The organism is Limnohabitans sp. Rim47 (assembly GCF_001517545.1).
Lineage (GTDB): Bacteria > Pseudomonadota > Gammaproteobacteria > Burkholderiales > Burkholderiaceae_C > Limnohabitans_A.
On record NZ_FBYA01000001.1, the window covers coordinates 844018 to 900022 of the forward strand.

The window sequence follows — 56005 nt, forward strand, 5'->3', positions numbered from 1 at the left end:
GTTGGGCCTTCTTGTTGATGGCGCTGCTGCCTTTGAGTACGTGGTTTTGGGTGCGCAAGGTGCCTGAACTTCACACGCCCAAGTTGATTGACCATGCCGCGCCGCGCCGTGCCATGGACCTGCTGGCCGAACCCATGATGCGGCGCTTGCTGGGCGTCAACTGGCTGCTGTCTTCTTGCTGGGACGTGCACACCTTTGTGGTCCCTGTGTTGGGCCACGAGCGGGGCTTCAGTGCCTCGGTGGTGGGCACCATCCTCGGCGCTTTCGCCATCGCTGCGGCGTTCATCCGGGTGTGTTTGCCCTGGATCTCGCGCCATGTGCAAGAGCACCAGATCATTACGGGTGCCATGGTGTGCACGGCCCTGTTGTTTGGTCTTTACCCTTTCATGCCCACACCTTGGAGCATGGGCCTGTGCTCGGTGCTGTTGGGCTTGGTGTTGGGCACGGTGCAGCCCATGATCATGAGCACCTTGCACCAGATCACGCCACAGCACCGCCAAGGCGAAGCGCTGGGTTTGCGCTTGATGAGCATCAACGCGTCCAGCGTGCTCATGCCCATGCTGTTCGGCGCAGCAGGCGCTGTGGCGGGTGTGGCCCCGGTGTTCTGGGTGGTGGGCAGTGTCGTGGGTTTGGGATCTCGTGCCGCTTGGCGGCTTCGTCCCGGCCAGCGCCACTGATCACTCGTGTCCTTTTTGTCCGGACTGCGGCTTATAGGCCCGTCACAGCCAACTGGTAGAAGTCACAAATCACCTGCCAAGCAGCCTTGGGCGTGTCCACATAGTTGAACAGCTTCAGGTCTTCTTGTGAAATAGTGCCTTCTTCCACCAGCAAATCCATGTTGATCAGGCGTTTCCAGTAATCGCTGCCAAACAGCAAGATCGGCACTGGCCGGGCTTTGCGCGTTTGCACCAAGGTCATCACTTCAAACAGCTCATCCAGCGTGCCAAATCCACCCGGAAAGGCCACCAAGGCTTTGGCGCGCATCATGAAATGCATTTTGCGCAGCGCAAAGTAATGAAACTTGAAGCTCAACTCTGGTGTGACGTAAGGGTTGGGGTGTTGCTCGTGGGGCAGGGCAATGTTGAGTGCGACTGAGGACGCACCTGCTTCTTTGGCGCCCCGATTGGCCGCTTCCATGATGCCGGGTCCGCCGCCTGTGCAAATGTAGAGTTTTTCGTCATCGGGCAAACAAGAACAAGACTGCGCCACCAAGTGGGCAAAGATTCTGGCGTTTTCGTAATGTTGTGCGTTGCGCACGCCGGTTTCAGCTTGCGCGATCTCTTGCAGCTGGTCGCTTTGTCTCGCCGAATGCAGTTTGGCCAGGGCCGTGGCCATGTCCGGGAAGCGGGCGCTGCCGAAGACCACCACCGTGTGTTCTATCCCCGCCTCGGTCTGGGCCAAATCGGGTTTGAGCATTTCCAGCTGGAATCGGATGCCCCGGGTCTCGCGGCGCAGCAAAAATTCGGGGTCGGCAAAGGCCAGTCGGCTGGCTTGCGGCTCCAGCAAACCGGCATCGTGGAACTCGGTTTGTGTTTCAGCCCAGGCGTGGGGCAAAGAGGGCGCTTTGAGGTCTTGAATCGATTGCATTCAGCCATTGTGCCTTTGCAGTTGTTTGTGCACGGTGTTTTTGCATTAGAGCGATGGTGAGGGTTTGTTTTGGCAAGAGCCCATGAAAAAAGCCCCTTGCGGGGCTTTCTTCGTGGGTCGTCTTCGATCAGACGCGCTTGCGGTATTCGCCAGTGCGTGTGTCGATTTCGATCTTGTCGCCTTGGGCCACAAACAAAGGCACAGGCACTTCAAGACCGGTAGCGATCTTGGCGGGCTTGAGCACTTTGCCGGAGGTGTCGCCTTTGACAGCGGGCTCGGTCCAGGTGATCTCGCGCACCACGCTGGTGGGCAATTCGACCGAGATGGCTTTCTCGTTGTAGAACACCACTTCGAGTTCCATGCCGTCTTCGAGGTAGTTCAGGGCGTCGCCCATGTTGGTGGCTTCGACTTCGTATTGGTTGAACTCGGTGTCCATGCAGACATACATCGGGTCAGCAAAGTAAGAGTAGGTGCACTCTTTCTTGTCCAGAATGACTTGGTCCATTTTGTCGTCGGCGCGAAACACGACTTCGGTGCCGAAGTTGGCAATCAGGCTTTTGAGCTTCATGCGCACGGTGGACGAGCCACGACCGCCGCGTTGGTATTCGGTGCGCAGGACGACCATGGGGTCTTTGCCGTGCATGATGACGTTGCCGACGCGGATTTCTTGAGCGGTTTTCATAGGATTTGAATCTGGAATGAAGAGGGATGGCCTTAAGCCAAGCCCATTATTCTAACCTCTGGAGCTCGGTTTTTTGGCGGGCAAGGTGGGTGGCGATCAATCCCGCGCTGTCAGGCCATGCGCCAGACCGCCCAGCACAATGCCAGCCAATGCCCACAAAATGTCGGTGTTGCCCGTGCCCAAAGCCGCAATGGCCGGGCCGGGGCAAACGCCAGACAGCCCCCAGCCGATGCCGAAAATGGCCGAACCGATGACGGTCTGGCGGTTCCAGTTGGCAGGCTGGGTCAGGAACTGACCGCCCAGCAAAGGACGAGCAAACCAGCGCGAAAAACCTTTGTAGGCCAGCAGCGCCAAGCCCGCTGCGCCACCCATCACCAACATGAGTCCCCAGTCTTGAAAGCGCAAGAAACCCAAGACCACTTCGGGCTGAACCATGGTGGCCAACGAAAGGCCAAAACCAAACAAGGCCCCGGCGAGCAAAGTGACCAGCGCTTTGGGCAGGGTGAGGGCGTGCGGGTTCAAATTCTGCGTGTTCATGCCAGGCCTTTCGTGGTGATGGCCATCAGGTTGGCGGTCAAAAAGGCGGTGGACATGAAAGTCAGCACCGCGCCCAGGGAAGGCCATTGCAATGAGCCCAGCCCACAAATGCCGTGGCCCGAGGTGCAGCCGTTGCCCAGACGGGCACCATAACCGACCAAAAAGCCGCCCACCAACAGCTGCCACGCGGGCACGCTGGTGTGCTGCGCTTCACCGCCCGCCAGCGCAAAGCGCCAGACCAAGGCCCCCAGCACCACGCCCAGTGCATAGACCAACCGCCAGTGGCGTGAACTGATAAACCGGTCTTGCCGAAAAAAGTCACGTTTCAACACGAAGGACCAGCTGCTAGAAAAGACGGTGCTCATGCCGCCCACCCAGCCGTTGAACAAATAAAGCAGCGCCACGCCAGCGCCAATCGTCAGGCCGCCCAGCAGATAGTGCTGCCAGCCGAGGGGGAAGAGGGTGTTGATCAGGGTCATGGGGCGGGATTATCGGTGAGTGCCTGAATGCACCGTTGTGCGAAGGGGTCAAGGCAATGACCGGTGTGCGCGATCAATTGGCTCACCAAATCGGCCTGACTGGACAGCTGTTGCCGTGCAGCTTGAACGCAAGCGGTCCACTCCGCCAGCAGGCCAGCATGGGGGATGGTCCATTCGCCCTCATTGACACCGTTCCAAGCCCGATGTGCCAGTCGCAGGCTTTCAGGGGCCTGCAGCCAGTCCAAAAACGCCTCCAGCTTGGCGTGGTGGGCGTTGTCGTCTTGTGGGTAGATGTGCCAGATGAACGGCTGGCCTGCCCATAGGGCGCGCACTAGCGAGTCTTCGCCGCGCACAAAATTCAAGTCGCAGGCCCAGAGCATGTCGTCAAAGCCGTCTTGGTCGTTGTAGGGCAGGGCGCTCCAGCTCGGCTGAGCAGTCATGTGGGCCATCGCCTTTTGCACGGCGGCCAGCGGTCGGCCAGGGGTGACCAGCAGGTGGTGCGGTGTGCCCACCAGTTGGCTCAGCAGCTGGGGCAGGGCGGCGGGTTCGTAGCAGAACAGACTGACCAGCAGGCCGCCATAAGCCAGATTGTGGGCGTGTTGTTCACGCCAGGCAGCGCGGTCAAAGCGTTGTTGCCGGGCCAGCAAGTCGGCCTCAAGCAGCAAGCCACCAGTATCGGGTGTGAAGCCGGGGTAAAAAAAAGTCTTGCTCCAGCCCTTGGCCGGGCCGCTCATCACGGGCGAGGGCAGGCGGTGCATGCGGGGCACCCAGCTTTCGGCGCTCAGGTATTCGAGGTTGATCCAAACGGGTTGCTTGGAGCGCGTGGCCGCGGCGTGGGCCACAAAGGCTTCGGGCACGGTGCAGCCAAAGGCTTCGACCCAGACATCGGCAGGCGGCAAGCTGGGCAACAAGGCCCGATCGCTGGCGTCTGCCCAAGGCAGCACTAGGATGTTGGGCCATTGGGTTTGCCAATTGTCGGGGGCCATCCAAGACAAAGCTGAGGCATCGTCCACCCACAGGCGCACCGATTGCCCGGCATCGGCCAGTTGACGGGCCAGCCGCCAGCACACGCCCAGGTCGCCGTGGTTGTCGATGACGGTGCAAAAGAGGTCCCAGAGTGGCTTGTTTGGCATTGGCTTGAACATGGGTCGATTGTCGCTGGGCTGAAAAGCCTTGGACATTTGCGAGCAGAGGGCTCCTACAAAATTTCGGGGATTCGTTTGAGGGGCTTCCTCACAAGCAGCGGGTTCGAATGTGGGCATCTGTTTGCCGCCACAATACGCGCCATGATCGCTGAACACGACGAATCCCTGCTTGCCCAAGTGGCTGCGCTTCCGGCTTTGCCGGGGGTTTACCGCTACTTTGATGCACAGGGCAATGTGCTGTATGTCGGCAAGGCCAAGCAGCTTAAAAAGCGGGTGTCGAGCTATTTTCATAAAGACCATGGCGGCACGCGCATTGGTCACATGGTCAGCAAAATTGCCCGCATGGAGACCACGGTGGTGCGCTCCGAAGCCGAGGCGCTGCTGCTCGAAAACAACCTGATCAAGACGCTGAGCCCCCGCTTCAATATCTTGTTTCGGGACGACAAAACCTATCCCTACCTCAAGCTCACGGGCAATGGCACGCTGTTTTTGAAGGCGTTAGACGAAGGCCCTGAGCCGCAGACCTTTCCCCGTGTGGCGTATTACCGGGGAGCGGTCGAGAAAAAGCACCGCTACTTTGGCCCTTTTCCCAGTGCTTGGGCGGTGAAAGAGTCGATTCAGCTGCTGCAAAAAGTGTTTCGCCTGCGCACCTGCGAAGACACGGTGTTTGCCAACCGCACCCGGCCTTGCTTGCTGTACCAGATCAAGCGTTGTTCAGGCCCGTGCGTCAACTTGATCAGCCCGCAGGCCTATGCCGACGACGTGCAGCACGCTGAGCGCTTTTTGAAGGGCGAGACCCAGGCGTTGTTGCAAGAGATGGAAGCGCGAATGATGGCGCACGCCGAACGGCTGGAGTTTGAGCTGGCTGCCGAGGTGCGCAACCAGATGACGGCGCTGTCGCGGGTGTTGCACCAGCAGTCGGTGGACACGGGCACCGACACCGATGTGGACATTTTGGCGGTGCGGGTGCAGGGAGGCCGTGCCTGTGTGAACCTGGCCATGGTGCGCGGTGGACGGCATTTGGGTGACCGGGCCTATTTTCCGGCGCATGTCGAAGATGCGCATGCCTTGCAATCGGTCGAAGACGATGGCCAGCCGCAGGTGCCGGTCGACGTTCAGGTGCTTGAAGCCTTCATGGCCCAGCATTACATCGGCATTCCGGTGCCTGCAGCCTTGATCACCAGCGTGGCGGTGGACAGGGCCCTGGTGGCCGCCTTGTCGCAGCAAGCGGGGTACAAGATTGCCGCCGTGCACAACCCGCGTGAGCAGCGCCGGGTGTGGCTGTCGATGAGCGAGAAAAACGCCGACATCCAGCTGGCGCGGTTGTTGGCCGAAGAAGGTTCACAGCAAGCCCGCACCCGTGCGTTGGCCGATGCCCTCGATTTGGCCCCGGACGATCTGGATGCATTGCACATCGAGTGTTTCGACATCTCGCACACGGCGGGCGAAAACACCCAGGCTTCTTGCGTGGTGTTTCGCCAACACAAGATGCAAAGCAGCGAATACCGCCGCTACAACATCGAGGGCATCACGCCCGGGGACGATTACGCCGCCATGCGCCAAGTGCTGATGCGGCGCTACGGCAAGTTGGCTGAGGCATTGCGCAGTGCCGAAGGCACCGCCCGCTTGCCCGATCTGGTGCTGATCGACGGCGGCAAAGGCCAAGTGAGCATGGCGCGTGAGGTGTTCACGGATTTGGGACTGGACCTTTCGCGCATTGTGGGCGTCGAAAAAGGCGAAGGCCGCAAAGTGGGTTTGGAAGAGTTGGTGTTTGCCGATGGCCGCGACAAGGTTTATCTGGGCAAGGACTCGGCGGCCTTGATGCTTGTGGCCCAAATTCGCGATGAGGCGCACCGCTTTGCCATCACCGGCATGCGAGCGCAGCGGGCCAAGGTGCGCATGGGGGGCAGCAAGATTGAAGAGATCCCCGGCATTGGCCCGCGCAAACGTGCCAAATTGCTCCAGCGCTTTGGGGGCGTGCGTGGCGTGGAAAGTGCCAGCGTGGAGGACTTGGTGGGTGTGGAGGGGATTTCACGCGATTTGGCCGAGAGCATTTACAACGCCTTGCATTGAGTTCTTGGCCATTTAGCCCATCAAAACCCCGTTTGGCGTGCCACAATGAAGGTCATGTTTTTCACGATCCCCACCATCATGACCTGGACGCGCATTGTCGCGATCCCTTTGATCATTGGCGTGTATTACCTGCAAAGCCTGACCGTGGAAACCCAAAACACGATCGCCACGATCATGTTTGTGCTGTTCGCCATCACCGATTGGCTCGATGGCTTTTTGGCTCGCAAACTCAATCAAACCTCTGCTTTTGGTGCCTTTCTGGACCCGGTGGCTGACAAGTTTTTGGTGTGTGCCGCTTTGTTGATGTTGGTGCAGTTGGATCGGGTGCATGTGCTGATTGCCTTGGTCATCATTGGCCGCGAAATCGCCATTTCTTCTTTGCGCGAGTGGATGGCCCAGATTGGCGCGGGCAAGAGTGTGGCCGTCCACATGGTGGGCAAGCTCAAGACCACGGTGCAAATGGTGGCGATTCCGTTTTTGCTCTTCGATGGCATGCTGTTTGGCGTGATCGACACCCGCATCTGGGGGGCGGTGTTGATCTTGATCGCCGCCGTGCTGACCATCTGGTCCATGGTTTATTACATGCAAAAGGCCCTGCCTGAAATCCGGGCACGGGTGAAATGACAGATTCCCAAGAGACAACGGCCTGGATCAAGGCCATGCCGGTCGTGTTCGTGCTGATCTGGAGCACCGGCTTCATCGTTGCCCGTTACGGCATGCCGCATGCACCGCCGTTCAGCTTTTTGCTGGTGCGTTACCTGCTATCTATTCTGTGTTTTTTGACCTGGATTTTGTTGGCCCGCGTCAAGTGGCCACAAAGCCGAATCCAGTTGTTGCACTTGGCGGTCACGGGCATTCTGATGCACGCAGGCTACTTGGGAGGCGTTTGGGCTGCGGTCAAGGCGGGCATGGGTTCGGGTTTGTCGTCTCTGATCGTGGGCTTTCAGCCAGTCCTCACTGCCATTTGGTTGTCCTACAGCCTGCGCGGCTCAGATCAGCCGGGCGTGTCACGCCGCCAGTGGTTGGGGCTGTTGCTCGGCTTTGCGGGTTTGCTCATGGTGGTTTGGCGCAAGCTGACTCTGGGCTCCCCCATGGATCACGTAACCACACTCAACATGGCCTTTGCCATCGCCGCGTTGCTGAGCATCACCATCGGCACCCTTTATCAAAAGCGCTTTGTGCAGCCTTGTGATGTGCGGTCGGCCAATACCGTTCAGTTGGTGGCCGCGTTGGTCGTCACCTTGCCGCTGGCCATGATGGAGCCCGAAAGCATGCACTGGAACGCCGAGTTGGCCGGGGCAATGGCTTGGTCGGTGCTGGGCTTGACGCTGGGCGGCAGCTCTTTGCTTTACATCTTGATTCAGCGCGGTGCGGCAGCGTCCGTCACCAGCCTGATGTACCTGGTGCCCCCCACCACGGCCATCATCGCCTGGCTGCTGTTTGGCGAGACCATCACAGCGGCTACCTTGGCAGGCACAGCCCTCACAGCAATGGGTGTGAGCTTGGTGGTCAGGCCGTCACGTAGGTGAAAGCCCTTGTTGGGCTTTTTGGCTAAGCTGATTCGGCTTGAGGGCGCTGCCCCTTCGATCCCCTTTTTTATTCTTTGAACCAGAAAGTTTTTCCCATGACCCAACATCGCATTGCCGTGATTCCAGGAGATGGCATTGGCAAGGAAGTCATGCCTGAAGGCTTGCGCGTCATGGACGCTGCGGCACGCAAATTTGGCATTGATCTGCGCTTCGACCACTTTGACTTTTCCAGCTGGGATTACTGCGAAAAGCATGGTCAGATGCTGCCCGACAACTGGAAAGACCAGATCGGTGGTCACGACGCGCTTTACTTTGGCGCAGTGGGTTGGCCTGACAAAATTGCCGACCATGTCTCTTTGTGGGGCTCGCTGCTGTTGTTCCGACGTGAGTTTGACCAGTACATTAATCTGCGCCCGGCCCGGTTGATGCCCGGCATCATCGCACCCGTGGTTCGGCGCGATGGCAGTGCTCGCCAGCCTGGTGAGATCGACATGTACATCGTGCGCGAAAACACCGAAGGCGAATATTCCAGCGTAGGCGGCCGCATGTTCCCTGGCACCGAGCGCGAAATCGTGATGCAAGAGTCCATCATGACCCGCATCGGGGTGGACCGTGTCTTGAAGTTTGCCTTTGAATTGGCCCAGAGCCGCCCAAAAAAACACCTGACCAGCGCCACCAAATCCAATGGCATTGCGATCACCATGCCCTATTGGGACGAGCGCGTGGCCGAGATGGCCAAGGCCTATCCCGGCATCAGCGTCGACAAGTTCCACATCGACATTTTGACCGCACATTTTGTGCAACGCCCCGACTTTTTTGACGTGGTGGTGGCCAGCAATTTGTTTGGCGACATCCTCAGTGATTTAGGTCCTGCATGCACGGGCACCATTGGCATTGCCCCCAGCGCCAACCTGAACCCCGACCGCAAGTTTCCATCGCTGTTCGAGCCTGTGCATGGTTCAGCGCCGGACATCGCGGGCCAAGGTATTGCCAACCCCATCGGCCAGATTTGGTGTGGCGCCATGATGCTGGAATTTTTGGGCCACAAAGACGCACACGATGCGGTGTTGGGGGCCATCGAAAAGGTACTGGCCGCAGGCAAGGATGCACCACGAACCCCCGATTTGGGCGGCACTGCAAAAACCGCTGACGTGGGTCGCGCCATCGTCGAAGCACTTTAAAGGGGCGTAAATGACTGCAGGTGGCGCTTGTCGCCTGATCAAAAACTGTCGTGTGCTTCGCTGAATGGGTGTTTTCAAGGCTAGAATTCAAGCCCCACAGTCTCACTGTGAACCCCATTTCTAGTCCACTGCCGGTTGTGCCGGTTTGTCACCTCAAGAGGTTTCTTGTGAACAAAACAGAACTGATCGAACACATTGCAAAACAAGCAGACTTGTCCAAAGCTGCGGCCGGTCGCGCATTGGAAGCCACCATGGGCGCCGTGCGTGCTACCTTGAAAAAAGGCGGTACGGTGTCTTTGGTCGGATTCGGCACATTTGACGTGGCAAAACGTGCAGCCCGAGTTGGTCGCAATCCACGCACGGGTGCAGCGATTAAAATCAAGTCAGCCAAAGTTCCAAAATTCCGTCCAGGCAAGGCCTTGAAGGATGCTTTGAACTGACAATACTTTTCAGGTGGGGCGCTTAGCTCAGTTGGTAGAGCGGCTCCTTTACACGGAGTAGGTCGGCGGTTCGAGACCGTCAGCGCCCACCACCCCATAAAGTAAAGGCGAACCCAGTGTTCGCCTTTTTTCTTGACAACACGAGACTTCAAACATGTTTGATTCCATTCGCAACAACTCCAAAATCTTGATGGGGTTGTTGTTTCTGCTGGTGATTCCTTCCTTTGTGTTGTTTGGCGTCGAGGGTTACAGAAAGTTTGAAGACAAAGGTGCTGTGGTGGCCAAGGTGGATGGTCAAAAAATCACCCAGTCCGAGTGGGATGCTGCCCATCAGGCTGAAGTGGATCGCATCCGTGCTTCTGTCCCTAACTTGGATCCCAAACTGCTCGACTCGGCGCAAGCCCGCTACGCCACTTTGGACAAAATGGTCAATGAGCGCTTGATCGCTCGCGCATCTGAAAAACAACTCCTGGTCACCAGTGACCAGCGCTTGTCTCGCTACCTGCAACAAGATCCGTCCATTGCTGGTCTGCGTGGCGCAGACGGCAAACTGGACATGGAACGTTACCGTCAACTGGCGGCGAGCCAGGGTATGACGCCCGAAATGCTCGAAGCTCGTGTCCGTCGCGATCTGTCTAATCAACAAGTTCTTGCGGGTTTGCAAGCCTCAGTGTTTGCCACGCAGCGTCAAACCGACATGGCCTTAGATGCGTATTTGCAGCGCCGCGAAATTCAACTCAAGCGCTGGGCACCTTCTGACTTTGCGGCCAAGGTTGAAGTGGTCGAAGCAGACCTGCAGCGTTATTACCAGGACAAATCAGAGCTTTTCCGCACGGTTGAAAATGTGGATGTTGAATTTTTGGTCTTGGATGTGGCTGCATTGCAAGCCAAGATCAATTTGCCTGAGCAAGACCTGAAGACCTACTACGAACAAAATCTGCAGCGCTTGGGTGGCCAAGAACAGCGCCGAGCCAGCCATATTTTGATCAACGCAGCGAAAGACTTGCCAGCGGCAGACAAGCAAAAAGCCCGCGCCAAGGCCGAAAGCCTGTTGGCTGCTGTGCGCAAGGCACCCAAAACTTTTGCGGATGTCGCTCGCAAGAATTCGGACGACACGGGTTCTGCCAGTCGTGGCGGTGATCTCGACTTTTTTGCACGCGGTGCGATGGTCAAACCTTTCGAAGATGCCGCATTTGCGCTTCAAAAAGGCGATGTCAGCGATATCGTTGAGTCGGATTTCGGTTTCCACATCATTCAACTGACCGACATCAAATTGCCTCAAGCGCCTTCGTTCGAGTCCATGCGCCCCCAGCTAGAAGCCGATCTGCGCAAGCAACAAGCCCAGCGCCAGTTCGCCGAATTGGCCGAGGTATTCAGCAACAGTGTTTATGAGCAATCTGACAGCTTGGCACCTGTGGCCGAGCGCTTGAAGTTGACGGTTCAAAAAGCCCAAGGCCTGACCCAGACTCCTGCTTCGGGTGCTCAGGGTGTGTTGAATAACCCTAAATTGTTGCAAGCGGTTTTTTCTGAAGATGCGCTGGTCAAACGTCGCAACACCGCAGCCGTTGAGGTGGCCCCCAACACCTTGGTGTCTGCCCGTGTTGTCACGCATCGCCCGGCTGCTGTGCGTCCGTTTGAAGAAGTCAAAGCTGACGTTCGACAGCTTTTGGTCCAGGCCAAAGCGGCTGAGTTGGCGAAAGCCGAGGGGCAATCCCGATTGGCCTCCTGGAAGACCGATCCATCACAGGCCAACTTGGGCAGTGCTTTGGCGGTGTCTCGGGATCAAGCTCAATCGTTGCCTCAAGCTGTTGTGGATGCCGCTTTGCGTGCTGACCCCTCAAAAATGCCCGCGTTGATGGGGGTCGATCTGGGCGCGCAGGGTTATGCCGTTGTTCGGGTTAATAAAATCGTGCCCCGGCCTGAAGTCAATGCGCAGCAGTCAGAGCAGAGCCGCGAGCAATTTACACGCTTGTGGGCTCAGGCCGAATCGCAAGCCTACTTGGCCAGCTTGAAGGCGCAGTTCAAAGTTGAAATGTTCGCTGAAAAACCTCAAAAGATGGGCGATTGAGCCGCTAAAAAGCCTTGAGCTTCAGGCTATAATATCGATCTACGGTGGCTGTAGCTCAGTTGGTAGAGTCCAGGATTGTGATTCCTGTTGTCGTGGGTTCGAGCCCCATCAGCCACCCCAAAAATTTAAAAAAGCCCTTCCGAATCCGGTGGGGCTTTTTTTTGTGCATCACTTTGTTTGTGGTGCCGACTTGTCCCGTGTTGATCACTTGATACCCCCTGTTTATCCACAGGGTTATCCCGTGACGCCCAGTGCGGTGGGGGCTAACATCGCCTTTTGATTTGCCGGTTCTAAATGTCTGCTGTTTTCTCTCCCCATTTGAGCGAGTTTCCCTCGGATCTGTCTTCCGACAGCCAAATTGCCAAGTTGCGCGTTCCACCCCATTCCATCGAGGCCGAGTCGAGTGTCTTGGGTGGTTTGTTGCTGGACAACGCAGCTTGGGATCGGGTGGGTGACTTGCTGGTTGATTCGGATTTTTACCGTCATGAGCACAAGTTGATCTATGCCGCGATTGGTGCATTGATCAACGCCTCGAAACCTGCTGACGTGATCACTGTCAGTGAGCATCTGCAAAACCAGGGCAAAACCGCAGAAATGGGCGGTTTGGTTTATCTGAATTCCTTGGCTCAATACGTGCCCAGCGCCAGCAATATTCGACGTTATGCCGAGATCGTTCGCGAACGTTCAATTTTGCGCAAGCTGGTGACGGCGAGTGACGAGATCGCTACCAACGCGTTTAACCCGCAGGGCAAAGCGATTGATCGCATCCTGGACGAAGCAGAGCAAAAGATCTTCAACATCGGTGAAGAAGGCTCGCGCATGAAGCAGGGTTTTCAGTCGATGGACACGCTGGTGGTCGAACTGCTTGACCGCGTACAGGAAATGGCCGACAACCCCAATGACATCACGGGTGTGCCAACAGGTTTTTACGATTTGGACCGCATGACATCCGGTTTGCAGCCGGGCGACATGGTGGTCTTGGCGGCACGTCCGTCCATGGGTAAGACGGCCTTTGCGATCAACATCGCTGAGCACGTGGCCTTGAACGAGGGTTTGCCGGTGGCCGTGTTTTCCATGGAAATGGGCGCATCTCAATTGGCAGTTCGCGTGGTCGGCTCGATCGGTCGCATCGACCAAGGGCATTTGCGCACAGGCAAGCTCAGTGACGACGAGTGGCCTCGCTTGACAGAAGCCATTGAAAAACTGCGCACGGTTTCTCTGCACATTGATGAAACCCCGGGGCTCACACCTTCGGAGCTGCGTGCCAATGCCCGCCGTTTGGCGCGACAGTGCGGCAAGTTGGGTTTGATTGTGGTGGACTATTTGCAGCTCATGAGCGGTTCAGGCGGCTCGGGTGGCGACAACCGTGCGACCGAGTTGGGTGAAATCTCACGTGGCCTCAAAATGCTGGCCAAAGAATTGCAGTGCCCGGTGATTGCACTGTCGCAGTTGAACCGAAGTGTGGAGCAACGCACCGACAAGCGCCCCATGATGAGCGATTTGCGAGAGTCCGGCGCGATCGAGCAAGACGCCGACATCATCATGTTCATTTACCGCGATGACTACTACAACAAGGATTCCAAAGATCCTGGCGTGGCAGAAATCATCATTGGCAAACAGCGTAACGGTCCCACAGGCACGGTCCGTTTGACCTTCCTGAAGAACCTGACACGTTTTGAAAGCCTGGCGTCGGGTCTGAGCGACGATTACTGAGACCCGACCGGTTTTACCAGTGAGCGCTTAAAGCGCCTCGCTGGCAAAGTCTGCCAAGCGCGAACGCTCACCACGCGCCAGGGTGATGTGGCCGCCATGAGCCCAGCCCTTGAAGCGATCCACTGCATAGGTCAAACCCGATGAGCCTTCCGTCAGGTAGGGCGTGTCGATTTGGGCCAAGTTGCCCATGCAGATGATTTTGGTGCCTGGGCCTGCGCGCGTGATCAGCGTTTTCATTTGCTTGGGCGTTAAGTTCTGTGCCTCGTCAATGATCACGTACTTGTTCATGAAGGTCCGTCCTCGCATGAAGTTCATGCTCTTGACCTTGATGCGGCTCTTGATCAATTCATTGGTTGCGGCGCGACCCCATTCACCGGCATTACCGCCATCGCCTTTGGCCAGAAACTCCAGGTTGTCATCCAGAGCGCCCATCCAGGGGCCCATTTTCTCTTCTTCGGTGCCCGGCAAAAAACCGATGTCTTCGCCCACGCTCACCGTGGCGCGAGTCATGATGATTTCGGTGTATCGGCGGTCATCCAGCACTTGTGTCAAGCCCGCAGCCAGGGCCATCAAGGTTTTGCCTGTGCCCGCAGTGCCCGCCAGCGTCACAAAATCGACGTCCGGATCGGTCAGCAGATTCATTGCAAAGTTTTGTTCGCGGTTGCGGGTGGTGACGCCCCAGATGGCATTTTTCTGATGGGTGAAGTCCCTCAAAGTGCGCAATACCGCTGTTTTGCCTCGAATCTCGGTCACGCGTGCATACAAACTGGGTTCGCCGGGTGCCTCGAAATAGACAAACTGGTTCATGAACAGGCTGGGCACAATGGGGCCGCTGATGCGGTAAAACGTGTGCGTGCCTTGCTGCCAGCTCTCCACGGTTTTGCCGTTCTTGAGCCAGAAATCCGCTGGCAATGCCAGTGATCCGGGGTACAGCAGATCGCCATCTTCCAGTGTTTTGTCGTTTTGGTAGTCCTCAGCCTGCAGGCCCAAAGCCCTCGCCTTGACCCGCATGTTGATGTCCTTGGACACCAACACCACTTCGCGTGGGGCTTGTAATTGGCCCAATGCTTTGACAACGCCCAGGATCTGATTGTCTGCCTTGCCTTGTGGCAGGGCCAAGGGCAGGCTCAGATCGAGTGCTTGGGTCTGGAAAAACAATTGGCCCATGGCATCGGTATGACCCGTTGCACTCAAGGGTGAGCCTTTGCCCAAATCGGCACCTTGTGCACTGGCCAACGCGTCCAGTGAACGGCTGGCTTGGCGCGCATTGCGTGCCACTTCGGTCATGCCTTTTTTATGGCCATCTAGCTCTTCGAGCACGATCATCGGCAAGAAGACGTCGTGTTCCTCGAAGCGGAAGAGGCTCATGGGGTCGTGCATCAGCACATTGGTGTCGAGTACAAAGAGTTTGCTCGGCCCAGTTCGGCGTTTGGGGCGGCTCACAGGCGCAAAGCTGGGCTTCGTGGCAACGGGCGCAGTGTCAACGGGAGGCGCTGCAACGGCATTGGCTGTTTTGCGGTTTCGTGCTGTCCGTTTGGGCGCCATGGCAACGGGTGTTTGCGCGGGTGCCGCCCGAGATACAGGTGCTACAGGCGCAGTTGCCTTGGTTTCGACCTGCACCATGACTGGCGCGTTGTCTGCCTCAGTGGTTTGGGCTTCGAAAGCGGTGTGGGTCAAGCGACTGGCGCGTTGGGTGGGGGCAGGTGGCAGTGGCATGAGCGAAGGCCTCTTGATCAATGAAAAAAATCTAACGCCGAAAAATAAAAAGCCGCCTGGAGGCCAAGGCGGCTTTTCAAGAGAGCGATGAGGGGGCTGAAGTTCAGCAGCATGAAATCATTATGCACGAGCCGAATGACAAAACCCTCGGGCTTGAATCAAGCCACTGCAGCGGCTTTCTTCAGGTCTTTAACGGCCTTGAGCACTTCTTCGACGTGGCCAGGAACTTTCAGGCCACGCCACTCTTGTTTGAGGGTGCCATCAGCGCCAACCAAAAAGGTGCTGCGCTCAATGCCTTTGACTTTTTTGCCGTACATGATTTTGTTTTTGACCACACCAAACATGTGGCACATTTTTTCTTCTGTGTCGGCAATCAGCTCAAACTGCAATTCCAGTTTGGCTTTGAAGTCGTCGTGAGACTTCATGTTGTCACGCGAAACGCCCAGAACCAAGGCGCCGGCTTTGACGAAATCCTTGTATTTGTCCCGGAACTGCATGGCTTCTGTAGTGCAGCCAGGGGTGTTGTCTTTGGGATAAAAAAACAAAACCACGGGTTGGCCGAGGTGGGAGATGTTCGAAACTTTCAGGCCGCTGGTCGCGTTCGCTTCAAATTCGGGGAGGGGTTTGTTAAGAACGATCGCCATAAAACTTTGATCTCGCTTGACAGGTTGAGCGCTTGCCGCCATCAACTGGCGTCAGGTTAGCTAAAGGCCGTGGGCCTTGGCAACCTTTGATTTTACTCTGAATGAGGGGCCCCATCGCCCGACGCCTTGGAAACAAGCTAAGTGGCAAACGTATGCTTTAAGTTTCCAGCAACAAGGTGACCACAACTTTGCGTCCTTCGCTGGCCAGAATGTTGTAGGTGCGACATGCTGCGGGTGTGTCCATGGTTTCTACGCCAATACCGCGCTCAATCAGGGGTCTGAGCCAGGCTGGCTGCGGAAAGCGCAGGCGTTGGCCGCTGCCGAATATCACCAACTCAGCGCCACTCAAGGCCAATGTTTCAAAATTTTCGGATTTGAGCGCTTCAAAACGGTGAACTTCCCATGCCTTGGGCGCAGCGCCCGGCAGGCTGCTGACGATCAGGGAGTGATCGAATTTTTGTCCATTGACCTCAATCCATCCTTCGCCATAGGCATTGATGGTGAGGTTGTTTGATTTGTCGGGTTGTAATTTCATGGGGTGATCTGGGCTGCTGGGCGTATTCAGTCCAACATTAGGGGCTCGGCTCTGGGTTGTGGGGCCGAAACGGCCGTGAAATGTGGTCAAATTATAGGTTTTCCCCTCTCGCAACTGCCTTTGGAGGCACTTTGAAGCCCATTCAAAAATCTGCCAAGCTCGCCAACGTTTGTTATGACATTCGAGGTCCCATCATGGACCGCGCTCGTCAAATGGAAGAGGACGGGCAAAAGATCATCAAATTGAACATCGGAAACTTGGCAGTTTTCGGCTTCGATGCGCCTGAAGAAATTCAGCAAGACATGATTCGCAACTTGCCCAACTCGGCCGGTTACTCTGACAGCAAAGGTATTTTTGCCGCCCGAAAAGCCGTCATGCATGAGACCCAAAAACAGGGCATTTTGGGCGTGACCTTGGATGATATTTATCTGGGCAACGGTGCGAGCGAATTGATTGTGATGGCCACCAACGGCTTGCTGGACAACGGCGACGAAGTGCTCTTGCCATCCCCTGACTACCCGCTGTGGACGGCGGCGGCCAGTTTGTCAGGCGGCACCCCCGTGCATTACCGCTGCGAAGAGGCCAATGGCTGGATGCCGGATCTGGCGGATATCCGCGCCAAAATCACGCAACGTACCAAGGGCATCGTGGTGATCAACCCGAACAACCCAACGGGTGCCCTTTACTCGGACGAGTTGCTCAAGGGCATTGTGGCCATTGCACGCGAGCACGGCTTGGTGATTTTTGCTGACGAGGTTTATGACAAAGTTTTGTACGACGGCGTCAAGCACACGCCTTTGGCCAGTCTGTCACAGGATGTGCTGACCTTGACCTTCAACTCGCTGTCCAAAAGCTACCGTTCTTGCGGATACAGGGCCGGTTGGATGGTGATCTCTGGCGATAAAAAGAACGCCCGCGATTACATCGAGGGACTGAACATGCTCTCTAACATGCGCCTGTGCGCCAATGTGCCGGGCCAATGGGCCATTCAAACGGCACTGGGCGGGCATCAGAGCATCAATGAGTTGGTTGGCGAAGGTGGCCGCTTGCGCAAGCAGCGCGACCTGGCGTATGAGCTGATCACGGCCATCCCTGGTGTGAGTTGCGTGAAGCCACAAGCGGCGCTTTACATGTTTCCCAAGCTCGATCCGCAGATTTACCCGGTCAAGGATGACCAGGATTTTTTCTTGCAACTGCTGGAAGAAACGAAGGTCATGCTGGTCCAGGGTACGGGCTTCAATTGGCCTGATACAGATCATTTCCGCATCGTGTTTTTGCCGCACGAAGACGATTTGCGCGAAGCCATCGCACGCGTTGCACGCTTTTTGCAGGGTGCTCGCCAACGTTTTGGCACTGACGTCTTGGCGGCCTGAATTCAAAAAATCAATGCCCGAGTTTTCGGGCTTACCTTTCTTTAGTAAAGAAGTCGAAAAATGAAACCGATCAAAGTAGGCCTGTTGGGCATGGGCACTGTGGGCAGTGGCACATTCAACGTGCTCAAGCGCAACCAGGGTGAAATTCAGCGACGGGCTGGCCGAGGTATCGAAATCACCATGGTGGCCGACCTCAATGTGGCGCGGGCCAAAGAGCTGGTGGGCGAGGGCGTTCAAGTGGTGGCCGATGGCCGCGAGATCATTGCAAACCCTGAAATTGACATCGTCATCGAGTTGATTGGCGGTTACGGTATCGCCAAAGCGCTGGTGCTTGAGGCCATTGCCGCAGGCAAACATGTGGTCACGGCCAATAAGGCCCTGTTGGCCGTGCACGGCACCGAGATTTTTGCAGCAGCGCAAGCGAAAGGCGTGATGGTGGCTTTTGAGGCCGCTGTGGCTGGGGGCATTCCCATCATCAAGGCGCTGCGCGAAGGCTTGACGGCTAACAGCATCCAGTGGGTGGCGGGCATCATCAACGGCACCACCAATTTCATCCTGTCCGAGATGCGCGACAAGGGCCTGGATTTTGGTGTGGTGCTCAAGGAAGCCCAGCGTCTGGGTTATGCCGAAGCCGACCCGACCTTTGACATTGAGGGTGTCGATGCTGCGCACAAAGTGACCTTGATGAGCGCGATCGCCTTTGGTATTCCGGTGCAGTTTGACAAAGCTTACGTGGAAGGCATCACCCAATTGGGCGCCGCAGACATCAAGTACGCCGAGCAACTGGGTTACCGCATCAAGTTGCTCGGCATCACCAAGCGCACGGCGCAAGGTGTCGAGTTGCGCGTGCACCCCAGCTTGGTGCCTACACAGCGATTGATCGCCAATGTCGAAGGTGCCATGAACGCCGTGATGGTGCAAGGCGATGCCGTGGGCACCACTTTGTATTACGGCAAAGGCGCAGGCTCAGAGCCGACAGCCAGCGCCGTGATTGCCGATCTGGTGGACATCACCCGATTGCACACTGCCGATCCGCTGAACCGTGTGCCGCATTTGGCGTTTCAGCCCAATGCCATGAGCAGTTTGTCGGTGTTGCCGATGTCCGAGGTGGTGACCAGCTATTACCTGCGTTTGCGCGTGGCCGACCAGGCCGGCGTGTTGGCCAAGTTGACTGGCCTTTTGGCCCAGGCCGACATCAGCATTGATGCCGTTTTGCAGCGCGAGGCCGATCAGGTCAGCCAGGCAGGCGAAAACCAGACCGATGTGATCATTCTGACTCACGACACGCGTGAAGGCACCCTAAATGCCGTTTTGGCCGAAATGCAGGCGTTGCCCACCGTGATGGCGCCGATTGTGCGCATCCGCAAGGAAGAGTTGAACTGATGCGTTACCTGTCGACACGCGGTCATGCAGACCGCAAACAATTTTGTGAAATCCTGCTCGAAGGCTTGGCTCCTGATGGTGGTTTGTACCTGCCAGAAAGCTATCCCAAGCTGGATGCGGCTGCACTGACGCGTTTGCGCGAAGTCTGGACAAGCCAAGGCTACGCGGCTTTGGCCTTCGAGGTTTTGTCGCTCTACATTGACGACATTCCCCGTGATGACTTGCAGGCCCTGTGCCGCAAGACTTACACCCAAGAGGTGTTTGGCACAAAAGAGATCGTGCCACTCAGACCCTTGCAGGCCGCTGGCCAGGTCCAAGTGGATTTGTATCTGGAAGCCCTGTCCAACGGCCCGACCTTGGCCTTCAAGGACATGGCCATGCAGCTGCTGGGCAACTTGTTTGAATACGAGTTGGCGCGGCGCGGCGAAGAACTCAACATTTTGGGGGCGACATCAGGCGACACGGGCAGTGCAGCCGAATACGCGATGCGCGGCAAAAAAGGCGTGCGGGTTTTCATGACCAGCCCGAATGGCCGCATGAGTCCTTTTCAGCAAGCCCAAATGTTCAGTCTGTTAGACGAGAACATTTTCAACATCGCCATTGACGGCGTGTTCGATGATTGCCAGGACATTGTCAAAGCCGTGTCTAACGATCTGGCGTTCAAACGCCGTTACAAGATCGGCACGGTCAATTCGATCAACTGGGCCCGTTTGCTGGCCCAGGTGGTGTACTACTTTGCAGGGTACTTTCAGGCCACACAAAACAACGACCAGAAGGTCAGCTTCACGGTGCCGAGCGGTAATTTTGGCAACGTTTGCGCAGGCCATGTGGCCCGCATGATGGGCTTGCCGATTGACCGTCTGGTGGTCGCCACCAACGAAAACGATGTGCTCGACGAGTTCTTTCGCACAGGCATTTACCGCGTGCGCGGCACTGCCGACACGCATGAAACCTCCAGTCCCTCCATGGACATTTCTAAGGCCAGTAACTTCGAGCGCTTTGTGTTCGATTTGCTGGAGCGCGATGGCGACAGAACCAAAGCCATTTTTGGCGAAGGCCTCAGTCGCGAGGGTTTTTTCGATCTGTCAGGCGATGCCCGCTTTACCAAGGCGGCCACGGTGTACGGTTTCGACAGCGGTCGCAGCACCCATGTCGACCGTCTGAAAACGATTCAGCAAGTGTTTTCCAGTTATGGCGTGATGATCGACACGCACACCGCCGATGGTGTGAAGGTGGCCAAAGAGCACCTGAATCCACAAGTGCCCATGATCGTTTTGGAGACAGCTTTGCCCATCAAATTTGCATCGACGATCGTGGAGGCCTTGGGCCGTCAACCTGATAGGCCCGCCCAATTTGAAGGCATCGAGTCCCTGCCCAAGCGCGTTCAAATCATGAAGGCGGATGTGGATCTGATCAAGTCCTTCATCACGCAACACTGCGATTGAGCCGCATGACCACAGCACCACGCGCCCCCTTGATGTCACTTGATGACGCTCTGAAAACGCTGTTGGCGCAAATCAGCCCCTTGCTGGGCCATGAGTCGGTGGCGACGCTGGACGCCGATGGCCGCATTCTGGCGCAAGACTTGGTTTCGGCTTTGCAGGTGCCTGCTTTTGACAACTCGTCCATGGATGGGTACGCGGTGCGCAGCGCCGATGTGCAACAAGTTGGCGTCGAGTTGACAGTGACACAGCGCATTGCGGCAGGTCATTTTGGGCAACCCTTGTTACCAGGGCAAGCCGCGCGCATTTTCACAGGGGCACCTGTGCCCCCGGGTGCAGACGCCATCGTGATGCAAGAGCAAACCGAATGGGTGTCAGCAGACGTCCCTGATCGGGTTCGTTTTTTGACTCAAGCCGAAGCGGGACAGTGGGTGCGCCGCAGTGGCGAAGACGTTCGCATGGGCGATACCGTTTTGAAGCGTGGGCAAAAACTGGGCCCTGCTGAATTGGGTTTGGCGGCCAGCCTGGGTTTGGCGCATCTTCAGGTCATGTCGCGGCCCAAAGTGGCTTTGTTTTCAACCGGCGATGAACTGGTGATGCCCGGAGATGTGGCCCCTGCAGACATGCCACCCGGGGCCATTTACAACTCCAACCGGTTTTTCTTGCGGGCTTTGTTGCACCGTTTGGGTTGCGAAGTCAGCGATCTGGGCATTGTTCCTGACCGCCGCGAAGCCACCATTGCCGCCCTCAAAACAGCGGCTGACCACCACGATCTGATCGTGACCAGTGGCGGCGTTTCGGTGGGCGAAGAGGACCATGTCAAACCTGCCGTGCAAGCTTTGGGTGCACTGGCGCTTTGGCAGATCGGCATGAAACCCGGAAAACCGTTTGCGTATGGCCATGTTCGGCGCGAAACAGCATCCGGCATGGCGCATTTTGTTGGCCTTCCGGGCAATCCCGTGTCGAGCTTCATGACCTTTTTGCTCTTGGTTAAACCCTTGATTTTGGCGCTGCAAGGGGCGGAACAAGTGGCCCCTGTTTGCATGACTCTGCCTGCCCATTTTGATGTGCCCAAGGCCGACAAACGGCGCGAATTTTTGCGCGTTCGACGCAATGCGCAAGGCGGTTTGGATCTGTTTCCAAACCAAAGCTCCGGCGTTTTGACCTCTGTGGTTTGGGGCGATGGTGTGGTGGACAACCCTGCGGGCCACACCATTGCCCGCGGCGACAGAGTCAATTTTTGGCCATTTGCGGAGTGGTTGTCATGAAGATCCAGGTGCGTTACTTTGCTTCGCTGAGAGAAACCATTGGCGTGGCCAGTGAGTCGGTGGAAACGGCCTGCGACAACGTGGCCAGCCTCAGGCTGCAACTGATCGCGCTAGGCGGTGTTCATGCAGAGTGTCTGGCCATCGGACGCCCGGTGCGTGTGGCGGTCAATCAGGTCATGGCCCATGATGACACGCCGCTGCCCGGCGATTGCGAAGTGGCGTTTTTCCCACCGGTCACAGGAGGATGAAACCGTGTTTCAACGTGTCGCTATCCAGACCGAAGACTTCGATGTCTCTCAAGAACTGAACGCCTTGCGGGCGCAAGATTTGCGCGTGGGGGCCGTGTGCAGTTTCGTGGGCACCGTGCGGGATACCCGGGCTTTGACTGGCATCGCCACAGATGAAGTTCAGGCGATGGCGCTTGAGCACTATCCGGGTATGACCGAAAAATCGATTGAAGCCATGATCGATGAAGCACACAAGCGTTTTGATTTTTACGCGGCGCGTGTGGTGCACCGTGTTGGGCATCTTTTGCCCGCCGACCAAATTGTGTTTGTTGCCGTTACCTCGGCGCACCGGGGCGAAAGCTTCAGGGCCTGTGAATTCCTGATGGACTATCTGAAGACCCAGGCACCCTTCTGGAAAAAAGAGCAGACGCCGCAAGGTGCCCAATGGGTCGATGCACGTGTGTCTGACGATGCGGCTTTGGCGCGTTGGGGCATCGAGGTCAACAACGGCTGAAGAGGCGTTGGCCTCAGTGCTTGTAAACCTGTTGCGGCAGCAAGCTGGCGTCAGCCCTTTCGTCTTGGCGATTCTCTGGCTCCTGTTTCGATAAGCCCCAATCTGCGTTCGCCACGCACTGTCTAATCAAATGGATCATGCCGTGAACCAGTGACGCTTGTAAGTTGAGCTGGCAAGACTGGGTTGCAGTGTCCATTTTTTTCTGAAAAATGACCTGCAAATTGCCGTTAGTCTGCAGACTCAGTTGCGCGTCGGTGACCAAAAAAGGCTCTTCACCCAGAGGCAATTGTTGGGGCACTGCCGCATAGGGAGTGGCAAAGTCAGCAGTTTGCAAAAAAGCATTGCGTTTCAGTTCCGTCAACAGTTGTTGCGATGACGCATCGGTTGCGGCCAATCCGGGTTGAGCGGCTTCGAGGCGGGCAACAGAGTGGTCCATGGCTGGAAGCAGGCGTAAAGCCATTCGGCGGGTCAGCCAGAACCGGAACTCCAGACCGTCTTGGGTGTTCACTCGGAGCAAGAGCCGATCTTGGCGTTCGTCGTGGCTAACGGACAACTGGTGAATGTTCATTCTTTGATTTTAGGCAACACGGCAATGCCCTCCAAGCCTTGAAAATGGGCAATGATGCCCAAAATAAAGGTCACTGGAGAATTTTCATGCGCCTTGATAAATTGACGACCAAATTTCACGAAGCTCTGTCTGATGCCCAGTCACTGGCCTTGGGCCGTGACCATGCCTACATAGAGCCAGCCCACGTTTTGGTGACCATGCTCAAGCAGGATGAGGGGCCCAAAGCCTTGCTGCTGCGTGCGGGTGTGCAGGTTCAAGGTTTGCTGATGGCGGCAGAAGCCGCAGTGGGCCGTCTGCCACAAGTGACCGGGCAAGACCAGGTTCAGGTAGGACCTGAACTGGCCAAGTTGCTGCAAGGTGCAGAAAAAGAATCCATCAAGCGGGGCGACGCTTTCATCGCCAGTGAATTGTTCTTGTTGGCCGTTGCCGACAATAAGGCCGATATCGGGCGACTGGCCAAAGAGCATGGCCTGAGTCGCAAAAGCCTGGAGACAGCCATTGATGCCGTGCGCGGTGGGCAGACGGTAGGCAATGCCGATGCCGAAGGCCAGCGCGAAGCCCTCAAAAAATACTGCATTGACCTGACCGAACGCGCCCGCATCGGCAAGCTCGACCCGGTCATTGGGCGGGACGACGAAATTCGCAGGGCCATTCAGGTTTTGCAGCGGCGAACCAAAAACAACCCGGTGTTGATCGGTGAGCCAGGCGTGGGCAAAACCGCGATCGTGGAGGGCTTGGCGCAACGCATCGTGGCGGGCGAGGTGCCTGATTCGCTGAAGGGCAAGCGGGTCTTGTCACTCGACATGGCCGCTTTGCTGGCTGGCGCGAAGTTCCGGGGTGAGTTTGAAGAACGCCTGAAGACTGTGCTGAGCGAACTGGCCAAAGACGAAGGTCAGACCATTGTGTTCATCGACGAGCTGCACACCATGGTTGGCGCAGGCAAAGCCGAGGGGGCCATGGACGCGGGCAACATGCTCAAGCCCGCATTGGCCAGGGGCGAGTTGCATTGTGTGGGGGCCACCACGCTGGATGAATACCGCAAATACATCGAAAAAGATGCCGCTTTGGAGCGCCGCTTTCAGAAGATTTTGGTCAATGAGCCCACGGTCGAAGCCACTATCGCCATCTTGCGTGGTTTGCAAGAGAAGTACGAAATCCACCATGGCGTGGACATCACCGACCCGGCCATCGTGGCCGCCGCTGAATTGAGCCACCGCTACATCACCGACCGTTTCTTGCCTGACAAGGCGATTGATCTGATCGATGAGGCAGCGGCCAAGATCAAGATCGAAATTGACTCCAAACCCGAGGTCATGGACAAGTTGGATCGCCGTTTGATTCAGTTGCAGATTGAGCGTGAAGCCGTGCGCAAAGAGCACGACGACGCTTCGCAAAAACGCTTTGCCTTGATCGAAGAAGAGATCGTTAAGCTGAAAAAAGAAGCTGCCGATCTTGAAGAGATCTGGCAAGCAGAAAAAGCCCAGGCGCAAGGCGGTCAACAGGTGCGTGAGCAAATTGACCAACTGCGTCAGCAAATTGAAGACCTGACCCGCAAGGGCGATTTCAACAAAGTGGCGGAGCTGCAATACGGGAAATTGCCAGCACTTGAAAAAACCCTCAAGGACGTGCAGGCCAAAGAGGCGGCACCCGGAGAAAAACCGGTGCACCGCTTGTTGCGCACCCAGGTTGGTGCCGAAGAGATCGCCGAAGTCGTGTCCCGCGCAACGGGCATTCCGGTGTCCAAAATGATGCAAGGTGAGCGCGAAAAGCTGCTTCAGATGGAAGACAAGTTGCATCATCGTGTCGTGGGCCAGGATGAGGCCATCTCGGCTGTGGCCAACGCCATTCGCCGTTCGCGCTCGGGCTTGTCCGATCCGAACCGCCCAACGGGATCATTCTTGTTCTTGGGCCCCACAGGTGTGGGCAAAACGGAGTTGTGTAAAGCCTTGGCGGGTTTTTTGTTTGACAGCGAGGATCATCTGATCCGTGTCGACATGAGCGAGTTCATGGAGAAGCACTCGGTGGCCCGATTGATCGGTGCGCCTCCGGGCTACGTGGGCTACGAAGAGGGCGGTTACCTGACCGAGGCGGTGCGCCGCAAGCCTTATAGCGTGCTGCTGCTTGATGAGGTTGAAAAGGCCCACCCCGATGTTTTCAACATCTTGTTGCAGGTGCTCGACGATGGCCGATTGACAGATGGTCAAGGACGCACGGTGGACTTCAAGAACACTGTGATCGTGATGACCTCAAATCTGGGCTCGCACCTGATCCAGTCCATGGTGGGGCAGCCCGCTGAAGACATCAAGGATGCGGTTTGGGACGAGCTGAAGACCCATTTCCGGCCTGAGTTCTTGAATCGCATTGACGAAACGGTTGTTTTCCATGGTCTGGATGCGGACCACATTGCATCGATCGCTTCGATCCAGTTGCAAGTGCTCAAGGACCGATTGCTGCGCATGGATCTGAACCTGGAGGTTACGCCGGCTGCCTTGTCCGAGTTGGCCAAAGTGGGTTTTGACCCGGTCTTTGGTGCGAGGCCACTCAAGCGGGCGATTCAGCAACGCCTGGAAAACCCATTGTCCCGCTTGTTGCTGGAAGGGCGTTTTCCGCCAAAGTGCCGAATTGAAGTGTCGGTCGACCCGGTGCGTCACCCCGGACAGTTCGACTTCAAAGTGGTTGAAGCAACAGCCTGAACACAACGTGATGTACCCAAGGGGCCCAAGGGCCCCTTTGGTTTTTCAAAGCTAAACTGTGGTCAGGACAGTTGGGTGAATGCGTTCATTTTCGGAACTTGCGTACCGCTGCATCCGCCTTGAATATGACGCATATGCCATTGAGTTCTTCCGCTGTAGTTGCTGCTCCGTGGCGGGACGATGCCAAGGTGATGGGACTGGTTGGCATGGCCCATGCCAGCTCCCACTTTTCGCATCTCCTTTTGCCTTTGATGTTTCCTGTGTTCATGCAGGATTTTGGCTGGAGTTTTTCGGAACTCGGACTTCTGAGTAGCTTGTTTTTTGTGGTGTCCGGCACAGGTCAAGCCTGTGCGGGTTTTGTGGTGGACCGGGTGGGCGCAAGACCCGTGCTGTTCATGTCGCAGATGTTGTTCATGGCCGCGTGTTTGCTGGCTTTTACGGCGGACAGCTATGTCACGTTGATGGCTGTGGCCGTTTTGGCTGGTTTGGGCAATGCACCGTTTCACCCCGTCGATTTCACCATCCTGAACCAACGCGTTTCTAACGCAAGGCTGGGTTATGCCTTCAGTGTTCACGGCTTGACGGGCAATTTAGGCTGGGCTGTTGCCCCGGCATTTTTCACCCTGACCACGGCCCTGTGGGATTGGCGGCATGCTTTTTTGGCCGCAGCCTGTGTGTATGCCGTGGTCTTGGCCGTATTGGTCTGGAACAGGGCGCATTTGCTGACCACAACGGCCCAACATTCAGCCAGTGCGGATGTGGTCCCCAGTGATTTGGCGTTCATGCGCTTGCCTGTGGTGTGGTGGTGTTTTGGCTTCTTTTTGCTGTCCACGGTCACCTTGGCGGTGGTGCAGAATTTTTCGGTTCCTATTTTGAAAGAACTTCACGGTGTAAGCCTTGAAGTGGCCTCCATGACCCTGACCGCCTACATGCTGTTTGGTGCTTTGGGCATGTTGGTGGGTGGTTTTGTCGCCGCACGATTTCCGGCCATGAGCGATCGTGTGGTGGCTGTCTGCATGAGCAGCGCCGCCATCTTGATGGCTTTGTGCGCCAGCGGTTTGTTTGGACATATCGGAACGCTGTGGGTTTTAGCGATGACCGGATTTGCGGTCGGCGTCGGTGGTCCGAGCCGCGATTTGATGATCAAAAAAGCGACGCCCAAAGGCGCGACCGGCCGGGTTTATGGCTTGGTTTACTCTGGCCTGGATGTGGGGTTTGCGCTTTCTCCACTTGTGTTTGGATTCTTCATGGACAGGGGTTGGTACAGCGCGACATTGCTGGGTGCCGCATTTGTGCTTTTGCTAAGCGTTGTGGCCGCCCTCGGGGTCGGACGTCGCACCTCAGTGCCGGGCTGATTCTGATTTGAGCTCAACCCAACGACGGTGACAGCACCATCCTGATGGCTTGTGCACAATGCGCACATGAAGACAAAAATAGCTGGCCACTTGCTCGTTGAATGCCTCCTGGCCCAAGGTGTTACCCATGCGTTTGGTGTCCCCGGTGAAAGCTACCTCGCTGTGCTGGACGGCTTTCACTTGCACAGCGATGCCATCCGTTTTGTGACGTGCCGGCAAGAGGGCGGTGCTGCATTTATGGCCGAAGCACAGGGCAAACTCACGGGTCGTCCCGGCATTTGCTTTGTGACGCGAGGGCCTGGCGCGACCAACGCCTCGATTGGTGTGCACACGGCGTTTCAAGACTCCACACCCATGGTGCTTTTTGTGGGGGATGTGGCCAGTGACACGCGCGATCGCGAAGCCTTTCAGGAAATGGATTACACCCATTTTTTTGGACCATCTACCAAAGGCATGGCCAAGCGGGTCGAACGCGTTGACGACCCCGAGCGCTTGCCCGAATACATTGCACGCGCTTTTGCCACGGCCATGAACGGTCGTCCTGGCCCCGTGGTGTTGGTATTGCCTGAAGACATGTTGACCCAGCCGGTCCAAAAGGCGCAGGCTTTGCCACGGGTTGAACCTGTGCAAGCCTGGAGCGATCCCGGCGCTTTGCGTGACTTGCGAAACCTGTTGCTGGCCGCCCAAAAGCCATTGGTCATTTGTGGTGGGGGCGGTTGGACGGTACAAGCCGCGCAGGCCTTGCAGCGTTTTGCCGAAAACTGGCAACTGCCTGTGGCCAATGCCTTCCGATTTCAGGACACCTTTGACAACCACCACGCCCAATATGCCGGCGATGTGGGCATAGGCATCAGCCCGGCTTTGGCCCAATGTGTGCGCGAGTCCGACCTGGTTGTGGCCATTGGCCCCCGTTTGGGCGAAATGACCACCGGAGGCTACACCATGCTGCAAGCCCCAAAGACAGCGCAAAAGCTGGTTCACATTCACGGCAGCGCCGAAGAGTTGAACCGTGTTTACCAAGCCGACTTGGCCATCCTCTCCACCATGAACGCGGCAGCACGCAGCCTAGAAGTGTTGGCCGCCCCCCCAGAGTTGACCTGGAGTGATTGGACCAAACAGGCGCATCAAGGCTATCTTGACAATCTGAAGCCACAAACCTTGCCCGGCGATGTGGACATGCCCGAGATCGTGGCCATGCTGCAAAAGCATTTGCCTGTGGATTCGGTGGTCACCAACGGTGCGGGTAATTTTGCGAGTTGGATGCACCGCTTTTTCAAACACCATGGTTTGGTCAAAGGCCACAAGACCCAATTGGCTCCCACTGTGGGTGCCATGGGCTATGGGGTCCCGGCAGGGATTGCAGCCAATATATTGACTGGGCGTGTGGCGTTCACCATCGCTGGGGATGGTGATTTTTTAATGAATGGACAAGAACTGGCGACCGCTGTTCAGCACGGCGCCAAAAGCATCATCCTCGTTTTGAACAACGGCATGTACGGCACCATCCGCATGCACCAAGAGCGTGAGTACCCCACACACGTCACGGGCTCACAGCTGAAGAATCCAGATTTCACGGCCTTGGCACAAGCTTATGGCTATGTGGGGGTCCGCATGCACAAAACAGACCAATTTGAAGCGCTGTTGTTGGCAGCCTTGGCCCGCCCCGAGGGGACCTTGATCGAGGTCTTGCTCGATCCTGAAGTCATCACCACCCGAGGCACCTTGCAAGCCATCACCCAGTCGGCACTGGCCAAGCAAAAGGTTTGATCTGTCGGTTTAACCCTCACAGCTGCGTGCTGCATTGAGGCCATAAAAAAACCCGCCGAAGCGGGTTTTTTATTCGGTGGCATCTGAATTACTTCAGGTGCTTGCCGATCAAGCCAGCCATTTCGAACATGGTGACTTGCGCCTTGCCAAACACGGCCTTGAGCTTGTCGTCGGCGTTGATCGCACGGCGGTTAACGCTGTCTTGCAGGTTGTGTTTCTTGATGTAAACCCACATCTTGCTGACCACTTCGGTGCGTGGCAGTGGGGTTGCACCCACAACAGCAGCCAAAGCAGCGCTTGGTGTCAACGCCTTCATGAAGGCTGGGTTGGGCGTACGCTTTTTAGCAGGAGCAGCCTTTTTGGCTGGTGCTTTTGCCGCTACTTTTTTAGCGGGCGCTGCAGCTTTTGTCGCTGGAGCAGTTTTCTTGGCCGGTGCTGCTTTTTTAGCGGGTGCAGCTTTTGTTGCCGGGGTTTTTTTCGCAGTTGCCATGATGAAATTCCTTTGATCGGAAGTGGGTTCGTCGCTGAGTAACAGTTTGTTTGCAGCTGACTGCATGCTACTGGAGAAACAGGCAGTTTCCAAGCTGAATCATCATTTTTCTGTAAGGGTTGTTCCTGATTTTCTGAGGCAACGATTCATTTTTTCAGGCAGACACCTCAAATTGCACCTTCTCAGTGCGCAGGCGTCGCACCAGATTGTTGATTTTCCATTGTGCTGACGATTGCTGTGGAGTTTTTTGGGCAGGTGCTGCCTCTCTACGGCGGTCGCGTTTGAAGGATGTGACCTTGGCTCAAGATCTGCCTGTTTCATCCGGTGTTTTTGCTTTTCATAATTTGAAATACTGTGATGCTGCAGTGCCGCAAATTTTCTCAATATGGAAAACTATAAATCACATCGTAAAATAACATTCATAAGTCATTGATTTTATTGAAATAAAAATATGTCTTGTATAAGACATAAGAATTGAAATTAGTCTTGTACAAGAGTTAAGATTGCAATAACGACGAAGCAGAATCCGCTGCCTAAATCGCCCGATTTCAACTTGACTTCAGGAGTCCTACCATGCCAGCCAACCTCACTCAACAACTGAGCCGTGAACAGCAAATTGCCGCCCTCGAAAAAGACTGGGCGACCAACCCGCGCTGGAAAGGCGTCAAGCGCGGTTACTCCGCTGCGGACGTGGTGCGTCTGCGTGGCAGCATGCCCATTGAGCACACGCTAGCCAAGCGCGGCGCAGAAAAACTGTGGGAGAAAATCAACGGCGGTGCCAAAAAAGGTTACGTCAATGCTTTCGGCGCGATCAGCGCGGGTCAAGCCATGCAGCAAGCCAAGGCCGGCCTCGAAGCCGTGTACCTGTCCGGATGGCAAGTGGCTGCCGACGGCAATACGTCTGAAACCATGTACCCCGACCAGTCGCTGTATGCGTATGACTCGGTGCCCACCATGGTTCGCCGCATCAACAACACCTTCAAGCGCGCAGACGAAATTCAGTGGGGCCGTGGCATCGAACCTGGCAGCAAAGAGTTCATCGACTATTTCTTGCCGATCGTCGCCGATGCAGAAGCCGGTTTCGGTGGTGTGCTGAACGCTTTCGAATTGATGAAGAACATGATTGCCTCCGGCGCAGCTGGCGTGCACTTTGAAGACCAATTGGCTGCCGTCAAGAAGTGTGGCCACATGGGTGGCAAGGTCTTGGTGCCCACACAAGAAGCCTGCGAGAAATTGATCTCTGCCCGTTTTGCAGCCGACGTCATGGGCGTGTCGACCATCGTGTTGGCCCGTACCGATGCAGAAGCAGCCAACTTGATCACGTCGGACCATGATGCCAACGACAAACCTTTCTTGACCGGTGAGCGCACACAAGAAGGCTTCTACCGCGTCAAGAACGGCCTGGAGCAAGCCATCAGCCGTGGCGTTGCATACGCGCCTTATGCCGACTTGGTTTGGTGCGAAACCGGTGTGCCTGACATCGGCTTTGCCCGCGAATTCGCTCAAGCCGTGCATGCCGCATGCCCTGGCAAGTTGCTGTCCTACAACTGCTCGCCATCGTTCAACTGGAAGAAAAACCTCAACGATAGCCAAATCGCTTCTTTCCAAGACGACCTGTCGGCATTGGGCTACAAGTACCAGTTCATCACGCTGGCCGGTATCCATATCAACTGGTTCAACACCTTCCAGTTCGCCCACGCTTACGCCCGCGGCGAAGGCATGAAGCACTACACCGAAATGGTGCAAGAGCCTGAATTCGCAGCCCGCGACAAGGGTTACACCTTTGTGTCGCACCAGCAAGAAGTCGGAGCTGGCTACTTCGACGACGTGACCACTGTGATCCAAGGCGGTTCGTCTTCCGTCAAAGCCCTGACTGGTTCGACCGAAGAAGAGCAGTTCCACTGATCTAATGAATTGACGAGCGTCTGAAAGGGCGCTTGCTTTAACAAGCCATCTGATGCGCCGGTGTCAGGTGGTTTTTTGCTTTTTACCGTGAGGTGGAGGCAGGAGAGGGGTTCGTTCGTTCGAGTCCGTCTGCATTTGGGGCTGCGAGAATTGGTTGAATGGCCGAACAGGGGCTTATTTCAGCGCCAATCTGTCCATTGCAATTATTTCATTTTTCGTTTTGATATAGTTTTCAGATCGTTGGGGGTTGTCATTGTGAAAATCACACTTTTTGAAATTTCCCTGGTTTTATCAATGGCGCTGATGTGCGGCGTCTCTTGGGGCCAGAGTTGCACAGAACTGCCTGCCGAAAAAACAGTGTCGGATCAAAAAGACGGGTGTCTGGCCTTGGTGCCCGTGGGAACACCTCTTGCTGCGGCCAAAACTTTGGTTGTCATGCTGCATGGCGATGGTCAAGGGCAGTTGGGGCAAAGACAAATTGACCGCTGGACCGCCATCGGGCGCAGCTTGTCGGCACCCGATCGGAATGTGTTCTTCATGATCCGCCCGGGTTACCAGTCGCCTGCAGGCAACTCGAGCGGTTGGGCCAACCCCAAGGACGATGATTACACGGCAGAGAACATGGCGCGAGTCGCGGGTGCCTTGACGGCATTGAAGGCCACTTACAAATCCGAGAAGTTGATTCTGGTGGGTCATTCGGGAGGTGCGGCCACGTCGGCGTTGGTCTTGGGCAAACACCCGGCCGTTGCCGATGCGGCTTTGCTGCTGAGTTGTCCGTGCGATGTACCGCCTTGGCGCGATCACAGAAATGCGCAACGCGGACGGGGAGGCCCTTGGGCCAACAGTCTGAATCCGTTGCAATTCATTTCGGGCATACTTGCAGGTACACCGGTGGTGGCGGTCACAGGCTCCCAGGACGACAACACACTTCCGGAATTTGCCCGCCGATGGGTGGAACAAGCCGCCGCAAAGGGCGTCAAGTCCCGCTATGAAAATGCCGCCGGTCTCAATCATTCCAGCATTCAGCAGTGGCCCGACATTCATCACAAAGTCAGTGAGTTGGTCAAAGACCTGTACCCATGACGCTGCACTTGACGTGTGGCTTGGCCGCAGGGCATGGTTCATGGGCCTGACCGTTGACCCCGCTCCGGCATTGGCTGGCCAGTCTCGCCGGCCATTTGCAAAGTGAGTGGTGAGGGCGGCGTAAAATCTGCTTTCAGCGTTTAGATGTTTTCTTCAAGCGCGGCCGTTGCCGCGCTTTTTTACTTGCACACACATGGTTCAGATCACTCTTCCCGACGGTTCTTTGCGCGAGTTTCCAGGCCCTGTCACAGTGGCTGAGGTGGCCGCTTCCATTGGCTCAGGCTTGGCCAAGGCCGCGCTGGGGGGCAAAGTCAATGGCCAATTGGTGGATACCAGTTTCATCATGACGGCCAATGCACAACTGGCCATCGTGACGGCCAAGGACCCCGAAGGCCTTGAGTTGATCCGCCATTCCTCTGCTCACTTGCTGGCATACGCCGTCAAGTCCTTGTTTCCCGATGCGCAAGTCACGATTGGGCCTGTGATCGACAACGGCTTTTATTACGACTTTTCGTACAGCCGCCCGTTCACGCCCGAAGATTTGGTCGCGATTGAAAAACGCATGAGCGAACTGGCTGCGAAAGACGAGCCTGTGTTGCGTCGTGTTTTGCCGCGTGACGAGGCTGTCGCGCACTTCAAGGCGATGGGCGAAAACTACAAGGCCGAGATCATCGGCAGCATTCCGGCCGACCAAGAAGTCAGCTTGTACCGCGAAGGTGATTTTGAAGACCTGTGCCGTGGCCCGCATGTGCCCAGCACTGGCAAGCTCAAACACTTCAAGTTGATGAAGGTGGCGGGCGCTTATTGGCGTGGTGACAGCAAGAATGAAATGCTCCAGCGCGTGTATGGCACGGCATGGGCCAGCAAAGAAGACCTGCAACTGTATTTGACGCGCTTAGAAGAGGCCGAAAAGCGCGACCACCGGAAGTTGGGTCGCGAATTGGATTTGTTCCACATCGACGAGCATGCCCCAGGCTTGGTGTTTTGGCACCCTAAAGGCTGGACCGTGTGGCAAACCGTTGAACAGTACATGCGCCAGGTTTACCGTGACAACGGTTACCAAGAGGTCAAAGGCCCCCAGATTCTGGACAAGAGCTTGTGGGAAAAAACAGGCCATTGGGATAAGTACCGCGACAACATGTTCACGACCGAGTCGGAAAAGCGCGATTACGCGCTCAAACCGATGAACTGCCCTGGGCACATTCTGATCTTCAAGCAAGGCATCAAGAGTTACCGTGATTTGCCTTTGCGCTACGGCGAGTTTGGCCAGTGCCACCGCAATGAGCCATCGGGCGGCTTGCACGGCATCATGCGTGTGCGTGGCTTCACGCAAGACGACGGTCATATTTTTTGCACCGAAAACCAGATCCTGCCCGAGTGCGACACCTTCACCAAGGTGCTCAAGAAGGTATACGCTGATTTTGGCTTCACCCATATTTTGTACAAAGTGTCGACCCGTCCGGCAGCACGGATTGGCTCCGATGAGTTGTGGGACAAGGCCGAAAAAGCCTTGATGGACAGTCTGCGTCACTCGGGCTGCGACTTCGTGATCTCTGAGGGAGACGGTGCTTTCTACGGTCCGAAGATCGAATACACGCTGAAAGATGCGATTGGCCGTGAATGGCAGTGCGGCACGATTCAGGTCGATTTCAACTTGTCCGAGCGCTTGGACGCTGAATATGTGGCCGAAGACGGCTCGCGCCAGCGCCCCGTGATTCTGCACCGCGCCATTGTGGGGAGCATGGAGCGTTTCATCGGGATTTTGGTCGAACAGCATGCCGGTGCCTTGCCGACTTGGCTGGCCCCCATCCAGGTGTCCGTGCTCAACATCACCGACGCACAGTCCGATTACTGTCGTGAAATCGCTGCAAAACTGCAAAAATCAGTGTCAAATCAAGGCCTTAGGGTCGATTTGGACCTGCGTAACGAGAAAATCACGTATAAAATACGCGAGCATTCGTTGCAAAAGCTGCCTTACATCCTTGTTGCAGGCGACAAGGAAAAGGCGGCAGGTACCGTCGCAGTGCGCGCCCGAGGCAACAAAGACCTCGGTGTGATGTCGATCGATGCGTTCATTGAACTCATTGCTGCCGACATCGCTTCTAAAGCCTGAAGGTGATTTTCGCCACAAGCTTTGGCCCGTGGGCACAAAGATGGATGAGCTGCATGTCGCAGTTTTGTTCCGTAAAGGATTGAGTCATCGCTACCGAATTTCGTGATCGTCGCCACCGCGAAGAACGTAAACACCGTTTGAACCGTGAAATCATGGCCCCTGAGGTGCGTGTTTCCGGCCCTGAAAATGAGCCATTGGGCATTTTGTCCTTGGCCGAGGCCCTGCGCATGGCGGGTGAGATGGACGTGGATCTGGTTGAAATTGCCGCCACTGCCAACCCACCTGTTTGTCGTCTGATGGACTACGGCAAGTTCAAGTACCAAGAGCAAAAGCGTGCGGCAGAAGCCAAAGCCAAGCAAACGGTCATTGACATCAAAGAGGTCAAGTTCCGTCCCGGTACCGATGATGGTGACTACAACATCAAGATGCGCAACATCCGCCGCTTTTTGGCAGATGGCGATAAATGCAAGATTACCTTGCGTTTCCGTGGCCGTGAGATTACCCACCAAGAATTGGGCATCGCATTGCTGAACCGGATTCGCGACGAATTGGCCGATTCCATCATCGTCGAGCAGTTTCCCAAGCTCGAAGGTCGTCAGATGATCATGATGATCGCGCCAGGACGTAAAAAACCGGCCGGTGGCAAAGCAGCAGACGCTGCAGCACCCACTGAATCGGTTTGACAAGAGTTTGATCCACCTTCGGGTGGGTCAAATCAAAAGCCGCCTTCGGGTGGCTTTTGTTAAAAGTGGCTCGGGGCCAACAAGGCTGCAAAGATTTTGCAGACGCCTCACGAGCACAATTAAAGGAGCATTGACATGCCCAAGATGAAGACCAAAAGCAGTGCTAAAAAGCGCTTCCGTGTTCGTCCCGGTGGAACCGTTAAACGCGGCCAAGCCTTCAAACGTCACATCCTGACCAAGAAGACCACCAAAAACAAGCGCCACCTTCGCGGTGCAGTGGCTGTGCATGAGACCAATATGGGTCACATCGCACAAATGCTGCCCATGGCTGGCCTGTAATTACTGACGAACAAGGAGAAGAAATATGCCTCGCGTTAAACGTGGTGTAACGGCACGCGCCCGTCACAAGAAAGTCCTGGCCCTTGCAAAAGGTTTCCGCGGTCGCCGCGGTAATGTCTTCCGCATCGCCAAACAGGCGGTGATGAAAGCTGGCCAATACGCCTACCGTGACCGCCGCACCAAAAAGCGTGTGTTCCGTCAGTTGTGGATTGCCCGTATCAACGCCGCTGCGCGTGAATGCGGTCTGACCTACAGCCAGTTCGCCAACGGCCTGAAGAAGGCGGCTATCGAAATCGACCGTAAGATGCTGGCGGATATCGCCGTGCACGACAAGGCCGCTTTTGCTGGCATCGTGAACCAAGTCAAGGCCAAATTGGCTGCAGCTTGAGTCCATGAGTGAGATGGGCCTTCGGGCTCATGTCACGCACTCGATCAAAGGGATTGGGGCTCACAAAAGCTTCAATCCCTTTTTTATTCCCCCACTCACAGATCAATCACCGATCTCCCACACCATGAATGAGCTGGACACCCTGGTCGAATCTGCTCGCCAGAGTTTTGCGCAGGCACTGACACCTGCAGATCTTGAAAACGCCAAGGCCCAGTTTTTGGGCAAATCCGGTCGCATCACTGAGTTGATGAAGGGCATGGCGGCGCTCAGCGTGGAAGACAAGAAAACCCGTGGTGCAGCCATCAACATCGCCAAGCAGGCGATTGAGGGCGCATTGAACGACCGCCGCCAAGCCTTGGCCGACGCCGAACTGCAAGCGCAGCTCAAGGCCGAAGCGCTGGATGTGACACTTCCAGGCCGCAGCGGCAATGTGGGCGGTTTGCACCCTGTATCGCTTACCCTCGAACGCGTGGAGCAAATTTTTGGCTCCATGGGGTTTGAAGTGGCCCAAGGCCCTGAGATCGAGACCGACTGGTTCAACTTCACCGCGCTCAACACGCCCGAAGACCACCCGGCCCGTTCCATGCACGACACCTTCTACGTCGAAGGCGGTCACTTGCTGCGCACCCACACCAGCCCGATGCAAATCCGCCACGCGGTGCAGCACGTTAAGCATTACCGCAACCAACTTGATGCGGGTCAGGGCATGCCCGAGATCCGCGTCATAGCTCCCGGTCGCACTTACCGTGTGGACAGCGACGCCACCCATTCGCCCATGTTCCACCAGTGCGAAGGCCTGTGGATTGGCGAGAACGTGAGCTTTAAGGATCTCAAGGTTGTGGTCACCGATTTTTGCCGCACTTTCTTTGAAAGCGACGATCTGGTTTTGCGCTTTCGCCCCAGCTTTTTCCCGTTCACCGAACCCAGCGCCGAGATCGACATCCAGTTTCAGAACGGCCCGATGGCCGGTCGCTGGCTTGAAGTGGGCGGCTCTGGCCAAGTGCACCCCAACGTGGTGCGCAACATGGGTCTCGACCCCGAGCAGTTCATCGGCTTTGCCTTTGGCATGGGCATGGACCGTTTCACCATGCTGCGCTACGGCGTGAACGATTTGCGCTTGTTCTTTGACGGCGATGTGCGTTTCCTGAGCCAATTCCAGTAAGCCTCTTCCTGTTATTCCCGAACGCTGGCCTGGTGAGTGCATGTCAGCGAAACGAAGTGAGTTCTGAAAATGCAATTTCCTGAATCTTGGTTGCGCGAGTTCTGCAACCCGTCCCTGACGACCCAGCAACTGGCCGATACGCTGACCATGGCCGGCCTTGAAGTGGAAGAGTTGGAGCCCGTGGCTCCGCCATTCACGAAGATCGTGGTCGGTGAAATCAAGGAAGCCGTGCAGCACCCCAACGCCGACCGCCTGCGCGTGTGCCAGGTGGATGTGGGGCAGGGCAGTTTGCTCACCATCGTTTGTGGCGCACCCAATGCCCGCGTGGGCATTCGAGTGCCTTGCGCCATGGTGGGCGCTGAATTGCCTCCCGGCGAAGACGGCAAACCTTTTGTCATCAAGGTCGGTAAATTGCGCGGCGTGGAAAGCCAAGGCATGCTGTGCTCGGCGAAAGAACTGAAAATTGCGGATGACCACGGTGGCTTGCTGGAGCTGCCCGCAGATGCGCCCTTGGGTCAGGATATTCGCCATTACCTGAATTTGGACGACACGCTGATGACGCTCAAGCTCACGCCCAATTTGGCGCATTGCCTGAGCGTGTACGGCATTGCCCGTGAAGTCGCGGCACTGACCGGTGCGCCTTTGAAAGCCCCGACTTTCCCGTCTGTGGCCAGTCAGATCAATGACAAATTGGCCGTCCGGGTACAAGCCAGCGACTTGTGTGGTCGTTTCAGTGGCCGCGTGGTCAAGGCCGTGAACACCCAGGCCCAAACACCTGCATGGATGGTCGACCGTCTGGCCCGTTGTGGCCAGCGCAGCGTTAGCCCTTTGGTCGACATCTCCAATTACGTGATGTTCGAGTTCGGGCGTCCCTCGCACATTTTTGACCTCGACAAAATCCATGGCGGCCTGCAAGTGCGTTGGGGCAAGTCGGGTGAATCGCTCGTGTTGCTCAACGGCAATACCGTGACCGTGGACGGGCAAGTGGGCGTGATTGCCGACGACAGCCAAGTCGAGTCGCTCGCGGGCATCATGGGGGGCGACGCCACTGCGGTGTCGGATGGCACTCAAAACATCTACATCGAAGCCGCTTTTTGGTGGCCCAGTGCCATCGCGGGCCGTTCGCGCCGCTACAACTTCTCGACCGATGCCGGGCATCGTTTTGAGCGCGGTGTTGACCCTCAACTGACGGTGGAACACATCGAGCGCATCACGCAACTGGTGTTGGACATTTGTGGCACGCCCGAGACAAAGGTCGGTCCCATCGACGACCAAATCTTGAACATCCCCGCGATCACCCCCGTCACGCTGCGCGTGGCCCGTGCCGTCAAGGTCATCGGCATGCCCTTGACCCAAGCGCAATGCGCTGACGCTTTGCGTGGATTGGGCCTGCAAGTGAGCGAAGGCGAGGGCACCGTCACCGTGACGCCGCCGAGCTTCCGCTTTGATTTGCAGATCGAGGAAGACCTGATCGAAGAAGTCGCCCGCATGGTGGGCTACAACAACCTGCCCACCACCCCCCCGCTGGCCCCCATCACAGCCAAGGTGCGCCGCGAGATCGAGCGCAGCCCGTCTGCTGTGCGCCGCGCCATAGCGGCTTTGGGCTACCAAGAAACCATCAATTACAGCTTTGTTGAAGAAAACTGGGAACGTGATTTGGCGGGCAACGCCACCCCGATCCGATTGCTCAACCCGATTGCCAGTCAGATGAGTGTGATGCGCTCGAGCCTGATCGGTTCGCTGCTGCAGGTCGTCAAGTTCAATGCCGACCGCAAGGCTGACCGCGTGCGCGTGTTCGAGCTGGGCCGTGTGTTTCTGCGCAACGCGGCCATGCAAAGCACCGATACCACCGTGGAAGGTTTTGATCAACCCATGCGAGTGGCTGGTATGGCTTGGGGCCCCGAGGCGCCTCTGGGTTGGCAAGGCAAGTCCCGCAACGTCGACTTTTACGACGTGAAGGCCGATGTGGAGAAGTTGTTGGCCCCGCGCAAAGCAGAGTTTGTGGCTGCCGAACACCCCGCACTGCACCCCGGCCGCTCGGCCCAGGTGCTGCTGGATGGCAAGGTGGTTGGCCATGTGGGCGAATTGCACCCCCGGTGGCGTCAGGCTTGGGAACTGCCCTGCGCACCTGTGGTGTTTGAGTTGTCGCTGGATGCGGTCATTGCACGCCTTTTGCCTGTGGCCCAGTCGGTGGCCAAGCACCAATCGGTCGAACGTGATATCGCTGTCATCGTGAACGAACAAGTGACGCACGCCCAACTGATGCAGGCCATCCACACGGCGCCGACACAAGGATTGCTGCGTGATGCTGTTTTGTTTGACATCTACCGCCCCAAAGCCGAATCGGCTGGTGGCTTGGTCGTGGGCGAGAAAAGCCTGGCTGTGCGCCTGAGTTTGCACAGCGACGAGGCCACACTGACCGAGGCACAGATCGAATCGGTCATGAGCGCCGTGCTGGCTCAGTTGACGCAGCAAGTGGCTGCCCGATTGCGTTCCTGAGGTCACCATGCAAATCAGTTTTGAATCGCTGGAAACCCCTGCGCTGACCAAGGCGCACCTCGCCGATTTGCTGTTTGAGCAGATCGGTTTGAACAAGCGCGAGTCCAAGGACATGGTCGATGCGTTCTTTGACTTGGTGGTCGACAGCCTGATCTCGGGTGATGACGTCAAGATTTCCGGGTTTGGCAACTTCCAGATCCGCACCAAGGCCGCACGTCCCGGACGCAATCCAAGGACCGGAGAATTGATTCCGATTGATGCACGTCGTGTCGCCACCTTCCATGCCAGCCATAAACTCAAAGCCTTGATTCAGGGCGATACCGACGAAGACGAAGGCGTGGAGATGGTGGGCCGCTGAATCCCTCACATCAGGAGAGCAGCATGTTGTTCAAATTCAAATCTCAGGCGACCAGCGACCTCATCATGCTGGAAGCTGATGCACGCCGATTACTCAAAATCATCCTCGGTGATGACCCTGTCAAAGGGATTGTTCAATCGAACGACTTGTCGCGAGCGATCGCGGCACTCGAATCGGCGGTGGCGCAAGATGAGTCAGACAGAAAACAAGTTGCAAAGAAGGCCCAGGCCCTGAATTCTGGTGAAGACGATGAGTCCGCGCCTTTAAAGAGCGTCAGCTTGGCTCAGCGTGCAGCACCCATGCTCAAACTGCTCAAGCGCTGTTTATTAGAAAAGTCTGACGTGGTTTGGGGCGTTTGAAAAAGACCCAATGCCGGCTCTCTGTTTTTGAGGGTCAGCGTGTGAAGGCAGCACCGCCCAATTTGTAGCCTGCTTTGAGTTGGCGTTTGGCAAACCAGCCCACATTCATTTCCAGAACGTAGCGCACAGGCTTTTCCGAGCAGTGAGAGTCATCGCTTTGGGGCTTCATGTCGGCGATGTTCACAATGGTGCCATCGTCGGCGACAAAGGCCGCAGACAGCGGAATCAAGGTGTTTCTCATCCAGAAGCACTGCGTGGCTGGTTGTTCAAATACGAACAACATGCCTTCGTGTTGGGGCATTTCCTTGCGCCACATCAGGCCAATTTGCCGTTGTTCGTTGGTCTGGGCAAGCTGCACATCCAGCACGTGCATGCCCGCACTCAGCTTGGTCCGAGGCAGTTGCAGCTGTGGCGTTTGTTGGGCGAAGACGGACAAAGTCAGAGACGCCATGGCCAAGGCCAAGGCCAACGTGCGTGTGCGATGCAAGTTGCGACCGGTCAATGAAGCAAATAGAGCAGTGAAGTTCATGTTGAGAAGCAAGCGGGGCCGTATAACAAGCCTCACAGGATAACGGCTGGGCGGTGCTTTTGAGCCTTGAGTTGTGACACCAAGCCCATGAATTTTCATGTCCCAGCGTTTGGGCTTTCACCAATGGGCTGCAAAGTCGCCTCTGGATTGGCGTTTTCAGCCTGGATGTTTGCAGCCATCAGGCCTTTCGGACCTTCCGTGAGCTCAAAACTGACCCTGGAGCCTTCTTTCAGGCTTTTGTACCCCTCAGACTGGATGGCTGAAAAGTGGGCAAAAGCGTCAGGACCGCCCCCATCGGGCTGGATGAATCCGAAACCTTTTGCATCGTTGAACCATTTAACCGTACCACTGGGCATACGATGTCTCCGTTATTGTGGTCTCAGTGTGAATCGCGCTTGTCAATTTTGTCAATGTGAGGTTTTCCCGGGGGAGGCTGATTTTGGACTGCTGGCATCAAAGTCTTTTCAGGCCCTGGTCTAAAAGGGCTTGAAAGGCTCGATAGAATGAAATCATGGCAACGAAAAAACCTGCAAATCCTACGCTGCCGACCGTGACACCCCGAACGCCAGATGGTGGCAATTCGGTGGTGCTCGAACGACGCGCCCAAAAAATTGAACCGCCCCAGATGTACCAGGTGGCGATGCTGAACGATGACTACACCCCCATGGAATTCGTGGTGATGGTGATACAAGAGTTTTTCAGCAAAGACCGCGAAGCGGCTACGCAAATCATGCTCAAGATCCACCTGGACGGTAAAGGTATTTGCGGGGTTTACTCCCGCGACGTGGCGGCGACCAAGGTCGACCAAGTGCTGGATGCTGCCAAACAGGCCGGCCATCCACTGCAATGCGTCAGTGAACCTATTGAATAGTGGGGCTTACCCCCCACATCGTTTTTATCTCTCTCAGCAAGGCAAAAAGGAAATCACATGATTGCCCAAGAATTGGAAGTCAGCTTGCACATGGCCTTTGTAGAGGCCCGTCAGCAGCGCCACGAATTCATCACCGTTGAGCACCTGCTTTTGGCTTTGCTGGACAACCCCAGTGCAGCGGAAGTCTTGCGTGCGTGTGCGGCCAACATTGACGATCTGCGCAAAGCCTTGAGCAACTTCATCAAGGACAACACGCCCCAAGTCGCGGGTACCGAAGAGGTCGACACCCAGCCCACCTTGGGTTTTCAGCGGGTCATTCAACGCGCCATCATGCATGTGCAGTCGACAGGCAGTGGCAAAAAAGAAGTGAATGGTGCCAACGTGCTGGTGGCCATTTTTGGCGAAAAAGACTCGCACGCGGTTTATTACCTGCACCAGCAGGGCATCACCCGTTTGGATGTGGTCAATTTCATTGCCCACGGCATTCGCAAAAGCGACCCGCCAGAAGCTGCCAAATCGGCCGAAAACCCGGCCAATAGCGATGGCGAAGAGGGCAGCTCAGGTGGAGAGCGCAGCGAAAAGGCATCGCCTTTGGAGCAGTTCACGAACAACCTGAATCAAGCGGCCAAGGAAGGGAAAATTGACCCCCTGATCGGCCGTGAATACGAAGTCGAGCGCACGATCCAGATTTTGTGCCGTCGCCGCAAGAACAACCCGCTGTTGGTGGGTGAGGCTGGCGTGGGCAAAACCGCTATTGCCGAGGGCTTGGCCTGGCGCATCACCCAAGGCACGGTGCCCGAGATCCTGGCCGAAGCCACGGTGTATTCGCTCGATATGGGCGCCTTGCTGGCGGGCACCAAGTACCGCGGTGATTTTGAGCAACGCCTCAAAGGCGTGCTCAAGTCGCTCAAAGACAAGCCCAACGGCATCTTGTTCATTGACGAAATTCACACGCTGATTGGTGCAGGGGCTGCTTCGGGTGGCACCTTGGATGCCTCCAACTTGCTCAAACCTGCGCTGTCCAGCGGTCAGCTCAAGTGCATTGGCGCGACCACTTTCACCGAATACCGTGGCATCTTTGAAAAAGACGCAGCACTCAGCCGTCGCTTCCAGAAAGTGGACGTGGTCGAGCCCACCGTGTCCGAAACGGTGGACATTCTCAAAGGCCTCAAAAGCCGTTTTGAGGACCACCACAGCGTCAAGTACACGATCGCTGCCTTGCAAGCTGCGGCCGAATTGTCGGCCAAGTTCATCAACGACCGCCAATTGCCCGACAAGGCGATTGACGTGATTGACGAAGCCGGTGCTGCCCAGCGCATCCAGGTGGCCTCCAAGCGCAAAAAGACGATTGGCAAAGCCGAGATCGAAGACATCGTGGCCAAGATCGCCCGCATTCCGCCCGCCAACGTGTCCAACGACGACCGCAGCAAACTGCAGACCATCGAGCGCGACCTCAAGTCAGTCGTGTTCGGCCAAGACAAAGCCCTCGAAGTGCTGGCCTCGGCTGTCAAGATGGCCCGTTCGGGCCTGGGCAAGACCGACAAGCCGATTGGTTCTTTCTTGTTCTCTGGCCCCACAGGCGTGGGCAAGACCGAAGCGGCCAAACAACTCGCCTACATTTTGGGCATTGACCTTATCCGCTTCGACATGTCCGAGTACATGGAACGCCACGCCGTGAGTCGCCTGATTGGTGCGCCCCCGGGTTATGTGGGTTTTGACCAAGGTGGCTTGCTGACCGAGGCCGTGACCAAGAAGCCGCATTGCGTGCTCTTGCTCGACGAAATCGAAAAAGCCCACCCGGATATTTACAACGTGCTTTTGCAGGTCATGGACCACGGCACCTTGACCGACAACAACGGACGCAAGGCCGACTTCCGCAATGTGATCATCATCATGACCACCAACGCGGGTGCCGAGACCATGAACAAGGCCACCATTGGCTTTACCAACCCGCGTCAGGCTGGTGATGAAATGGGCGACATCAAGCGATTGTTCACGCCCGAGTTCCGCAACCGCCTCGATGCGATGGTCAGCTTCAAGCCTCTGGACGAGCAGATCATCTTGCGTGTGGTGGACAAGTTCTTGCTGCAACTGGAACAGCAACTGAGCGAGAAGAAAGTGGAGGTCACCTTCACCGATAAATTGCGCAAGTTCCTCGGCAAGAAAGGTTTTGACCCGCTCATGGGGGCTCGCCCAATGCAGCGCTTGATCCAAGACACCATCCGCAAGGCATTGGCTGACGAACTGCTGTTTGGACGTCTGACCGATGGCGGTCGTCTGACGGTGGACATCGACGACAAGGACGAGGTGTTGCTGGACATTACGCCCGCCCCCAAGAAGGAAAGCCGCGCTTCACGCTCTGAGCCCACTGAGCCCGAAGAAGCCACAGCCAACTGACCCTTGTCGACCTGCGCCGCAAGGCAACATAAAAGGAGGCCCTAGGGGCCTCCTTTTTTTCATGCACCGGGCATGATCGAACTCACGCTCACACTCGCGCTTGAGAATCGCGCAACAAATGGTGCCGCTTGGTGTGTTCAGCTCAATTGACCATGACCAGTTTGCCTTTGACGCTGCGTGAGCCCATCAAGGTATAGGCCGCTTTCAAGTCGTTCATGGGCATCGTGCGGTCAATGACGGGTTTGATCTTGCCTTGTCCATACCACTGCGCCAGCTCGCCCATCATGGCCGCATTGGCTTGTGGTTCGCGCCTGGCGAAATCACCCCAAAAGACCCCTACCAAGGATGCACCTTTGAGCAAAGGCAGGTTCAAGGGCAGGGCGGGGATGGGGCCGCCCGCAAAACCCACCACCAAGTAGCGGCCACGCCAGGCAATGGAGCGGAAAGCCGGTTCGGCCAAGTCGCCGCCCACGGGGTCATAGACCACGTCAGGGCCTCGGCCTTCAGTCAGTGTTTTGAGGGCTTCGCGCAGGTTCTCGCGGCTGTAATTGATGGTGGCGTCCGCCCCAAGCGAGGTGCACAAAGCACATTTTTCGTCGGTCGATGCCGCCGCAATCACTTTGGCCCCCATGGCCTTGGCGATCTGGATGGCGGCCGTGCCCACGCCGCCTGCGGCACCCAGCACCAGCACCGTTTCAGCGGCTTTCAGGGCCGCACGGTCCACCAGCGCATGGTGCGAGGTGGCATAAGTCATGATGAACGCCGCACCATCGACGGCAGAAAACCCCGCGGGCAAAGGCATGCACAGCTTGGCGGGTGCCAGGGTGTGGGTGCCAAAGCCGCCTGTGCCCGAAAGGCAGGCCACGGTTTGTCCCACTTTGAGGTGCGTAACCCCGTCGCCAATGGCTTGCACCACGCCCGCGTATTCAGAACCGGGCACAAAAGGCAGCTCGGGCTTCATCTGGTATTTGTTTTGAACGATCAGCAAGTCCGGAAAATTCAGACTAGCGGCTTCAATCTGAATCAGGACTTGACCGGGCCCCGGCGTTGGCGTGGGCAGTTCTTTCCAGGTGAGCGCGTCAACCCCGACCGGGTTCTCGCAAAGCCAAGCGTGCATGCAACTTCTCCTTGTTGGGTACTTTGTTTGATGGCGTGCATCTTAGGCAGTCGACGTAGCTCGGCCATGTCCCCCGAGCGACCAATTCCAGACTGTCAAAAACGGCCAATGATCGCGCAAAAGGCGGGGGCTGCCGCCTACAATCAAAACAACTGAACGGGACACAGCATGAAAATTCTCATTTCCAACGACGATGGCTTTCGCGCTGAAGGGATCGTGGCCCTTTATGAGGCGCTGAAAACCATTGCAGAAGTGGAAGTGGTGGCGCCCGAGCACAACAACAGCGCCAAATCCAACGCCTTGACCTTGCACACGCCTTTGTATGTGCACCGTGCTGAGAATGGTTTTCGCTACGTCAATGGCACGCCAGCAGACTGCGTGCACATCGCGCTGACCGGCTTGTTGGGCTATCGTCCCGACCTGGTGATTTCCGGCATCAACAACGGCGCGAACATGGGTGATGACACCCTTTATTCGGGCACCGTGGGCGCGGCCATGGAAGGCTATCTGTTCGGCATTCCCGCCATGGCGGTGTCTCAAATCGACAAAGGCTGGGCGCACGTCGACTCTGCAGCCGCCAGTGTCAAAGAACTCGTTCAACAAATGCAGGCGGGTGATCTGGTGGCGACCAAGCCGTGGCTGTTGAATGTGAACATTCCCAATTTGCCCTTGGCGCAAATCAAAGCTGCAAAGCTTTGCCGTTTGGGCCGGCGTCATGCGGCTGAACCCGTGATCACCCAGGTGGATCCTCGTGGCCAGACCATGTACTGGATCGGCAACGCGGGCCCTGCTATGGACGACAGCGAAGGCACTGACTTTCATGCTGCGGGTTTGGGCCATGTGGTGGTGACGCCGCTCAAGGTCGACTTGACCGATCACGAGCACCTGGATCACTGGTCACACACGCTGGACCGTTTGGCGGCCCAAGGCGCTGCATGAGCCAACGCCCAGGGTTTCCGGTCAAGTTGTCTCAAACAGGGGCATCTGGGCCAGCCTCCGCCAAATCTTCGGCTTCGGCGGCACCTGTCCGCATTGCTTCGACCGCGTCCAAGCCCACGTCTATGCTTTTGCCCAAAACCGCATCCGCTGTGTCCGGCCTGGGTTTGGACTCCGGGGCTGTTCGCGCACGCATGGTCCGAAAACTGGCAGAGCAGGGCGTCAAAGACACCCGTGTTCTCGATGCCATGAGCCAAGTGGAGCGGCATCGTTTTGTCGAAAGCGGCTTGGTCAACCAAGCCTATGAAGACACCAGCTTGCCGATTGGCCTGGGGCAAACCATCTCCAAGCCCAATGTGGTGGCGCGCATGATTGAACTGTTGTGTCAGGATGTGCCCGGAAAATTGGGACGCATTCTCGAGATTGGCACGGGCTGTGGCTACCAAGCCGCTGTGCTCAGCCATGTGGCTACCGAGGTCTATAGCATTGAGCGCCTGCGCGGCTTGCACGAAAAGGCCAGAACCAACTTGCGGCCCTTCAGGCTGCACAATGTGCACTTGATTTTTGGGGATGGCATGCTCGGCTACCCCAAAGGGGCACCCTATGCGGGCATCATCTCGGCAGCCGGCGGAGACGCTGTGCCGGACACTTGGCTGGACCAGTTGGCTGTGGGCGGTCGCTTGATTGCGCCGACCACCACACCTGCAGGGCACCAAGCTTTGGTGGTTATTCTGAAAACGGCACAGGGGTTCGAACGCCAGGTTCTCGAAGCTGTGCATTTTGTGCCTCTAAAATCAGGTGTTGCCTGAACAAGTAAATACCGATGACTACATCTTTTCATTCTCGTCCCTTGGTTTTGATGGCTATGGCTGTGGCGCTGCTCAGCGCATGCTCGTCTGGGGTGCGTGTACCTGCTCCGGTAGAGGACCGGACTGCCATGGGCCGTTCGTCTTCTTCAACCCAGGCAACGCCAGCGGCAGAGCTTGCCAAGCCCATGCCCGGCAGCGAAAACGCAGGAAAACCAGGTTATTACACCGTGCAACGTGGCGACACCTTGACCCGCATCGGTTTGGACAATGGGCAAGGGGCGCGTGATCTGGCGCGCTGGAACAACCTGACCAACCCCGATGTGATCGAAGTGGGCCAAGTGTTGCGTGTCGCGCCACCGGGCGGTGCGGTCGAAACCGCTGGCGTGGTGGTTCGCCCGATTGCACCCGCTGCGAATTCATCGGCCAAAACAGAATCCGCGCCAGCTTCAACGGGTGTGGCCAATGACGAAGGTTTGGGCTTCATCTGGCCTGCCAATGGTTCGCTGATCGCTGGGTTTGACGAAGTCAAAAACAAAGGCTTGGACATCTCCGGCAAAGCCGGTGATCCTGTCAGCGCCGCTGCAGACGGCCAGGTGGTTTATGCCGGTTCAGGCTTGAGGGGTTATGGCAACTTGATCATCCTCAAGCACAACAACACCTTCTTGACGGCTTACGCGCACAACCAAACGCTGTTGGTCAAGGAAGACCAAAAAGTACGCAAAGGCCAGAAGATCGCCGAAATGGGTAAATCCGACTCTGACCGAGTCAAGTTGCACTTTGAGGTGCGCCGGCAAGGCAAGCCCGTGGACCCCGCCAAGTTGTTGCCAGCCCGTTGAGGCGCATGAGCAATGGCCTGGCCCATCCTGGTTTTTGACATCGAAACCTTGCCGGATGTGGCCGGGTGGCGCAGGCTCAATCCGGCGTCCCCTGATTTGACCGATGCGCAGGTGCATGCCCAATGGAAGGCCGAACGGGCCGAGCTGGGTAAAAGCGACTTCATGCCTTTGTATTTGCAGCGGATTTTGGTCATCAGCTGCGTCTTCCGAAATGCCGAGGGGCTGCGCGTTCATTCCTTTATCGACCGCGATGGCCAAAGCGAAGGCCGCATTGTCCAAACGTTTTTCAACACCATCGAAAAGCACGAACCCCAGCTGGTCAGCTGGAACGGCAGCGGGTTTGACCTGCCGGTGCTGCATTACCGTGGCCTGCAGCATGGCGTCGTGGCTGACAAATACTGGGACATGGGCGAGGGCGGCAACGCCAGTGACCGCGAGTTCAAGTGGAACAACTACATCTCGCGCTACCACCTGCGGCACCTGGACCTGATGGACTTGTTGGCCAAATACACCCCAAAAAACAACGCGCCCATGGACGCAATGGCCAAACTTTGCGGCTTTCCCGGCAAGTTGGGCATGGACGGCTCGCAAGTGCACGCGCAGTTTCTGGCCGGCAAAACCGAAGACATTCGGCGCTACTGTGAGACCGATGTAATGAACACCTATTTGCTGTATTGCCGCTTTCAGAAGATGCGCGGCGGCTTGACCGAGGCCGAATACGATCAAGAAATTCGCTTCGTCAAAGAAAATGTCAGCACCTTGGCTGCGCAAGAACCTCATTGGCAGGAATATTTGCAAGCTTGGAACTGAGTTTTTCAACCTAAAGGGTGCTGCGTCACGCCAAGCCTTGCCCGACATGCTGAGACAATCGGGGCATGAGCGAACATGATCTACCCCTTTCCCCATCCCCCTTAGAAACACAAAACAGTTACAGCTCCGACCTGCCAGAAGGCTGGTTGCGAGTCAACTCTTTGGACATGGATGCCCAGGGCATCGCCCGCAGGCCCGATGGAAAAGTGGTTTTTATTGAGGGTGCCTTGCCTTTTGAGCTGGTTTCGGTCCAGGTCGGACGCAAGAAAAGCAGCTTTGAGCACGGCACCGTGACCGAGATTCACCACGAATCGTCGCAACGCGTGCGCCCCGGCTGCCCCCACTTTGGTCTGCACACAGGCTCTTGCGGCGGCTGCAAGATGCAGCACCTGGAGGTCTCGGCCCAAGTGGCTATCAAGCAACGCGTGCTTGAAGACAACTTGTGGCATTTGGGCAAGGTCAAAGCTGAAACCATGCTGCGCCCCATAGAGGGGCCGACTTGGGGTTACCGTTATCGTGCCCGTTTGTCGGTGCGCTATGTGATCAAAAAGGGCGAAGTGCTGATTGGGTTTCACGAGCGCAAGAGCCGATATATCGCTGACATGAAGGTGTGCCCGGTGTTGCCGCCCCATGTGAGTCAAATGTTGCTGCCACTGCGTGCGCTGATCAGCCAAATGGAGGCCCGTGAAACCCTGCCTCAGCTGGAGTTGGCTTGCGGCGATGAGGTAACGGCTTTGGTTTTACGCCATATGGAGCCCTTGAGCGAAGGTGACAAAGCCTTGCTGCGCACGTTTGCTGCTGAACAGAATGTGCAGTGGTGGTTGCAGCCCAAGGGGCCCGACACGGTGCAGCTGCTGGACGAGGGCGGCCTGCAGCTGAGTTACGGTCTGCCCGACTTTGGTATCACTATGCCCTTCAGGCCCACCGATTTCACCCAGGTCAACCCCTTCATCAACCGGGTTTTGGTGACCCGTGCCTTGCGTTTGTTGAACGCTCAAAAGCACGAGCGCGTGATCGACTGGTTTTGCGGTCTTGGCAACTTCACCTTGCCCATCGCCACGCAAGCGGGGGAGGTGCTGGGCATTGAAGGTGCCGAGACGCTGGTCGCTCGATCCCGCGACAACTACGCCCGCAACCAAGCCAGTCGCCCGCAAGGCCAGGCATTGGCCCCGACGCAATTTGTGGCCCGCAACCTGTTTGACATGACACCCGAGATGCTGGTGGCCGATGGCACGGCCGATAAATGGCTGGTGGACCCACCGCGTGAAGGTGCTTTTGCCTTGAGCAAAGCACTGGCCGAGCTGAATGAGAACCGCGATTTGCGCCAAGGCTGGACGCCTCCGCAGCGCATTGTGTATGTGAGTTGCAACCCTGCAACCTTGGCCCGTGATGCGGATATTCTGGTGCACCGTGCGGGCTATCGCTGTGTGAATGCCGGGGTGATCAACATGTTTGCGCACACGGCGCACGTGGAAAGCATGGCGGTGTTCGAGCTGGCATGAGTCGCTGGCCTACAAGCCAGCTCTGAGCGGCACCGCACCAACAACAAAGGCTCCCGAGGGAGCCTTTGTGTTGTGGGGGAAATGACCGAGATCAGTCGCGTTCGCCGCCCATGATGCCCAGCAAGGCCAGCAGGCTTTGGAACACGTTGAAGATATCCAGGTACAAGGCCAAAGTGGCGCTGATGTAGTTGGTCTCGCCGCCGTCGATGATTTGCTTCAAGTCGTACAACATGTAGGCACTGAAGATGCCAATGGCCATGACTGAGATCACCATCATGCCGACTGTGGAGCCGACAAAGACGTTGATGATGCCGCCAATCATGATGGCCAAGGCCCCTACAAACAGCCACTTGGACATGCCCGAAATGTCACGTTTGATGGTGCTGGCCAAGCTGGCCATGACAAAGAACACGCCTGCCGTGCCGGCAAAGGCGGTCATGATCAGGTCAGCGCCGTTTTTGAAACCCAGCACCATGGCGATCATGCGCGAGAGCATCAGGCCCATGAAGAAGGTGAAGGCCAGCAACACGGGCACGCCCGCAGCCGAGTTTTTGGTCTTTTCGATGGCAAACATGAAACCGAAGGCTCCGGCCATGAAAACCACCAGACCCACGCCGCCAGAAAGCGAACGGGTGATGCCGGTGCTCACGCCCAGCCAGGCCCCCAAAACGGTGGGCAGCAAGCTCAAGGCCAGCAGCCAGTAAGTGTTGCGCAGAACGCGGTGGCGCGTCGCCAGATCGGAGCCGTGGCCCCAGTCGGTGGTGTTGAGTGTGCGAAGGTCGCTCATGAATGTCTCCTGTTCAAACCCTGATTTCAGGGCAATTGCATTGTAGAGTGAGGGTGTTTGGCGTTAGCTTGTGCCCGTAATTTCCGGCAGATGATGGGGTTATCCGGGTGAAGCAGTTTTGCGCTGGGGTGTGCAATCGGTCTGGCCTTGGCCGTGTATCCTTGCCGTCTTTCAACTCAGCCTCGCAAATACCCATGAAAACCCAAGCCACCCTCGAACTGTCCGATGTCAAAGCCATTGCTGCAGCGGCCGAAGCCGAAGCTGTCAAGAACAACTGGGCAGTCAGCATCGCCATTGTGGATGGGGGAGGCCATCTGTTGCACTTTGCCCGTCTGGATGGCGCAGCCCCTGTGTCCTCGCACATCGCCCCGGCCAAAGCCCACACGGCCGCTTTGGGTCGCCGCGAAACCAAAGGTTACGAAGACGTCATCAACGGTGGACGCACGTCCTTTTTGTCTGCGCCCACGATCAAGGGCATGCTCGAAGGTGGCGTGCCGATCATGAAAGATGGTTTCTGCTTGGGCGCTGTGGGCGTGAGCGGCGTCAAGTCGAACGAAGATGCCCAGGTCGCCAAGGCAGGCATTGCAGCCATCGGCCTGTGACCGTTTGACCGGTTCAGACAGGCCCCGACCTGTTTGAATGGATGTCAAAATGCAAAAAAGCCCGCTGAGCACAGCGGGCTTTTTCTATGGGGCGGCGCAATTACTTGGCGCTCAATACCCAAGCGGCCAGTATTTTGGCATCGGCCTCATTGACCTGAGGGTTGGAGGGCATGGGGATAGGGCCCCAGACGCCAGAGCCGCCTTTGATGATTTTGGTGGCCAGCTTGTCCGCAGCTGTTTTGTCTGCTTTGTATTTTGCTGCAACGTCTTTGTAGCTGGGACCCACGAGTTTTTTGTCAACCGCATGGCAAGCCATGCAATTTTTGGATGTTGCCAATGCCAAGTCGGCCAAAGCTGGGGCTGCGCTGGCCGCAGTCAGGGTCAGGGCAAGTACGATTTTTTTCATGTCGTTTAATGGAGGAGTTGGATAAGGAGTCCATCATTGGCCCTCAAGGCGCTGGACGGTGGAGTGTAGCCGGATCCCCTTGCTGTAAAGATGCCGATTTGTCTTGGCCTGATGCGCAACCCGGTCTATGGGTGTGGGCCATAATCCTGTGACTTTTTTCATGAATTCCTGACAGGAGCCTTTGATGCCCGCTTACCGTTCCAAGACATCCACTGCCGGCCGCAACATGGCGGGTGCCCGTTCATTGTGGCGTGCCACAGGCATGAAGGACGATGATTTCAGCAAGCCGATCATCGCCATTGCCAACTCGTTCACCCAGTTTGTCCCGGGCCATGTGCATTTGAAGGATTTGGGCCAACTGGTAGCACGCGAGATTGAGGCGGCAGGCGGTGTGGCCAAAGAGTTCAACACCATTGCCGTGGACGACGGCATCGCCATGGGCCACGACGGCATGCTTTACTCGCTGCCTAGCCGCGACATCATTGCCGACTCGGTCGAGTACATGGTCAACGCGCATTGTGCCGATGCGATTGTCTGCATCTCCAACTGCGACAAGATCACCCCCGGCATGCTGATGGCCGCCATGCGCTTGAACATCCCCGTGATCTTCGTGTCGGGTGGCCCGATGGAAGCGGGCAAAGTGCGCTTGGCCAACCCGCAAACGCAGGTCATGGAATTCAAAAAACTCGACCTGATCGACGCCATGGTGATGGCGGCCGACGACAAAGTGAGTGATGCCGATTTGGCCGAAGTCGAGCGCTCGGCTTGCCCGACCTGCGGTTCGTGCTCGGGCATGTTCACCGCCAACTCGATGAACTGCTTGGCCGAAGCGCTGGGCTTGGCCTTGCCGGGCAACGGCACGGTGTTGGCCACACACGCCGATCGCGAAGAACTGTTCAAGCAAGCGGGTCGCACGATTGTAGATTTGTGCAAACGCTATTACGAGCAAGAAGACGCCTCGGTGTTGCCGCGCTCCATGGGTTTCAAAGCGTTTGAAAACGCCATTGCCCTGGACATCGCGATGGGCGGCTCCACCAACACCATCCTGCACATCCTGGCGATTGCTCAGGAGGCCGAAATTGAATTCACCATGGCCGACATCGACCGCATGTCGAAAATCGTGCCGCAGCTGTGCAAGGTCGCACCCAACACCAACAAGTACCACATCGAAGACGTGCACCGCGCAGGCGGCATCATGGGCATCTTGGGCGAGTTGGACCGGGCAGGTAAGCTGCACACCGATGTGGGCACCGTTTTGGGCAAGACCATGAAGCAAGTCCTGGACGAGTGGGACATTGCACGCAACCCCAGCGAGGCGGTCAAAAAGTTTTACATGGCAGGCCCCGCAGGCATCCCGACTCAGGTGGCTTTCAGCCAGAACACCCGTTGGCCGAGTCTGGACACCGACCGTGCCGAAGGCTGCATCCGTTCATTGGCCCATGCGTTCAACCAAGAAGGCGGCTTGGCTGTCCTGCGCGGCAACATTGCGCTGGATGGTTGCGTGGTCAAGACCGCGGGTGTGGACGACAGCCTGATGGTGTTTGAAGGCCCCGCCCATGTGGTGGAGTCGCAAGACGAAGCGGTCGAAAACATCTTGAGCGACAAGGTCAAGGCGGGCGACATCGTGGTGGTGCGCTACGAAGGCCCCAAAGGTGGCCCCGGCATGCAAGAAATGCTGTATCCCACCAGCTACATCAAGTCCAAAGGTCTGGGCAAAGCCTGTGCCTTGCTGACCGATGGCCGCTTTTCGGGCGGTACATCGGGTTTGTCGATCGGCCACTGCTCTCCCGAAGCAGCAGCCGGCGGCACCATTGGCTTGGTCAAAAACGGCGACCGCATCCGCATCGACATCCCGAACCGCAGCATCAACGTGCTGGTGAGCGATGAAGAGTTGGCCAAGCGCCGTGTCGAGCAAGACCAGTTGGGTTGGAAGCCCGCGCTGCCACGCCCGCGGAAAATTTCGGCGGCACTCAAAGCCTATGCTTTGTTGGCCACATCCGCCGACAAAGGTGCCGTGCGCGACTTGTCGCTGCTCGATTGATACAGCCCTGTGGCATGACCGGCGATTTGTCTGTCATGCCGCTCCCGCGCAAATCCCATGCTGATTCACCCTCAAATTGACCCTGTCGCCCTGCAGTTGGGGCCACTGGCCGTGCATTGGTATGGCTTGACTTACTTGGCAGCTTTCGGCCTGTTTTATTGGCTGGGCACGCGTCGTCTGGGGCACTTGCCCTTCAAAAACATGTCGCAATGGCAAAAGCGTGACATCGAAGACATTTTGTTTTTGGGGGTGTTGGGCGTCATCCTCGGTGGGCGTATTGGCTATTGCCTGTTTTACAAACCGGCTTATTACCTGGCCAACCCGCTGGAGGTTTTTGCGGTCTGGCAAGGCGGGATGAGTTTTCATGGCGGCATGCTGGGCGTGATCGCTGCCATGCTGTGGTTTGCTTTCTCGCGTAAAAGGGCGTTTTTGCAAGTCATGGACTTGGTGGCACCTTGCGTGCCCACAGGACTTGCCGCTGGCCGAGTCGGTAATTTCATCAACGGTGAACTGTGGGGCCGTGTGGCCGATCCATCCTTGCCTTGGGCCATGCTTTTCCGCGGCGCGGGCGATGCGCCGCGCCACCCCTCGCAGATCTACCAGTTCCTGATAGAAGGGTTGTTGTTGTTTGTGCTGCTGTGGCTTTATGCCCGCAAGCCGCGCCAGCAAGGGCAGGTGGCGGCTGCTTTCTTGTTCGGCTATGGCGTGTTCCGCTTCGTGGCTGAATACTTCCGCGAACCCGATGCGCATCTGGGCCTCTTGAGCCTGGGCATGAGCATGGGACAGTGGCTGTGTGTGCCCATGATTTTGGGTGGCGCTGTCTTGTGGCTGTGGTGCGATCGCCGCGCGACCTGAGCGCGCAGTGCCAAGCGGTTTTCAGCGGTCCAGTGCCAGGACAGTGCTGTTGCTTAACTTCCAGTGATTTACCTGCTTTAACGGTTTGATCGGCTTTGAATCAGGGTAAGTCCTGAGGCTTAAAAGTGTCTCGTTTCGCCGACATGGCTCGCTGGATTGCTTGTAATTACTCATAATTACCAGAAATTACAGAAAGACACCGATGTCCGGACACGTCAACTCCATGCATGACCAAGTGGCGCAGCAACTGCGCGACCTGATCTTTGGTGGTGAGTTGTCGCCGGGTGCCTTTGTGGACGAAACCCTGCTTTGTGAGCAGCTGGCCGTTTCGCGCACCCCGCTGAGAGAGGCGCTCAAGGTGCTGACGGCCGAAGGTCTGATCCGGCACGAGCCCCGGCGCGGCTGTTTTGTCAACCAAGTCAGCGAGCAGGACTTGGACGAAATATTTCCGGTCATTGCCTTGCTTGAAGGACGCTGCGCCTTCGAGGCAACACAGCAGGCCACTGACGCTGACATCGCCACGCTCGATGTGCTGCACCACCAACTTGAAGACAGTGCGGCACATGGCCTGATCCCCCAGTACTACGCAGCCAACTACGCGATTCATGAGGCCATCATCGCCATGGCGGGCAACAAATGGCTGGCCCAGGTGATCGGCGATTTGCGCAAGATCCTCAAGCTGGCCCGTTTGCAGCAGCTCAATGCGCCGGGGCGTTTGAGCCAGTCTTTGAATGAGCACATGGTGATTTTTGCAGCCCTCAAAGCACGGGACGCCGAAGGGGCCGATGCGGCCATGCGAAACCATTTGACGCAACAGCGCGAGGCTTTGCGCTTGCTGGCCCGCCAGAACAAAAGCCGAATCAGCGTCAGCAACCTGGAACAGGTTAAGCACGGGGTTTCAACATGAACACTTCTGAGTGGATTGGCCGAACGGTGGCGGGTTGGCTGCCTGCAGGCAAGCGCCAAGGGGCCAGCAAGGCGATAACGACCGACAGCAAACCAGAAAGCCGCACGAGCAAGCCCGCAGTCGGCAAAGAAGCGCTTGTTCGTTCCTCACGCGAGCGGCTCAATGCCACTTTGCGTCAAAATCAAGAGGCTTTGTCGCCCCGCGTTTTGCGCCGAACCTTGATCGAGTTGCAAGCGATCGTGGACCCCAGTGTGAGCGAGGTCGAGGGCGGCAAACGCGCGCGGGGTGTGGCCCAGTGGTAC

General features: G+C 56.8%; 54 protein-coding genes and 2 tRNA genes (2 of these 56 running past the window's edge). 41 read left to right on the forward strand and 15 right to left on the reverse strand.

The window, feature by feature from the left end:
- Nucleotides 1-677, forward strand: the 3' portion of a protein-coding gene (locus BN3544_RS03870; RefSeq protein ID WP_026036454.1) for an MFS transporter. The gene continues 496 nt to the left of window position 1, outside the view; the window shows 677 of its 1173 coding nt (coding positions 497-1173); its start codon lies off the left edge, out of view; it ends in the stop codon at nt 675-677.
- Between the two features lie 31 nt (nt 678-708).
- On the opposite strand, the gene BN3544_RS03875 is transcribed toward BN3544_RS03870, so the two are convergent.
- From BN3544_RS03875 to earP, 5 genes are all read right to left on the reverse strand, one after another.
- Entirely contained in the window at nt 709-1587 is an 879-nt protein-coding gene (locus tag BN3544_RS03875; protein ID WP_019428863.1) for an LOG family protein, read from the reverse strand.
- A gap of 127 nt (nt 1588-1714) precedes the next feature.
- On the reverse strand, nt 1715-2269 hold the full coding sequence (gene efp, locus BN3544_RS03880; RefSeq protein ID WP_019428864.1) for an elongation factor P: 555 nt from the start codon (nt 2267-2269) through the stop codon (nt 1715-1717).
- Between the two features lie 96 nt (nt 2270-2365).
- Complete coding sequence (locus BN3544_RS03885) at nt 2366-2806, reverse strand: DUF6691 family protein (protein ID WP_019428865.1); 441 nt, start codon at nt 2804-2806, stop codon at nt 2366-2368.
- Entirely contained in the window at nt 2803-3285 is a 483-nt protein-coding gene (locus tag BN3544_RS03890) for a YeeE/YedE family protein (protein WP_019428866.1), read from the reverse strand. The genes BN3544_RS03885 and BN3544_RS03890 overlap by 4 nt, the downstream gene beginning before the upstream one ends.
- Nucleotides 3282-4430: an elongation factor P maturation arginine rhamnosyltransferase EarP gene (gene earP, locus BN3544_RS03895; RefSeq protein WP_155820330.1), complete on the reverse strand. Its 1149-nt coding sequence runs from the start codon at nt 4428-4430 to the stop codon at nt 3282-3284. Before earP ends, BN3544_RS03890 begins: the two co-directional genes overlap by 4 nt.
- A gap of 141 nt (nt 4431-4571) precedes the next feature.
- On the opposite strand from earP, the gene uvrC reads away from it, so the two are divergent.
- The 9 genes from uvrC (at nt 4572) to dnaB (ending at nt 13434) form a co-directional block, all read left to right on the forward strand.
- Nucleotides 4572-6503, forward strand: a complete 1932-nt coding sequence (gene uvrC, locus BN3544_RS03900) for an excinuclease ABC subunit UvrC (protein WP_019428868.1) — start codon at nt 4572-4574, stop codon at nt 6501-6503.
- 54 nt (nt 6504-6557) lie between these two features.
- Nucleotides 6558-7127: a CDP-diacylglycerol--glycerol-3-phosphate 3-phosphatidyltransferase gene (pgsA, locus tag BN3544_RS03905; protein WP_026036455.1), complete on the forward strand. Its 570-nt coding sequence runs from the start codon at nt 6558-6560 to the stop codon at nt 7125-7127.
- Entirely contained in the window at nt 7124-8032 is a 909-nt protein-coding gene (locus tag BN3544_RS03910) for a DMT family transporter (RefSeq protein WP_019428870.1), read from the forward strand. The genes pgsA and BN3544_RS03910 overlap by 4 nt, the downstream gene beginning before the upstream one ends.
- 95 nt (nt 8033-8127) lie before the next feature.
- Nucleotides 8128-9213, forward strand: coding sequence for a tartrate dehydrogenase (locus BN3544_RS03915; protein ID WP_019428871.1), 1086 nt, complete (start codon nt 8128-8130; stop codon nt 9211-9213).
- 167 nt (nt 9214-9380) lie between these two features.
- Nucleotides 9381-9653: an HU family DNA-binding protein gene (locus BN3544_RS03920; RefSeq protein WP_019428872.1), complete on the forward strand. Its 273-nt coding sequence runs from the start codon at nt 9381-9383 to the stop codon at nt 9651-9653.
- 16 nt (nt 9654-9669) lie between these two features.
- Nucleotides 9670-9745, forward strand: a tRNA-Val gene (locus BN3544_RS03925).
- Between the two features lie 62 nt (nt 9746-9807).
- The gene (locus BN3544_RS03930) at nt 9808-11721 is read left to right on the forward strand and encodes a SurA N-terminal domain-containing protein (protein WP_019428873.1); all 1914 of its coding nucleotides are present in this window, start codon (nt 9808-9810) and stop codon (nt 11719-11721) included.
- A 44-nt stretch (nt 11722-11765) separates the two neighbouring features.
- A tRNA-His gene (locus BN3544_RS03935) sits at nt 11766-11841 on the forward strand.
- 174 nt (nt 11842-12015) lie between these two features.
- Entirely contained in the window at nt 12016-13434 is a 1419-nt protein-coding gene (gene dnaB, locus BN3544_RS03940; protein WP_019428874.1) for a replicative DNA helicase, read from the forward strand.
- A 27-nt stretch (nt 13435-13461) separates the two neighbouring features.
- On the opposite strand, the gene BN3544_RS03945 is transcribed toward dnaB, so the two are convergent.
- The 3 genes from BN3544_RS03945 to BN3544_RS03955 all read right to left on the reverse strand — a co-directional run bounded on the left by BN3544_RS03945 (nt 13462) and on the right by BN3544_RS03955 (nt 16329).
- Nucleotides 13462-15150, reverse strand: a complete 1689-nt coding sequence (locus BN3544_RS03945; RefSeq protein ID WP_019428875.1) for a PhoH family protein — start codon at nt 15148-15150, stop codon at nt 13462-13464.
- 158 nt (nt 15151-15308) lie between these two features.
- Nucleotides 15309-15794, reverse strand: coding sequence for a peroxiredoxin (locus tag BN3544_RS03950; protein WP_026036456.1), 486 nt, complete (start codon nt 15792-15794; stop codon nt 15309-15311).
- Nucleotides 15795-15951: 157 nt separating this feature from the next.
- Complete coding sequence (locus BN3544_RS03955) at nt 15952-16329, reverse strand: Mth938-like domain-containing protein (RefSeq protein WP_019428878.1); 378 nt, start codon at nt 16327-16329, stop codon at nt 15952-15954.
- 131 nt (nt 16330-16460) lie between these two features.
- On the opposite strand from BN3544_RS03955, the gene BN3544_RS03960 reads away from it, so the two are divergent.
- Genes BN3544_RS03960 through BN3544_RS03985 form a run of 6 tightly spaced genes read left to right on the forward strand, consistent with a single transcriptional unit; the run spans nt 16461 to nt 22536 of the window.
- Entirely contained in the window at nt 16461-17702 is a 1242-nt protein-coding gene (locus BN3544_RS03960; protein WP_019428879.1) for a pyridoxal phosphate-dependent aminotransferase, read from the forward strand.
- A gap of 60 nt (nt 17703-17762) precedes the next feature.
- Nucleotides 17763-19085 (forward strand): homoserine dehydrogenase, encoded by a 1323-nt coding sequence (locus BN3544_RS03965; RefSeq protein ID WP_019428880.1) that lies wholly within the window; start codon nt 17763-17765, stop codon nt 19083-19085.
- Complete coding sequence (gene thrC, locus BN3544_RS03970; RefSeq protein ID WP_019428881.1) at nt 19085-20530, forward strand: threonine synthase; 1446 nt, start codon at nt 19085-19087, stop codon at nt 20528-20530. The genes BN3544_RS03965 and thrC overlap by 1 nt, the downstream gene beginning before the upstream one ends.
- A 5-nt stretch (nt 20531-20535) precedes the next feature.
- On the forward strand, nt 20536-21795 hold the full coding sequence (gene glp / locus BN3544_RS03975) for a molybdopterin molybdotransferase MoeA (protein WP_019428882.1): 1260 nt from the start codon (nt 20536-20538) through the stop codon (nt 21793-21795).
- A complete protein-coding gene (moaD, locus tag BN3544_RS03980; protein ID WP_019428883.1) occupies nt 21792-22043 on the forward strand; it encodes a molybdopterin converting factor subunit 1 in 252 nt (83 codons plus the stop codon). The genes glp and moaD overlap by 4 nt, the downstream gene beginning before the upstream one ends.
- Before the next feature lie 4 nt (nt 22044-22047).
- Nucleotides 22048-22536, forward strand: coding sequence for a molybdenum cofactor biosynthesis protein MoaE (locus BN3544_RS03985; RefSeq protein ID WP_019428884.1), 489 nt, complete (start codon nt 22048-22050; stop codon nt 22534-22536).
- 13 nt (nt 22537-22549) lie between these two features.
- Here BN3544_RS03985 and BN3544_RS03990 read toward each other — a convergent pair whose 3' ends face one another.
- The gene (locus BN3544_RS03990; protein WP_019428885.1) at nt 22550-23104 is read right to left on the reverse strand and encodes a hypothetical protein; all 555 of its coding nucleotides are present in this window, start codon (nt 23102-23104) and stop codon (nt 22550-22552) included.
- Nucleotides 23105-23190: 86 nt separating this feature from the next.
- On the opposite strand from BN3544_RS03990, the gene clpB reads away from it, so the two are divergent.
- From clpB to BN3544_RS04005, 3 genes are all read left to right on the forward strand, one after another.
- The gene (gene clpB / locus BN3544_RS03995; RefSeq protein ID WP_026036457.1) at nt 23191-25797 is read left to right on the forward strand and encodes an ATP-dependent chaperone ClpB; all 2607 of its coding nucleotides are present in this window, start codon (nt 23191-23193) and stop codon (nt 25795-25797) included.
- Nucleotides 25798-25931: 134 nt separating this feature from the next.
- Nucleotides 25932-27152, forward strand: a complete 1221-nt coding sequence (locus tag BN3544_RS04000; RefSeq protein WP_026036458.1) for an MFS transporter — start codon at nt 25932-25934, stop codon at nt 27150-27152.
- Between the two features lie 66 nt (nt 27153-27218).
- Nucleotides 27219-28919: a thiamine pyrophosphate-binding protein gene (locus BN3544_RS04005; protein ID WP_019428889.1), complete on the forward strand. Its 1701-nt coding sequence runs from the start codon at nt 27219-27221 to the stop codon at nt 28917-28919.
- A gap of 88 nt (nt 28920-29007) precedes the next feature.
- Here BN3544_RS04005 and BN3544_RS04010 read toward each other — a convergent pair whose 3' ends face one another.
- Nucleotides 29008-29409, reverse strand: coding sequence for an SWIB/MDM2 domain-containing protein (locus tag BN3544_RS04010; RefSeq protein ID WP_026036459.1), 402 nt, complete (start codon nt 29407-29409; stop codon nt 29008-29010).
- Nucleotides 29410-29982: 573 nt separating this feature from the next.
- Here BN3544_RS04010 and aceA point away from each other — a divergent pair.
- The 10 genes from aceA (at nt 29983) to BN3544_RS04060 (ending at nt 40298) form a co-directional block, all read left to right on the forward strand.
- On the forward strand, nt 29983-31314 hold the full coding sequence (gene aceA, locus BN3544_RS04015) for an isocitrate lyase (protein WP_019428891.1): 1332 nt from the start codon (nt 29983-29985) through the stop codon (nt 31312-31314).
- A gap of 294 nt (nt 31315-31608) precedes the next feature.
- The gene (locus BN3544_RS04020; RefSeq protein WP_019428892.1) at nt 31609-32397 is read left to right on the forward strand and encodes an alpha/beta hydrolase; all 789 of its coding nucleotides are present in this window, start codon (nt 31609-31611) and stop codon (nt 32395-32397) included.
- A gap of 193 nt (nt 32398-32590) precedes the next feature.
- Nucleotides 32591-34510 (forward strand): threonine--tRNA ligase, encoded by a 1920-nt coding sequence (thrS, locus tag BN3544_RS04025; RefSeq protein ID WP_019428893.1) that lies wholly within the window; start codon nt 32591-32593, stop codon nt 34508-34510.
- Between the two features lie 86 nt (nt 34511-34596).
- Complete coding sequence (gene infC, locus BN3544_RS04030; RefSeq protein ID WP_081499342.1) at nt 34597-35193, forward strand: translation initiation factor IF-3; 597 nt, start codon at nt 34597-34599, stop codon at nt 35191-35193.
- Between the two features lie 135 nt (nt 35194-35328).
- Nucleotides 35329-35532 (forward strand): 50S ribosomal protein L35, encoded by a 204-nt coding sequence (rpmI, locus tag BN3544_RS04035; protein WP_019428895.1) that lies wholly within the window; start codon nt 35329-35331, stop codon nt 35530-35532.
- A 25-nt stretch (nt 35533-35557) separates the two neighbouring features.
- Nucleotides 35558-35920 (forward strand): 50S ribosomal protein L20, encoded by a 363-nt coding sequence (rplT, locus tag BN3544_RS04040; protein WP_026036460.1) that lies wholly within the window; start codon nt 35558-35560, stop codon nt 35918-35920.
- 124 nt (nt 35921-36044) lie between these two features.
- Nucleotides 36045-37082: a phenylalanine--tRNA ligase subunit alpha gene (gene pheS / locus BN3544_RS04045; RefSeq protein WP_019428897.1), complete on the forward strand. Its 1038-nt coding sequence runs from the start codon at nt 36045-36047 to the stop codon at nt 37080-37082.
- Between the two features lie 69 nt (nt 37083-37151).
- Nucleotides 37152-39581, forward strand: coding sequence for a phenylalanine--tRNA ligase subunit beta (gene pheT / locus BN3544_RS04050; protein ID WP_019428898.1), 2430 nt, complete (start codon nt 37152-37154; stop codon nt 39579-39581).
- Between the two features lie 7 nt (nt 39582-39588).
- Complete coding sequence (locus tag BN3544_RS04055) at nt 39589-39939, forward strand: integration host factor subunit alpha (protein ID WP_019428899.1); 351 nt, start codon at nt 39589-39591, stop codon at nt 39937-39939.
- 23 nt (nt 39940-39962) lie between these two features.
- Entirely contained in the window at nt 39963-40298 is a 336-nt protein-coding gene (locus BN3544_RS04060) for a DUF1840 domain-containing protein (RefSeq protein ID WP_019428900.1), read from the forward strand.
- Between the two features lie 34 nt (nt 40299-40332).
- Here BN3544_RS04060 and BN3544_RS04065 read toward each other — a convergent pair whose 3' ends face one another.
- Complete coding sequence (locus tag BN3544_RS04065; RefSeq protein WP_019428901.1) at nt 40333-40827, reverse strand: DUF192 domain-containing protein; 495 nt, start codon at nt 40825-40827, stop codon at nt 40333-40335.
- A 95-nt stretch (nt 40828-40922) separates the two neighbouring features.
- A complete protein-coding gene (locus BN3544_RS04070; RefSeq protein ID WP_019428902.1) occupies nt 40923-41183 on the reverse strand; it encodes a cold-shock protein in 261 nt (86 codons plus the stop codon).
- Nucleotides 41184-41338: 155 nt separating this feature from the next.
- Between BN3544_RS04070 and clpS the strand changes: the two genes are divergently transcribed.
- Complete coding sequence (clpS, locus tag BN3544_RS04075) at nt 41339-41698, forward strand: ATP-dependent Clp protease adapter ClpS (protein WP_019428903.1); 360 nt, start codon at nt 41339-41341, stop codon at nt 41696-41698.
- A 57-nt stretch (nt 41699-41755) separates the two neighbouring features.
- On the forward strand, nt 41756-44095 hold the full coding sequence (clpA, locus tag BN3544_RS04080; protein WP_019428904.1) for an ATP-dependent Clp protease ATP-binding subunit ClpA: 2340 nt from the start codon (nt 41756-41758) through the stop codon (nt 44093-44095).
- Nucleotides 44096-44237: 142 nt separating this feature from the next.
- On the opposite strand, the gene BN3544_RS04085 is transcribed toward clpA, so the two are convergent.
- Complete coding sequence (locus BN3544_RS04085) at nt 44238-45212, reverse strand: NADPH:quinone oxidoreductase family protein (RefSeq protein WP_019428905.1); 975 nt, start codon at nt 45210-45212, stop codon at nt 44238-44240.
- Between the two features lie 168 nt (nt 45213-45380).
- On the opposite strand from BN3544_RS04085, the gene surE reads away from it, so the two are divergent.
- The 5 genes from surE (at nt 45381) to rlmD (ending at nt 50105) form a co-directional block, all read left to right on the forward strand.
- On the forward strand, nt 45381-46151 hold the full coding sequence (surE, locus tag BN3544_RS04090) for a 5'/3'-nucleotidase SurE (RefSeq protein ID WP_019428906.1): 771 nt from the start codon (nt 45381-45383) through the stop codon (nt 46149-46151).
- The gene (locus BN3544_RS04095) at nt 46148-46957 is read left to right on the forward strand and encodes a protein-L-isoaspartate(D-aspartate) O-methyltransferase (RefSeq protein WP_036074678.1); all 810 of its coding nucleotides are present in this window, start codon (nt 46148-46150) and stop codon (nt 46955-46957) included. The genes surE and BN3544_RS04095 overlap by 4 nt, the downstream gene beginning before the upstream one ends.
- Before the next feature lie 14 nt (nt 46958-46971).
- Nucleotides 46972-47793, forward strand: a complete 822-nt coding sequence (locus BN3544_RS04100; protein WP_036074679.1) for a peptidoglycan DD-metalloendopeptidase family protein — start codon at nt 46972-46974, stop codon at nt 47791-47793.
- Between the two features lie 12 nt (nt 47794-47805).
- Nucleotides 47806-48603, forward strand: coding sequence for a 3'-5' exonuclease (locus BN3544_RS04105; protein ID WP_019428910.1), 798 nt, complete (start codon nt 47806-47808; stop codon nt 48601-48603).
- A 65-nt stretch (nt 48604-48668) separates the two neighbouring features.
- Complete coding sequence (rlmD, locus tag BN3544_RS04110; RefSeq protein ID WP_026036462.1) at nt 48669-50105, forward strand: 23S rRNA (uracil(1939)-C(5))-methyltransferase RlmD; 1437 nt, start codon at nt 48669-48671, stop codon at nt 50103-50105.
- A 91-nt stretch (nt 50106-50196) separates the two neighbouring features.
- Here the strand turns inward: rlmD and BN3544_RS04115 are convergent, their stop codons facing one another.
- Nucleotides 50197-50892, reverse strand: a complete 696-nt coding sequence (locus tag BN3544_RS04115; protein ID WP_019428912.1) for a Bax inhibitor-1/YccA family protein — start codon at nt 50890-50892, stop codon at nt 50197-50199.
- A gap of 194 nt (nt 50893-51086) precedes the next feature.
- Here BN3544_RS04115 and BN3544_RS04120 point away from each other — a divergent pair, with 194 nt between their 5' ends.
- Nucleotides 51087-51494, forward strand: coding sequence for a GlcG/HbpS family heme-binding protein (locus tag BN3544_RS04120; protein WP_019428913.1), 408 nt, complete (start codon nt 51087-51089; stop codon nt 51492-51494).
- A gap of 100 nt (nt 51495-51594) precedes the next feature.
- On the opposite strand, the gene BN3544_RS04125 is transcribed toward BN3544_RS04120, so the two are convergent.
- A complete protein-coding gene (locus BN3544_RS04125; RefSeq protein WP_019428914.1) occupies nt 51595-51900 on the reverse strand; it encodes a c-type cytochrome in 306 nt (101 codons plus the stop codon).
- A gap of 184 nt (nt 51901-52084) precedes the next feature.
- On the opposite strand from BN3544_RS04125, the gene ilvD reads away from it, so the two are divergent.
- The 4 genes from ilvD to BN3544_RS04145 form a co-directional block, all read left to right on the forward strand.
- The gene (ilvD, locus tag BN3544_RS04130) at nt 52085-53941 is read left to right on the forward strand and encodes a dihydroxy-acid dehydratase (RefSeq protein WP_019428915.1); all 1857 of its coding nucleotides are present in this window, start codon (nt 52085-52087) and stop codon (nt 53939-53941) included.
- 57 nt (nt 53942-53998) lie between these two features.
- Entirely contained in the window at nt 53999-54796 is a 798-nt protein-coding gene (lgt, locus tag BN3544_RS04135) for a prolipoprotein diacylglyceryl transferase (protein WP_019428916.1), read from the forward strand.
- 202 nt (nt 54797-54998) lie between these two features.
- Nucleotides 54999-55703, forward strand: a complete 705-nt coding sequence (locus BN3544_RS04140; RefSeq protein ID WP_050999062.1) for a GntR family transcriptional regulator — start codon at nt 54999-55001, stop codon at nt 55701-55703.
- Nucleotides 55700-56005, forward strand: the start of a protein-coding gene (locus BN3544_RS04145) for a malonyl-CoA decarboxylase (RefSeq protein WP_019428918.1). The gene runs 1176 nt beyond the window's last position; 306 of the gene's 1482 nt are visible here — the first part of the coding sequence; it begins with the start codon at nt 55700-55702; the stop codon falls past the right edge of the window. The genes BN3544_RS04140 and BN3544_RS04145 overlap by 4 nt, the downstream gene beginning before the upstream one ends.

Bases quoted from the DNA above. Each gene is read 5' to 3' on its own strand.
- BN3544_RS03875 (WP_019428863.1), bottom strand. From the start codon at position 1,587: ATGCAATCGATTCAAGACCTCAAAGCGCCCTCTTTGCCCCACGCCTGG.
- efp (WP_019428864.1), bottom strand. From the start codon at position 2,269: ATGAAAACCGCTCAAGAAATCCGCGTCGGCAACGTCATCATGCACGGC.
- BN3544_RS03885 (WP_019428865.1), bottom strand. From the start codon at position 2,806: ATGAACACGCAGAATTTGAACCCGCACGCCCTCACCCTGCCCAAAGCG.
- BN3544_RS03890 (WP_019428866.1), bottom strand. From the start codon at position 3,285: ATGACCCTGATCAACACCCTCTTCCCCCTCGGCTGGCAGCACTATCTG.
- earP (WP_155820330.1), bottom strand. From the start codon at position 4,430: ATGTTCAAGCCAATGCCAAACAAGCCACTCTGGGACCTCTTTTGCACC.
- uvrC (WP_019428868.1), top strand. From the start codon at position 4,572: ATGATCGCTGAACACGACGAATCCCTGCTTGCCCAAGTGGCTGCGCTT.
- pgsA (WP_026036455.1), top strand. From the start codon at position 6,558: ATGTTTTTCACGATCCCCACCATCATGACCTGGACGCGCATTGTCGCG.
- BN3544_RS03910 (WP_019428870.1), top strand. From the start codon at position 7,124: ATGACAGATTCCCAAGAGACAACGGCCTGGATCAAGGCCATGCCGGTC.
- BN3544_RS03915 (WP_019428871.1), top strand. From the start codon at position 8,128: ATGACCCAACATCGCATTGCCGTGATTCCAGGAGATGGCATTGGCAAG.
- BN3544_RS03930 (WP_019428873.1), top strand. From the start codon at position 9,808: ATGTTTGATTCCATTCGCAACAACTCCAAAATCTTGATGGGGTTGTTG.
- dnaB (WP_019428874.1), top strand. From the start codon at position 12,016: ATGTCTGCTGTTTTCTCTCCCCATTTGAGCGAGTTTCCCTCGGATCTG.
- BN3544_RS03945 (WP_019428875.1), bottom strand. From the start codon at position 15,150: ATGCCACTGCCACCTGCCCCCACCCAACGCGCCAGTCGCTTGACCCAC.
- BN3544_RS03950 (WP_026036456.1), bottom strand. From the start codon at position 15,794: ATGGCGATCGTTCTTAACAAACCCCTCCCCGAATTTGAAGCGAACGCG.
- BN3544_RS03955 (WP_019428878.1), bottom strand. From the start codon at position 16,329: ATGAAATTACAACCCGACAAATCAAACAACCTCACCATCAATGCCTAT.
- BN3544_RS03965 (WP_019428880.1), top strand. From the start codon at position 17,763: ATGAAACCGATCAAAGTAGGCCTGTTGGGCATGGGCACTGTGGGCAGT.
- thrC (WP_019428881.1), top strand. From the start codon at position 19,085: ATGCGTTACCTGTCGACACGCGGTCATGCAGACCGCAAACAATTTTGT.
- glp (WP_019428882.1), top strand. From the start codon at position 20,536: ATGACCACAGCACCACGCGCCCCCTTGATGTCACTTGATGACGCTCTG.
- moaD (WP_019428883.1), top strand. From the start codon at position 21,792: ATGAAGATCCAGGTGCGTTACTTTGCTTCGCTGAGAGAAACCATTGGC.
- BN3544_RS03990 (WP_019428885.1), bottom strand. From the start codon at position 23,104: ATGAACATTCACCAGTTGTCCGTTAGCCACGACGAACGCCAAGATCGG.
- clpB (WP_026036457.1), top strand. From the start codon at position 23,191: ATGCGCCTTGATAAATTGACGACCAAATTTCACGAAGCTCTGTCTGAT.
- BN3544_RS04000 (WP_026036458.1), top strand. From the start codon at position 25,932: ATGCCATTGAGTTCTTCCGCTGTAGTTGCTGCTCCGTGGCGGGACGAT.
- BN3544_RS04005 (WP_019428889.1), top strand. From the start codon at position 27,219: ATGAAGACAAAAATAGCTGGCCACTTGCTCGTTGAATGCCTCCTGGCC.
- BN3544_RS04010 (WP_026036459.1), bottom strand. From the start codon at position 29,409: ATGGCAACTGCGAAAAAAACCCCGGCAACAAAAGCTGCACCCGCTAAA.
- aceA (WP_019428891.1), top strand. From the start codon at position 29,983: ATGCCAGCCAACCTCACTCAACAACTGAGCCGTGAACAGCAAATTGCC.
- BN3544_RS04020 (WP_019428892.1), top strand. From the start codon at position 31,609: ATGGCGCTGATGTGCGGCGTCTCTTGGGGCCAGAGTTGCACAGAACTG.
- thrS (WP_019428893.1), top strand. From the start codon at position 32,591: ATGGTTCAGATCACTCTTCCCGACGGTTCTTTGCGCGAGTTTCCAGGC.
- rpmI (WP_019428895.1), top strand. From the start codon at position 35,329: ATGCCCAAGATGAAGACCAAAAGCAGTGCTAAAAAGCGCTTCCGTGTT.
- rplT (WP_026036460.1), top strand. From the start codon at position 35,558: ATGCCTCGCGTTAAACGTGGTGTAACGGCACGCGCCCGTCACAAGAAA.
- pheS (WP_019428897.1), top strand. From the start codon at position 36,045: ATGAATGAGCTGGACACCCTGGTCGAATCTGCTCGCCAGAGTTTTGCG.
- pheT (WP_019428898.1), top strand. From the start codon at position 37,152: ATGCAATTTCCTGAATCTTGGTTGCGCGAGTTCTGCAACCCGTCCCTG.
- BN3544_RS04055 (WP_019428899.1), top strand. From the start codon at position 39,589: ATGCAAATCAGTTTTGAATCGCTGGAAACCCCTGCGCTGACCAAGGCG.
- BN3544_RS04060 (WP_019428900.1), top strand. From the start codon at position 39,963: ATGTTGTTCAAATTCAAATCTCAGGCGACCAGCGACCTCATCATGCTG.
- BN3544_RS04065 (WP_019428901.1), bottom strand. From the start codon at position 40,827: ATGAACTTCACTGCTCTATTTGCTTCATTGACCGGTCGCAACTTGCAT.
- BN3544_RS04070 (WP_019428902.1), bottom strand. From the start codon at position 41,183: ATGCCCAGTGGTACGGTTAAATGGTTCAACGATGCAAAAGGTTTCGGA.
- clpS (WP_019428903.1), top strand. From the start codon at position 41,339: ATGGCAACGAAAAAACCTGCAAATCCTACGCTGCCGACCGTGACACCC.
- clpA (WP_019428904.1), top strand. From the start codon at position 41,756: ATGATTGCCCAAGAATTGGAAGTCAGCTTGCACATGGCCTTTGTAGAG.
- BN3544_RS04085 (WP_019428905.1), bottom strand. From the start codon at position 45,212: ATGCACGCTTGGCTTTGCGAGAACCCGGTCGGGGTTGACGCGCTCACC.
- surE (WP_019428906.1), top strand. From the start codon at position 45,381: ATGAAAATTCTCATTTCCAACGACGATGGCTTTCGCGCTGAAGGGATC.
- BN3544_RS04095 (WP_036074678.1), top strand. From the start codon at position 46,148: ATGAGCCAACGCCCAGGGTTTCCGGTCAAGTTGTCTCAAACAGGGGCA.
- BN3544_RS04100 (WP_036074679.1), top strand. From the start codon at position 46,972: ATGACTACATCTTTTCATTCTCGTCCCTTGGTTTTGATGGCTATGGCT.
- BN3544_RS04105 (WP_019428910.1), top strand. From the start codon at position 47,806: ATGGCCTGGCCCATCCTGGTTTTTGACATCGAAACCTTGCCGGATGTG.
- rlmD (WP_026036462.1), top strand. From the start codon at position 48,669: ATGAGCGAACATGATCTACCCCTTTCCCCATCCCCCTTAGAAACACAA.
- BN3544_RS04115 (WP_019428912.1), bottom strand. From the start codon at position 50,892: ATGAGCGACCTTCGCACACTCAACACCACCGACTGGGGCCACGGCTCC.
- BN3544_RS04120 (WP_019428913.1), top strand. From the start codon at position 51,087: ATGAAAACCCAAGCCACCCTCGAACTGTCCGATGTCAAAGCCATTGCT.
- BN3544_RS04125 (WP_019428914.1), bottom strand. From the start codon at position 51,900: ATGAAAAAAATCGTACTTGCCCTGACCCTGACTGCGGCCAGCGCAGCC.
- ilvD (WP_019428915.1), top strand. From the start codon at position 52,085: ATGCCCGCTTACCGTTCCAAGACATCCACTGCCGGCCGCAACATGGCG.
- lgt (WP_019428916.1), top strand. From the start codon at position 53,999: ATGCTGATTCACCCTCAAATTGACCCTGTCGCCCTGCAGTTGGGGCCA.
- BN3544_RS04140 (WP_050999062.1), top strand. From the start codon at position 54,999: ATGTCCGGACACGTCAACTCCATGCATGACCAAGTGGCGCAGCAACTG.